This is a genomic window from Rhodobacter lacus, from assembly GCF_042683065.1.
Lineage (GTDB): Bacteria > Pseudomonadota > Alphaproteobacteria > Rhodobacterales > Rhodobacteraceae > Rhodobacter > Rhodobacter lacus.
Genome location: NZ_JBHUIX010000011.1, coordinates 1 through 54,457, shown reverse-complemented (window position 1 = coordinate 54,457; position 54,457 = coordinate 1). Strand labels below are relative to the sequence as shown.

Here is a 54,457-nt window from a genome sequence, read left to right as displayed (position 1 = left end):
GCCGAGGACCGGCTGCGCTGTCGGGCAGGCGATGCCGATCACGCCCAAAGGCGCTTGCTGTGTCAGGGTGAGCGTTTTGGCCTGTGCTGCGATCCTTTCGCCCGTGGCACGGTCGGCGAGGGCGGCAACGCGGAAGGCAAGCGCAACCGCTTGCGTGGCGTGTTCCGGGTCATGGCCCGCGGCAGAGAGCTTGGCCGCGAGCGCGTCGGCGCGTGAAGCGAGCGCTTCGGCAAGCGCATAAAGCGTCTCGGCGCGGGAAGTGGCACTCTTCTTGCCCCAGCCGCTCGCCTTGAGGGCTGCGCTCACCGCCGTGTCGACCGCCGCGGCCTGCGATGCGCCACCGCCAGAGGCGGCGGGCTCGGCACAGCCGGGCACCGGCGAGGGTTGCAGGAAGCTTTTGAGGCCCGCGGCTCCGCCCATCCGCGCGGCGCCACTTTCGCGCATTCCGCCTGCGGGGGCTGCCGCATCGGCACGGGGCGGGGTGTTGATCCCGACGACCCCGGCGATGACCTCTTGCGCGATCTCCTGCGCGAGGGTGGTGTTTTCGGTCCAGATCGTGGCCGCCAAACCGGTGCGGAAACTGTTGGCAAGTTCAAGCGCTTCGGCAGGGGTGCGGAAGCTTGTGAGCGTTGCCACGGGGCCGGGGATCTCGGCGCTGTAGGAGGGGTTGGCGGGCTCTGTGCCCAAAAGCAGCACCGGCGGGCAGAATGCGCCGGCGGCCGGCAGCGCCATCTCGGGCTGCACCAGCGATGCGCCCGCGGCGCGCGCTTCGCTCACCCGCGCCTGCACCTGATCACGCCGCCCCGGATGCAAGAGCGCGCCGAGATCCGTGCCGCCGTCAAGCGGGTCGCCAAGGGTCAGCCGCTCCATGCGCTCGACCAGTTTTTCGGTGAAGCAATCGAGCGCCGCCTCTGCCACGAGAAGGCGCCCGCCCACGGGGGCAAAGGCTCCGGTGCGGCACCAGACAGTCTCCACCACCCCTTCGACAGCGGCGTCAAGATCGGCATCGGCAAAGACGATATGGGTCGACTTGCCATGCAGCGCGAGGCTCAGCGCCTTGCCCGACCCCGCCATGGCGAGGCGCAGGCCGCGCGCAGTCTCGGCGCGGCCCACGAAGGTGAGGGCGTCAATATCGGCCTGGGCAAGGGCTGCGCCTGTCGCGCCGTCACCGGTGATCACATTGACCACGCCCGGCGGCAGGCCCGCCTCGGTGCACAGCGCGGCAAGGGCGAGCGCGCAGAGCGGGCTGTGCTCGGAGGGTTTGACCACCACGGTTGCACCGGCCGCGAGCGCCAGAGCAAGATGGCCGGTGAGCATTGGCAAGGGCAGGTCGCCCGGCAACACAAGGCCCACACACCCAAAGGGCGCCCGGCCCAGAAAGTCGGTCGTGCGCGTTTCGGCACGCCCGGCGGCGTGGGCAAAATCCCGGATCGCACGCGGAAGATCGGTCTCGATCACATCGGCAAAGGGCGTGCCGGTATCAAGCGCGGTGAGGAGCGCAAAGAAGCGCTGCCGTTTGCGCAAGGTCCGGGCGAGCGCCATCAAGGCCGTGGCCCGCGCATGATCGGGAAGCGCCGCCCAGCCGGGGGCTGCGGCGCGCGCCGCGGCGGTGGCGGCGGCCACGTCGCGCGCGCCCGCTTGCGAGACTTCGGCGAGCACCGCCCCGGTGGCCGGGTTCAGGCTCGCAAAGCCCGGGCCTGCCGCGGTGAAGGCGCCGTTGATGAAATGGCCAAACGGGCTGTGGAGGCCAAGCCAGGAGAGGGCCTCTTCGGGCGCCTCGGGGGCGGGGCCATAGTCCATTGTGTCGAGGATGTCGGTCACGGAAGGCATCTTTTCCTCAGGCAAGCGCGTGGCGGTGGCTGGCGGCATGGCGGCCGGTGACATGGGTCTCGAGCGCCATTTCGATTGCGCCGAGCATCGAGGAGGCGCCAAGGCGGAACAGCGTGGGCGTGAGCCAGTCGCGCCCCACCTCTTCCTTCATCAGGATCTGCCAGGCCAGCGCATCGGCGGCTGTTTTCATCCCGCCCGCAGGTTTGAAGCCGATCCGCACGCCGGTGCGCGCGCCATAATCGCGCAAGGCCCGCACCATGGTGAGCGACACCGGCAGCGTTGCATTCACCGTTTCCTTGCCGGTCGAGGTCTTGATGAAATCGGCCCCCGCCTGCATCGCCACCATCGAGGCCTTGTAGACATTGGAAAGCGTTTGCAGATCGCCGGTGGCAAGGATCGCCTTCAGATGCGCGCTGCCGCAAGCCTCACGCATCGCCGCGATCTCGTCGTAGAGCGCGGCCCAGTCGGCGCGCAGCACATGGGCGCGGGTGATCACAATGTCGATCTCTGCCGCGCCCTCGCCAACGGCATAGCGGATTTCCTCTAACCTTAAAGGTAGCGGCATTAATCCCGATGGGAATCCGGTTGCTACGGAAGCGACGGGAACGCCTGACCCATCGAGCGCACGCACAGCCGAACGAACCATGGTAGGGTAAACACAGACGGCGGCGGTGGTCAGCCGGTCGAGCCCGAGGGCTTCCAGCACCGGTTCGGCCAGCGGGCGGCGGGCCTTGGCGCAGAGCCTTGTGACCCGCGCCGGAGTGTCGTCTCCCGCAAGCGTGGTCAGATCCATGCAGCGGATCGCGTTGACGAGCCAGGCGGCGCGCCATGCCCCTTTGAGTGGACGGCGCGCCCCGAGGCGGGCGGCACGCGTTTCGGTGGCGGGCGTGTTGACGGCAATGTCCTCGAACCAAGCGGGGGTGAGGGCAGTGCCGGAGTTGCGAGTATGGGGATTGGTCATTTCGGGCCCGTGGCTGGTTGCGCACAGGCTAGCCTGTGCAACGCCGGGCTTCAACGGGGGCACGGCCCGCAATGAGCTCTTGATGCCGCGCGCTGCGGCATCGAAACTGGGGAAAACTGCACCGAGGCCATTGCAGATTGGCCGGAATTGCGATTGGTGGACGGATCGAGGTGACGATGACCGTGATGTCTTTGCGAATCGAGGAGAGGGTGGCCTATGCCATCGAGCGTCTGATGCGCAGCGATGACGCATGGCGCAGCCTTGTGCGCGAGATGGTCGACCGCTGGCCCGATGAGCCGCCGCTTGAACTGGGCTTTGCGCTTGTCTCTGCCGCGTCTGCGATTGAAAGCTCCTTCACCAAGACCAGCCCGGTGCGTGATGCGGCGATGCAGGGCTATCGGCTCGCGGCGCTGATCTCGATGGATGTCTATGCCATGCAATTGCTTGACATGAAGTGCGAGAAGGCGCGCGATCTGATCGCCTATTGGGACGTGGACCCGTTCTTCGCGCGGCTCTGAGCCGCCCGGCCCCGCCGTGCCGGGGCCAATCTGCCCTATTTTTCTCAAGTTTGAAGCGAAGATCGGGCGCCGGAGCGCCCGGTAACACCACACTTTAACCCCAATGTTGTTCTCTGCTCGCGGGTGTCGGGATGCAGGTGGATGAAAGCCACGCCCCGACGTGGGAACGAAGGGGTAAACGACATGAAAAAGCAGGCCATTCGCCTGTGGGGCCGGTTATGCCGGTCGTCGCGCTCGGGGCTGCGCGGCATCGCGCTCATGGGGATGATCGGCTTTCCGACGGGGGCGACAGAGGCGCAGGATATCATCCTTGCCACCGCCCGCCCGGCGCTGGTGATCAAATCCGATATTGGTGGCTATCTCGCCGCGCGACGTCAGGAAATCGAGCGGCTGCGGGCATCGGGCCAGCGGGTCGAACTGCGGGGCACCTGCATTTCGGCCTGCACGATGTATCTGGGCTTGCCCAATGCCTGCGTTGCGCCGCGGGCGGTGTTCGGCTTTCACGGGCCGAGCCGGAGCGGCGATCCGGTCGCGCCCGAGAAGTTTGAATACTGGTCGCGAGAGATGGCGCGCAGTTACCGCGAGCCGCTGAAAACCTGGTACATGACGACCGGGCGCTACATGATCCGGGGCTATTTCGAGATTTCGGGCGCGCAGCTCATCTCCATGGGCTATCGCGCGTGCTGAGAGGGCCTTGCAGATGAAAAGGCCCCGCAGCTGCGGGGCCTTTTGCACTGCTGGAACCGGTGCCGCTTGGGCGGCGGGTCAGGCGTTGGCGGCGCGGATCTGGTCGGCGCGGCCCTTGTCATAAGCGATGCCCTTGTCGTCAAAGAGCTTGTCGAGCTCGCCCGAGAGCGTCATCTCGGTGACGATATCGCAGCCCCCCACAAACTCCCCCTTCACATAAAGCTGCGGGATCGTCGGCCAGTCGGAGAAATCCTTGATGCCCTGACGCACCTCTGCATCGGCGAGCACGTTCACGTCCTTGTAGGTGACGCCAAGGTAGTTGAGCACCCCCGCCACGCGGCTCGAAAACCCGCATTGCGGCATCTCGCGAGTGCCCTTCATGTAAAGAACGATATCGTTGGTTTCGATGTCTTCCTTGATCTTGTCGATCGCGCTCATGGTGATGTCCTTCTGGTCAGGCGGGGAGGGGCGGGTCATTCCGCCTTGGTGGTCAGCGCGAGCGCATGCAGCGGCGCATCCGGCCCGTCCATCGCCCCCTTGAGCGCGGCGAAAACGGCGCGTTGCTGCTGCACCCGGTTCATGCCCTTGAAGGAGGCGTCGATCACCTCGGCCCCCCAGTGATTTCCGTCACCGGCGAGATCGGTGATGGTGATCTTCGCATCGGGGAAGCCCGCACGGATCAGGGCTTCGATGTCAGTGGCTTCCATCGGCATGGGGCACTCCTTGTTGCTGCTTCAATTTAGGGGGCGGGGCCGGGTGCGGCAAGAGGGATGCGCGGGCGCAAGAGGGCGGGCCGTGCCAAGTGGCGCGCCCGCCGTGGCCGCGCGGAGGTTCAGCGCAGCGCCGGGGTGAGCCAGCGCACCGGCGAGGCGGTGGCGAGTTCGAGCAGGTCTTCGGCGTAGCTGTCTGCAAAAAGGGCCAGCTCGTCCGGCGTCCAGGGGGCAAAGCGCGGATTGTCCGGCCCGATCGGCGCGGCGCGGCGGGCGCGGCGCAACACCATCTTGTGATCGCGCCCCGGGTCTTCGGCCATGCGCGCATGCACGATCTCGGCGGCGCGCTGGCTGAGCCCGGGGCGGGGCTCCAGCTCATAAGGGGTTACGGTGGCGCCAAAGCCCTTGAGCCCGGTGGCCCAGTCGATGATCTGCGGCAGCACCGCCGGATAATCCTCATAGGTCCAGATCGTCAGATCATCCGTCGCTTGCAGCATCCGGTTGGTCAGCCACAGCCAGCGCGGCAGATCGGGCGGAATCCCCGCAACATAGCTTCGAAACGGCTGCCAGGGGGCAATCAGCAGATGCTCGCTCCAGCACGAGGGCAGAAAGCGGGCGGGGTCCCGGATCGCCAGTCCCACCCGCACCTCGGCGCCATTGAAACAGGCCAGCGCCTCGCGCAGGCGCCGGGTCGCGAACGGATAAATGAGCCCGCCATCGCCCAGAAGCAAGTTGCGGGTGGTCACGCCGAGCGTGTTCTCTTCCATCACCACGACATGGCGCGCGCCGGGGCAAAGCTGGGAGAGTGCCGCGCGGGCAAGGGCCACGACTTCGGGCAGCGAGCGGTTTTCCGGCTGCATCGCGGGGCGCAGGAACTCCCGCACCTCGCGCGGGCCAACCACGCCCACGCCCTCTTCGGCGAGCCGCTCGCGCACCGAAAGCAGCGTTGTTTGCAGATGCGTCGAGGCGGTTTTATGCGCCCCGACGAGAAGCGCAATCGAAGGGAGATGGGCCATCCGCCCGCCTCAGCCGGCCACCGCCGCGGCGAATGCGGTGCGATAGAGGCTGGACAGATCGGCCATCGGGGCGCGGTCGGTGCCGAAAATCACCTCGGCCCCGCCAAACACGCCAACGCGTTCAACGGGCACCCCGGCGGCGGCGGCGGCGGCTTCGAGCGCTTGCGCCCCGGCCTCGTCGCAGGCCACGAGATAGCGCGCCTGATCTTCCCCGAAGAGTTGGTCAATCGCGGCTTCATCCAGCTGGATGCCAAGCCCCGCGGCTTCGGCCATTTCGAAGGCGGCAAGCGCGAGCCCGCCATCGGCGAGATCGCTCGCGCCATGCACGCACCGGCCCTGGGCGCGCAGGAACTCACCGTGCTTGCGCTCGGCGGCAAGATCGACCGCAGGCGCGTCGCCCGCCTCGATGCCAAAGGCCTCGGCGGCCAGCGCCGACTGGCCAAGATGCCCCGCGGTGGTGCCGATCAGGAGCGCGATGTCGCCATCCGCAGGCAGGCCGCCGATCAGTTCGTCGAGCGATGTCAAAAGCCCCACCGCGCCGATGGTCGGGGTGGGCAGGATGCCGGAGCCGTCGGTCTCGTTGTAAAGCGAGACGTTGCCCGACACGATCGGGAAGTCGAGCGCCCGGCAAGCCTCGGAGATGCCCTGAATGGCGCCAACGAACTGGCCCATGATCTCGGGTTTTTCGGGGTTGCCGAAGTTCATGTTGTCGGTGGTGGCCAGCGGCAGCGCGCCGACGGCGCAAAGATTGCGGTACGCCTCGGCCACCGCCTGCTTGCCGCCCTCGACCGGGTTCGCCTTCACGTAGCGCGGCGTTACATCGGAGGTGAAGGCCACGGCCTTATTGGTGCCGTGGATGCGCACCACACCCGCGCCAAGGCCGGGGCGGCGCACGGTATCGGCCATCACCTGCGTGTCATATTGTTCGAACACCCAGTTTTTCGCCGCATAGTTGGGCGAGCCGATCAGCGCCTTGAGCGCCGCGATGGGGGTGATTTCGGGCAGGGCCTCAAGCGGCGCGGCGGCGGGCGTCGGCACCCAGGGACGGTCATATTCGGGCGCGGCGGACGAGAGCTTGGAGAGCGGGATATCCGCCTTCACCTCATTGCCGTGCAGAATGAGGAAGCGATCCTCGGCGATGGTCTCGCCAACGATGGCGAAATCGAGATCCCATTTCTCGAAGATCGCGCGGGCTTCCGCCTCTTTCTCGGGTTTGAGCACCATGAGCATCCGCTCCTGGCTCTCGGAGAGCATCATCTCATAGGCGGTCATGCGCGCCTCGCGCTGCGGCACCGCATCGAGATTGAGCTTGATCCCAAGCCCGCCCTTGTCGCCCATCTCGACGGCAGAGCAGGTCAGCCCCGCGGCGCCCATGTCCTGAATCGAAATGACGGAATCGGTCTGCATCAGCTCCATGCAGGCTTCCATCAGGCATTTTTCCACGAAGGGGTCGCCGACTTGCACGGTCGGGCGTTTCTCTTCGATCGTGTCGTCGAACTCCGCCGAGGCCATGGTGGCGCCGCCGACGCCATCGCGCCCGGTCTTGGCGCCAAGGTAAACCACCGGCATGCCGACGCCCGAGGCGGCGCAGTAGAAGATGTTGTCGGTCTGCGCGAGGCCCGCGGCAAAGGCGTTCACAAGGCAGTTGCCGTTATAAGAGGGGTGGAAGCGCACTTCGCCGCCGACGTTGGGCACGCCAAAACAGTTGCCGTAACCGCCCACGCCCTCGACCACGCCTTTCACCAGATGCGGGGTTTTGGGGTGGCTCGGCACGCCAAAGGAAAGGCTGTCCATCGCCGCAATCGGGCGCGCGCCCATGGTGAAGACATCGCGCAGGATGCCGCCCACGCCGGTCGCCGCGCCCTGATGCGGCTCGATGTAGCTCGGGTGGTTGTGGCTCTCCATCTTGAAGATGATCGCCTGCCCGTCGCCAATGTCGACCACACCCGCGTTCTCGCCCGGCCCGCAGATCACTTGCGGCCCGGTGGTGTGCAGCGTGCGCAGCCATTTTTTCGAGGATTTGTAGGAGCAATGCTCGTTCCACATCGCCGAGAAGATGCCAAGCTCGGTAAAGCTCGGCGCGCGACCGAGGATTTCCAGAAGGCGCTCGTATTCATCCGGCTTGAGCCCGTGGGCGGCAATCAGGTCGGGGGTGATTTGCGGCTCGGTCATCGGCTCCTCCGGCATCGGCTCGTTGCGTTTCCCTTAGTGCATGTGGGCCTGCGGGGAAAGGGGCGCGATACGAAAAGGCCAGCGATCTGGGCGCGGCGGCGAGATCGGCGCATTTGGCGGGGGCGGGAGCCTTGCCGGATAAAAAAAGGGCCGAGACAAGCTCGGCCTTAGTCCAACAGGGAGGTAGAAGGTGATCAGAGTTTCCTCAGGTGACCGCCTTCGAAGCCTGATTTATGGGCAGAATGAAAACCGTTCAAGGGGAAACGCGCCGCAACTGCAGCATGGCCGCCATGCGCATGCGGCATGGCTTTGGCTGCAATGCTCCCGGGATGCGATGGGGGGCGGCGCTGTCGCCTCAGTCCAGCGCCGCCTCGCCGGTCTGGGCGCGGCGGTAGGCGAGGATCTCTTCCTGAACGAAGTCGCGAAACGCGTTGACCCGGCGCGAGGAGCGCAACTCTTCCGGGTAGGCAAGGAAGACCGGAACCTCGACCGATTCGATTTCCGGCAGCACGCGCTCCAGAAGCGGGAAATCGGCGGTCAGGTAATCGGGCAGAACGCCAACGCCAACATGGTTCAGCACGCCCTGCAACACGCCGAAGTAGTTGTTCACCATCAGCGTTGAATGCACGCCCTGCGCCATCACGCTTTGGGTGAGCTGCGCGCCCGCCTGCACCTGCGGCGTGGCCGGGTTCTGGCAGATCAGCCGATGCGTGCCCATGTCGGCCAGCCGTTCGGGGCGGCCCGCGCGGGCGAGGTATTCGGGCGTTGCATAAAGCCGCATGCGGATGTTGAGCAGCCGTTTGCGGATCAGGTCGGCCTGCGCGGGCTCCTTCATGCGGATCGCCACATCGGCCTCACGCATTGGCAGGTCGAGCACCCGCTCCTCAAGCAGAAGGTCGATTTTCAGCTCCGGGTAGCGCTCGTAAAGCTTCACCAACCGCGGCGCGAGCCACATCGTGCCAAAGCCGACAGTGGTGGTGACGCGCAATTCGCCAAACACCTCTTCTTCGCTGTCGCGAATCCGCGCGGCGGCGGAATCGAGCTTTTTCGCCATTGTCGAGGTGGCGTCGAACAGAAGCTCGCCCTGCTCCGTCAGGATCAGGCCGCGGGCATGGCGGTGGAAGAGCGTCGTGCCGAGGGATTCTTCCAGCGCGCGGATCTGTCGGCTCACGGCGGATTGCGACAGGTGCAATGCGTCTCCGGCATGGGTCAGTGAGCCGGCATCGGCCACCGCATGAAAGATTCGCAATTTGTCCCAGTCCATTCCGTTCACGTCGGCACCCGTTCATAGCAGTCTTGCGTTCGCTGCATACCTAAACCCTCTGGTCTTAACAAATGACTTTCACTCAAATTCTCTGTTAGCGCCCAAACTTTTTTCTGGCCGCGGCGGATCTGCACCGTCTGAGGCAGCGCTGTCGCGTTCGTGCACGCAAAAGGCGTTTATTTCCGTGGGCTAGAGGCTTAGAACCGAAGAGAGGGCCGCTTGAACGGCGGCGAGAGGGAGGCAGGGATGGCGGTTGGAGTGTTCGACAGTGGGCTCGGCGGGCTGACCGTGCATCGTGCGGTCTCGCACCGGCTGCCCGATGTGGCCTTTGTCTATTATGGCGACAATGCCCATGCGCCCTACGGGGTGCGCGACGCAGATGACATTTTCAACCTGACCTGCAAGGGAGTCGAGCGGCTGTGGGAGGAGGGCTGCGATCTGGTGATCCTTGCCTGCAACACCGCTTCGGCCGCCGCGCTCAAGCGCATGCAGGAGCATTGGATCCCGAAAGACAAGCGCGTGCTTGGGGTGTTTGTGCCGATGATCGAAGCGTTGACCGAGCGCAAATGGGGGGACAACTCGCCCCCGCGCGAAGTGGCGGTCAAGCATGTGGCGCTGTTTGCCACGCCCGCGACGGTGGCGAGCCGCGCGTTTCAGCGCGAGTTGGCGTATCGCGCGATTGGCGTTGATGTGGAGGCGCAGCCCTGCGGCGGTGTGGTGGATGCGATCGAGGCGGGGGATGAAATTCTCGCCGAGGCGCTGGTGAAAAGCCATGTCGAGGCGCTGAAGCGGCGCATGCCCCACCCCGAGGCGGCGATCCTTGGCTGCACGCATTATCCGCTGATGCAAGACGCCTTTCAGGAAGCGCTCGGGCCTCAGGTGAAAGTTTACAGCCAGGCCAATCTCGTGGCCGAGAGCCTGAGCGACTATCTTGCCCGGCGGCCCGCCTTTCTGGGCACGGGCACGGTTTCCAAATACCTGACCACGGGCGATCCGGCCTCGGTTTCGGTGCATGCAACGCAGTTCTTGCGTCAGCCGATCCGTTTTGAGGCCGCTTGATCGAAGCGGTTCGGCCCCGGCGTGCCGCGGCTGACGAGAAACACCAGTATCAGGATCGTGTAGGCCAGCGCGAGCACGGCGAGCGCGACGGTGACGACGCCGAGGATCGCGCTTTCGCTTCCATGCGGGGTGAGCGAGGCCGCGATGAAGCCGACCACGAGCGACACCGGGATCAACGACAGATAAAAGGCGCCGATCCACCAGCCCGAGTGGTTCGTGTCATGCAACCGGCGCACCGCAGCCGAGAGGCTGGGCAGGAAGGTTGCCAAGGAGAAGAGCCCGCTGATCACCTGACCGTCGCGGCCCATGCCGCCCTCCAGAAGCGAGGTGAGCAGGGTGCCCAGCAGGATGAAAAGCTGAAAGAACCAGTATTCCGACCGGCTCGCGCGGCCCCGGAAGGTGGCATATTTCTGAAAACAGACCTGCACCGCCTCCAAAAAGCTGCGTGCCGGCGCGCTGTGATGGGGCGGGGCGCCGTGAAGGGGCGGGGCGGCGTTGCCCAGAGGCGGCGGGCCCGCGAGCGGCTCGGGGCTCAGGGGTTTGGCAAAGGGGAAGTGCTGATCGGCGCGCTCCCATTCGCCCATGCCCTCCGACCAGACCAGCGTTTCCGCCCGCACGCGGCCCGCGCGGATCAGATCGCCCATCATCGGCGCATCGACCGGCCCCTCGGATTTGCCCTGCCAGGCATAATGCCACGCCTTCGCCATTGCCGTCCTCATGCAAAGTTTGCTTGCGTGAGAAGTTAGCCTGAGGCAGGACAGGGCCACAACCGCGGAGACCATCATGACCCAGAAAATCGCCATCCTCGGGGCCTCGGGCTATACCGGCGCCGAACTTGTGCGGATCATCGCCACCCACCCGGAACTGGAGATCGTGGCGCTTTCGGGGGACCGAAAGGCGGGGATGAAGATGGGCGAGGTGTTTCCGCATCTGCGCCACCTCGGCCTGCCGGATCTGTGCAAGATCGAGGAAATTGATTTCGCGGCGGTTGATCTTGCCTTTTGCGCGCTGCCGCATGCCACCTCGCAGGCGGTGATCAAGGAGCTGCCGCGCGATCTCAAGGTGGTCGATCTTTCCGCCGACTTTCGGCTGCGCGACCCGGCGGAATACGAAAAGTGGTATGGCAAGCCCCATGCCGCGGTGGATCTGCAACAGGAAGCCGTTTACGGGCTGACCGAGTTTTACCGCGACGAGATCCGGGGCGCGCGGCTTTGCGCGGGCACCGGCTGCAACGCCGCGGCCGGGCAATATGCGCTGCGCCCGCTGATTGCGGCGGGCGTGATCGACCTTGACGAGATCGTGATCGACCTCAAGGCGGGGGTTTCGGGCGCGGGCCGCAGCCTGAAGGAAAACCTTCTGCATGCCGAGCTTTCGGGCGGCACCATGCCCTATTCGGCGGGCGGCAAGCATCGGCATCTGGGCGAGTTCGATCAGGAGTTCTCCAAGATCGCGGGGCGCCCGGTGCTGGTGCAGTTCACCCCGCATCTGATGCCGTTCAACCGCGGCATTCTGGGCACCGTCTATGTGCGCGGGAATGCTGAGGAAATTCACGCCACGCTGGCGGCACGCTACAGCGAGGAGGTGTTCCTTGAGGTGCTGCCCTTCGGCCAGCTCGCCTCGACCCGCTCTGTTGCGGGATCGAACTTCGTGCATCTGGGCGTGACGGGCGACCGGTTGCCGGGCCGCGCGCTGGTGACCGTGGCGATCGACAACCTCACCAAGGGCTCCTCGGGGCAGGCGCTGCAAAACGCCAACCTGATGCTGGGGCTCCCCGAAACGATGGGGCTGATGCTCGCACCGGTCTTTCCTTGATCTCGGTCAGGGAATATCTCTCCCATATGTGCCTTTGATCCCGGCGCGAACGGACGCGGAGGAATCGCGATGAAGAACCTCAAGAAAAAGCGGCGCATTCAGGTGCTGGCCGTGGCCGGGGTGGCGCTGGCGCTTTCCACCGCGCTGATCGGCTATGGCATGCGCGACGGTATCAACTTCTTCCGCGCGCCCTCGCAGATTGCAGCCGAACCGCCCAACCCCGGTGAGGTGTTCCGGCTTGGCGGTCTGGTCGAGGCAGGCACACTCCAGCGCGGGCAGGGCGAGACTGTGACCTTCGCCGTCACCGATGGCGGCGCCACGATCCCGGTGCAGTTCACCGGTGTGCTGCCCGACCTCTTTGGCGAGGGCAAGGGCATGGTCGGCACCGGCTCGATGGTCGATGGCGTGTTCGTGGCGAAAGAAATTCTCGCCAAGCACGATGAGAATTACATGCCCAAGGAAGTGACCGACGCGCTGAAAGAGCAGGGCGTTTACCGCGACCCGAACAGCTGAGCGCGCGCTCCCGCATCGCGCCGTTAATCTGATTTCGCGAGCCTTTCCCCTCTGACATGGGGAGCGGCATGAAATCTGTTGAAGACATCGCAAGGGAAATCGTCGCCCGCGAGGGGGGCTATGTGAATGACCCCGATGATCCGGGGGGCGCAACGCAGCACGGCGTGACGCTTGCCACGCTCAAGCGGCTCGGGCGGGACCTGACCGGCGACGGCAAGGTGGATGCGCGCGATCTGCGCAGGCTCAGCCGCGATCAGGCGGTCGAGATTTTCGTGAAACACTATTTCCACGGCCCGAAGATCGACCTGCTGCCGCAGGCGGTGCAGCCTTCCGTGTTCGACATGCAGGTGAATGCCGGCGCACAGGCGATCCGCATCTTGCAAGAATTGCTCGGGCGGATGGGCCAGAAGGTTGGGGTTGATGGGGTGATCGGCCCGCAAACGGTGGCCGCGGCGCGCGCGGCTGCGGCGCCCGACCCGGTGCTTTTTGCGGATGCTTACGGGATCGCGCGGCGCAACTATTACTATGCGCTTGCAGACCGTCGCCCGGCGAGCCGCAAATATGCCACCACCCGGCGCGGCGGCAAGGGCGGCTGGATTCTGCGCGCCGAGGAATTCATCTCGCCGCGCTTCCATCTGAGCGCGGCGCAGCATCACGCGCGGGTGGCACAATGGGGGTGATCGGCAAGGTTCTGGGCAGCCCCGCGGCGTCCGCCGCAATCGGCGGGGCCGTGACCTCGGTGGCCGAGGTGTTCATGCCCAATGCCACAAAACGGCTTGAGGCCGAGGCGGCGGCCCATCTCGCCGCGCTCGATGAACATGGCGCAGAGTTTCAATATGCGCGGCCGGGGCTGTTCGACCGCTTCGTGAACGGGCTCAACCGCCTGCCGCGCCCCCTGCTCGCGCTCGGCACACTCGGGCTTTTCGTCTATGCGATGGTGGACCCGGCGGGGTTTGGCGTGCGCATGAGGGGGCTTGATCAGGTGCCCGAGCCGCTCTGGTGGCTTTTGGGCGCGATCGTCGGCTTCTATTTCGGCGCGCGCGAGGCCTATCACTTCCGCAATCGCCCGCCCCCGCCCCCGCTTGCCGCGCCCGAGAATGCCGCGCTCGCCGAGTTGATGGGCAAGAGCTGATCAAAACTGCCGGGTCGGACGGTCAAACACCTTGCGCCCCATCAGCGAGGCGACAAGGTCCACCATCAGCCGCGCCGTCTGCCCGCGCTCGTCAAGGAACGGGTTCAGCTCGACAAGGTCGAGCGAGGTGACGCGCCCGGATTCGTGCAAAAGCTCCATCACCAGATGCGCCTCACGGAAGGTGGTGCCCCCGGGCACGGTGGTGCCGACGGCGGGCGCGATCGAGGGATCGAGAAAATCGACATCGAGCGAGACATGGAGCAGACCGTCCGCCGCCGCCACCTTGGCCAGAAATTCGCGCAAGGGGGCGCCAATGCCGCGCTCGTCCAGCACGCGCATATCGGCGATTTCCACCTCTTCGGGGATCAGCGCGCGCTGCTCGGCCTCATCGACCGAGCGGATGCCGAGCATGCAGATCTGGTTTCCCGGGATCGGCGCGGGGAAGGGGGGGAACATCTCAAAGCCCGTACGGCCCGAGATATAGGCCACCGGCGTGCCGTGGAGATTGCCCGATTCGGTGGTTTGCGGGGTGTGAAAGTCGGTGTGCGCATCGAGCCAGAGCAGAAACAGCGGACGCCCCAAAGCCTTGGCATGCGCGGCCACCCCCGCGACCGAGCCGAGCGACAGCGAGTGATCGCCGCCGAGAAAAATCGGAAAACCTTCGGCGGCTGCCGCGCGCCCGGCCTGCGCCAGGGCCTCGGTCCAGCCGAGCGTTTCGGCCAGATGATGCACGGCGGGATTTGGATGCGTCATCGGGGCATGCGGCACCGGCGCGACATCGCCCCGGTCGATCACCTCATGGCCGAGCGTTGTCAGCGCCTCGGCAAGCCCCGCCACGCGGTAGGCGGCCGGGCCCATCAGGCACCCCGCCCGTTTTTGCCCGCTGTCGACAGGGGCTCCGATCAGGATACAGGTCTGGCGCATGGTGCTCTCCTTTGGGCCAAACCTAGCGCGGGGAGCGGCACGAGAAAAGGGGCGCTGCCCCTCTTGCCCCTGCGGGGCAATTCACCCCGGGATATTTGGACAAAGTCGAAGCCCGCCGCTGTTTTTTGATTTTGCTCAAATATCCGTGGGGGAGCCGCAGGCCAAGGGCCTTTCCCGATCCCTCGCTTTGCGGCTCTGAGCGGATGATGCCGCCGCGCCGCGCCGCTTGCCTCGGGCAGGCCAAAGCTCTGGCCGCGCAGACGCGGGGAACGCGCGGTGAAGCGGTTCAGGACGGCGTCGCGGATCTCCCGTGTGCCTCGGGAAAACAGTCCCCGGACGGGTTTTGATCCGCTTCCGGTCACGCGCCCGGCCCTCGACCTTGAGGCCCGGCGCTCGACCCACAGGTGCAACGGCCCGTCCGATCCCCGGCAGGGGAGGGTGACCTTCCGGGCCTGCTCGCGCCGCGCGGTCCAGCCGATCAGCACCTTCATCGTCAGGCCGGTCTGGATTGCAGCAATTGGTGAGCGCCCGGTTGTTGCCGGGCGAGGCCCTGGTCTTGTCGGTCGGGGGGGGGCTGCGCGTGACAGCCAGCGACCCCGCTGGCTTCACGAGATGAAACGCTCGCGAGACATGTGCGGCAGAACTCCGCCTTATTTCAGCTTGATGGCGAAGTGCTTGCGCACGGGTTCTTCGATGACCCAGGTGCCTTTGAAGCTCGGCTCAACGGTGAAGGCATCGCCTGGCACCAGCGTGATCGGGGCGCCACCGTCGGGGGTGATGGTGATGCGGCCTTCGATCAGGTGGACGAATTCGTAAAACTCGTAGCTCGCATGCCAAGTGCCGGGGGTTGCCTCCCAGGTGCCCGAGATCATGCTGCCATCAAGCGAGCTGTGCTGAACCCAGTAACGCATCGTCGGATTGCCCTCGACCTTGACCCACCCGGCCAGATCGGTGGTGATGGGCTCCGGCCCCGGTGCGGGAAAGCGGAAAACCGTGGTGCTCATATCTGTCCTCATGATGCGCGTTATCGCTCAGGGCACTTGGTAGGCGGCAGCCGGGCGCAGCGCAAGCCAGATGATCCCCGCAGGGCTCTGCGATCGGCGAAGGGGCTGGCGAGCCTGCGGGAAATCGGTCAAAACAAAAGCGCGTGGCGAAGGCTGACAGGGCAGGAAACGATCATGGAAATTCGTGCGGCACAAGCGTCGGATGCCGACCATCTGGTGCGCTTCATCAATATGGCAGCCGATGACTTGCCGCTGCATTTCTGGCGCAAGACGGTTGGCCCGGATGGCGACCCTTGGGCCCTCGGGCGGGAGCGCGCCGCACGGGAGACGGGGAATTTTTCGTACCGCAACGCCTGGGTTGCCGAGCTCGATGGCGAGGTTGCCGCCTGTTTGCTGGGCTATGCCGCCGAAGAAGAGCCCGGCCCGATTGATCCGGGCACGCCGGCGATCTTCGTGCCGTTGCTGGAGCTTGAGGCGCTTGCGCCCGGGGCGTGGTATCTGAACGTTCTGGCCAGCTATGCCGCGTTTCGTGGCCGGGGCCTCGGCAGCGCGCTTCTGGCCCATGCCGAGGCCGTTGCCGCTGCCGCCGGTCACCGCGCCATCAGCCTGATCGCCGAAGACACGCATCACGATGCGCTGCGCCTTTATGCGGCCAAAGGCTATCAGGAGGTGGCCCGTCGCCCGGTCGTGAAAGCCGATTGGCAGGTTGATGCATGCGAGTGGATCTTGTTTACAAAGCCCCTCTCCGCCCTCTGACCGCCTGCGGCGGGGCCATTCGCGGTGGCACAAGCCTTGTCCGATCCGCGTGACACATGATCCAGGGAAGTCCCCCGCCTGTCTCCGCCTGACATCACGTCGAAACGCGGTGGCGAAGAGCAGGCCGAGCTGGGTTTGGCCCGTTCCCGCGGCTTGGAGTGACGCTTGCGCGCCCCGCGCAAGCGGGACGCGCGGGGCATGAACCCTCAGCCAAGATTGACCCAGACCGATTTTGTCTGGGTGTATTGCGCCAGCGCCTCGAAGCACTTGTCACGGCCGTTGCCGGTCTGCTTGAAGCCGCCCCAAAGCGAGGTCATGTCACCATGATCGAAGCAGTTCACCCAGCACACGCCCGCCTCCATGTCGCGCCCGAAAGTATGCGCCTTGGTCAGATCGCGGGTCCAGATCGAGGCGGCCAGGCCGTAAGGCGAGTCATTCGCGATCTCGAGCCCGTCTTCGAGCCCGTCGATCGGGATGATCGTGCCGACCGGGCCAAAGATTTCCTCGCGCGCGATGGTCATCGCATTGTTCACCCCGGTGAAAAGCGTCGGTTCCACATAGGCGCCGTTCGAAAGCGTCGCGGGCGTGCCGCCGCCAAGCGCCAGCACCGCGCCTTCGGCACGGCCCTTGTCGATATAGCCCAGAACCCGGGCCTGCTGTTCGGTGGTGACCAAGGGCCCCATCGTCGTCGCCGGATCAAGCGGGTTGCCGACGATAAAATTCTGCTTTGCGGTGGCGATGAACTTTTCGACAAAGGCGTCGTGCAGCTCCTTGGCCACAAGGATGCGCGAGCCCGCATTGCAGACCTCGCCCTGATTGCCGTAGATGCCGTTCACCGCATAGGTGGCGACGGTATCAAGATCGTCCCAGTCCCCCAGAATGATCTGCGGGGTCTTGCCGCCGCATTCGGTCGTCACGCGCTTCATGTTCGACTGACCGGCATAGATCATCAAAAGCTTGCCAACCTCGGTCGAGCCGGTGAAGGCGATCTTGTCGACATCCATATGCAAAGCCAGCGCCTTGCCTGCCTCTTCGCCGAGCCCCTGGACAACGTTCAAAACGCCGGGCGGGCCGCCCGCCTCGATGAAGAGTTCCGCCAGAAGGCAGGCCGAGAGCGGCGATTGCTCGGCCGGTTTCAGCACCACCGAGTTGCCGGTGGCCAGCGCCGGGCCGATCTTCCAGGCCGCCATCATCAGCGGATAGTTCCAGGGTGTGATGATGCCGACAACACCCAAGGGCTGATTGAGGATGTAATGCAGCGCCGTGCTGGCCGTGGCCGTCACCTGCCCGTGGAACTTGTCGATCGATTCCCCGAAGAACTTGATTGTGGTGGCCGAGAAGGGCACGTCGATGTTCATCATGTCCATCACCGGCTTGCCCATGTCGAGGCTGTCGAGAATGGCAAATTCCTCACCATGGGCCTCGATCAGCGCGGCGAATTTCTCCATCACCGCCATCCGCTCGCGCGGCTCCATCTTGGACCAGACGCCGGAACGAAAGACCTTGCGGGCGACGGAGACGGCCTTGTCGATCTCGGCCTGACCGCCGCGTGCCACTTCTGCGAGCACCGCGCCATTCGCGGGGTTGATCGTCTGGAAGCTGCGGCCATCGGCCGAGGCAGCATATTCGCCGCCGATGAAATGACGGGTGCGCAGGCTCACCTTTTCGGCAAGCCCCTGCCAATAGGCCAAGGTATAGTCGTTCATGATTTTCTCCCTGGGTTATTTGCGGTCGCGCAGCAGGCCGACCGAGAGGATGATGAGCAGAAGCGAGACCAGAACGATCATCGAGCCGATGGCGTTGATCTCGGGGGTGATGCCACGGCGCAGCGTGGAATAGATGTAGATCGGCAGGGTGATGTCGCGCCCGGTGAGGAAATAGGTCACCGGGATCTCGTCGAAGCTGAGCGTGAAGCTGAGAAGCCCCGCGCCCAGGATTGCCGGCCGGATCGCGGGCAGGGTGATCCGAAAGAAGGTCTCGACCGGGCCGGCGCCGAGATCGGCCGAGGCTTCAAGCTGCCGGTGATCGGTCTTGGCAAGCCGCGCCATGACCTGACTGACCACCACGCCCAAAAGCGCTGTCGCATGGCCGATCACCACCGCGGTCAGGCTTTGGGGAATGCCGATCTGCTTGTAGAAGTTGAGCATCGCGATCCCGGTCACGAGCCCCGGCAGGCTGAGCGGCAAAAGGATCGCATTGCGGAAAAGCCCCTTGCCCGGAAACGTGTGCCGGTCGAGCGCCAGCGCGGCGAGCGTGCCGATGCTCAGCGTGAGCCCGGTGGCACAGACCGCGACGATCAGGCTGTTTTTCAGCGCCGTCAGCATCTGCGCATTGGCGAAAACCGCCTGATACCAATGCCATGTGAAGCCCGAAAGCGGAAAGGAGGTCACCTTGCTGTCGTTGAAGGAAAAGACGACCAGAACGACGATCGGCAGGTAGAGGAACGCCAGCACGCCAAAGACGAAGCCGACCATCCCCTTTTGCCACCACAAAAGCTGTTTCATCGCCGCCCCCTATCGCAGATTGCGCGCCGAGGCGCGTTCGGCCCAGCCGGTGAGGCCAAGGATGACCAGCACCATGATCAGGACGAGCGTGGCGAGCGCAGACCCCAGCGGCCAGTTCAACGCCGCGCCGAATTGGGTTTGCAGAAGGTTCGCCACCATCGTGCCATCGGGGCCGCCGACCAGCACCGGGGCGACAAAATCGCCAAAGCTCAGGCAAAAGGTCATCATCGCGCCGGCCACGACACCGCCGAGCGAAAGCGGCGCGATCACATGGACAAAGGTGCCCAAAGGCCCGATGCCAAGGTCTTCGGACGCCTCGATCAGACCTTTGGGGATGTTTTCAAGAACCGCATAGATCGGCATCACCATGAAGGGCACGAAGATATAGGTGAGCGTGATCACCATCGACGTCTGGTTGTACAGGAACGCATCCAGCGGAACGTCGATCAGCCCCAGCGACATCAGCGCGGAATTGAGCGCGCCATCGGTGCCCAGAATGATCTTCCAGGTGTAGGCGCGCAGCAGGTAGCTGACCCACAAGGGCACGATCACCGCCATGTAGACGAGATTGCGCAGCTTGGCGGACCGGATGGTGAAAACAAGGAAATAGGCGAGCGGGTAGCCAAGGATCAGCGCACAGGTGGTGACCATCGCGGCGATTTTCAGCGTGCGCAGGATCACCGTGGTATATTGCGGGTCCGAGAACAGCTGGACGTAGTTGCCGAACTGGAAGTCGGGCACGAAAAGCGGGAATTGCCGGGTCCAGAAGCCCACCGCGATCATCAGCACATAGGGCACGATCAGCAAAAGCAGCGCCCAGCCGAGCGGCAGCGCGAACAGCCCCGCCGTCATCAGCATCGAAGAGGCCGGGCGTCTCATGCCGCCACCTTCGCGAACAGCATCACATTCTCGGGCGCCACGGCAAAGCAGATCGGTTGGCCCGGCCTCAGCGCATCGGCGCAAAGCGAGGAGCCGCGCGCGAGCTGCGCAAAGGCCGGTTGCGTCGCGCCATCGGGCAGGAATTCAAGCCGGATGCTGTCGCCGTGGAACAGCGTGTCGACCACCTTGCCTTGCAAGAGATTGTCGCCCGCGGCGGGGTGCAGATGTTCGGGCCGGATGCCGATCAGCACTGCGCTGCCGGGGTGGAAGCCCCCATTGCCCGAGGTCTTGCGGCGCAGCTTCGCGCCACCGGGCAGGGAAATCACGTCGACGTCGGCTTCGCGCCCCTCGTAACGGGCTTCGATCAGGTTCGTCGCCCCGATGAAATCGGCGACATAGGGCGTGGCCGGGCGATCATAAAGATCGTTCGGCGTGCCGATCTGGCGAATGCGCCCGGCCTCCATCACCACGATCCGGTTCGAGAGCGCCAATGCCTCGGTCTGGTCATGCGTGACCATGAGGAAGGTGATGCCCAATTCGCGGTGCAGCCGCTTCAGCTCCACCTGCATCACCTCGCGCAGTTTCACATCGAGCGCCGAAAGCGGTTCATCCAAAAGCAGCACCCGCGGCTTGCGAATGAGCGCGCGCGCCATTGCCACGCGCTGCTTTTGCCCGCCGGAAAGCGCGCCGGGACGCTTGCCGCCCATCTGGCTCAGCCCGACCATTTCGAGCACGTCGGCCACCTGCCGGGGAATGTCGGAACGCGCGACATTGGAGCCGCGCACGGTGAGCCCGTAGGCTACGTTTTCTGCCACCGTCATATGCGGGAAAAGCGCGTAATCCTGAAACACCGTGTTGACCGGGCGGCGATAGGGCGGGTTCAGCGTCACATCCTGCCCGGCAATGCCGATCTTGCCGGTGGTGGGCAGTTCAAAGCCGCCGATCAGGCGCAGTGTCGTTGTCTTGCCGCAGCCCGAGGGGCCAAGCAGCGTGACGAATTCGCCTTCGCCAATGGAAAAGCTGGTTTCGTGCAGCGCCTTGAAACTGCCGAAGGATTTGGTGACGCCGTCGAGCGTCACGATGGGGCTTAAGGATTTGGGGGGGCGTGCGGACATGGGCCAATCCTGTGCGATGCGGAAGGGGGCGACCCCGGGGCTGTGCCGGGGCCGCAGATCTGGGGTGACAGGGGAAGCGGCGGCTCAGGGAGCCGCTTTCACCGCGTTCCAGACCTCCAGATACTTGTCGAGCCGCACCGGCTGCTGCCACATCACAAGGCTTTTCACGAAGTCGATGTTGTCGACCTTGCGCTCTTCCTTCATCGCCGCATCCATGCAGGCGGACACCGCGCCCGGGTTCACCGGGAAATAGCCGGTCGATTTGGCGATGCCGCACTGACCCTCGGGCGATTGCATGTAGGACATGAATTTCACCGCGCATTCCTGGTTCGGCGTGCCCCTGACCAGCATCATCGAATCCATCCAGCCCTCGGCCTTTTCCCTAGGCGAGAACTCGGTCACGGTGAAGCCCTTGCCAAGCGCGTTCACATCCTTGGAGGTCAGCCCCGTCCAAGCGTTGGAGACCCAGACCTCGTTATTGGCCATCAGATCGGTCAACTCGCCCGCGCTCGACCAGTATTTGCGGATCAGCGGCTTTTGCTCGATCAGTTTCGCCTTCACCGCCTCCAGTTCTTCGTCGCTCAGATCGAAGACATTCGGAAAGCCAAGGTAGCGCGCCGTCCAGTAGATCGCCGATTTGTCGTCCCACATCGAGATCTTGCCCTTGTAGGCCGGATCAAACAGAACGCCGATCGAGTCCGGCGTGCCACTGATCTTGTCGGGGCGATAGATCACCGAGACCGAGCCCCAGATCAGCGGCACGGCCCAGGTTTCGCCATCGACGACAATCTCCGAATGTTTCGAAAATTCTGGATAGACGCCGTCAAGGCCGGTCACGGCGGCGGTGTCGACCGGATCGACAAAGCCCGCCAGCCGCATCATCCCCACCGTATCAAGCGAGGGGGTGATGACGTCATAAACGCCGCCGCCCGCGGCGAGCTTGGCCGCGAAATCGTCGTTCGAGCCGACATAGGTGGCGCTGACGGTGCAGCCCGAGGCCTCCTCGAAGGGTTTGATGAAGGACGGGTCGGCATAGCCTTCCCAGGTGAGGATGTTCAATTCGCCCGCCGTTGCCGCAAGCGGCAGGGTGGCAAGCACAAAAGCGGTCAAGGCCCGCGCAGTGCGTCTCCGAGTCATGGGGTTTCACTCCTTGTTGGTTGCGTGTCGCGTGACCTGTTCATCTTGCGGATCAGGGTCGCGACATCGATGCCGAGCGCCTTTGCGGCGCTTCGCTTGCTTCCGTGCTCAGCCACGGAATTCTCGATGGCCCGGATTTCAAACTCCCGGACCAGATCCTTGAGCGGCAGCCCCGCCAGATCAGGCGGCTGCACCGGGGCGGTGTCGCGCACCGGCGGCAGATGCGCGGGCTCGGCCGTGGTCTCGGCCAAAAGCGCCGCGCGGCGCAAAAGCGCGATCATCTCGCGGATGTTGCCGGGCAGCGGTCGCGCGGCCAAAGCCTTGATAAAGCGCGACGAAAGGGCGAGCGGTTTTGGGCGCGCGCGGGTGATCTCGGCATGCCAGGCTTCGGTCAACTGCGCCAGAAACGCGGGCTCATCGCGCAAAGGCGGCAGCGTCAGGGTGAGCCCGCAAAGCCGGAAATAGAGCGCCTCGGGCAGTGCGCCCGCCGCGCAAAGCGGCCAGAGCGGGCGTGTCGCGGTCGAGACGATCCGGGCGCCGCCGCTTTCGATCACCGCATCGAGCGCCGCCAGAAGCCGCCCGGAAAGCGCGGGCGCCAGCAGGTCGACCGCTTCCAGAACCAGCGTGCCGCCCGCCGCCGCCTCGATCCGCCCGATCCGGCCCGGGTCGGCGCTGCCGGTGCCCAAAAGCTCGGCGTCAAAATTCGCCGCATCCAGCGCGGCACAGGCGATCGTCGCCACCGGCGCCCCCTGAGCCGCCAGCACGCGCGTCAACAGCGTCGTCTTGCCGGTGCCGGTCTCGCCTTGCAGATGCACCGCAAGCCCCTGCGCCAGCGCGCCCTCCAGCTGCTGCGCCAGCCGTTGACGCAAGGGGCTGATGACAAAGGGCGCCTGCGGGGTCAGATCGCGGGCAAGCCGGAACTGCCCGCGCCCGGGGCTTGCCGCCGGATGCGCGCCCAGCTCGCGCAGCGTCACCAGCGCGGCGTAGGGGTCGTCGTCCTGCCGCAGGATCGTCAGCTGCGCGCCGACCGTCCGCCCGGAGGGCAGGGTTCCCGTCGTCTCGGTGCGCCGCAGCCGGATCAGCCCCTCCGAGAGATCCGCCGCAAGCCGCCCCGTTCCGCGCAGATGCCGCGCCAGATCCGCGCCCAGAAGATCGGTGCGGGTGGCCCGCAACAGCCGCTCCATCGGCGCATTCACCAGCCGGATCCGGCCATCCAGCTCGACCAGCGCAGCGGCATCACTCAATCCATTGAGAAAGCTTGGAAAGCTTGGGTCATCCATGAACCCCGGACGACGACGCCCCAACCCGGCCTGCGGTTCGCCGCGATAGAACCTCATGCCAGTTGCCCGCCGGAAAGCCGCTTGCGCGCGGTCTTGGGGCGGCCACGCAGCACGTAACGGCGCGGCCCCTCAGGCATCAAGGTGACACGAAAAAACCACGCGGCACGCGGTTGATCGGGCGCGTGCAATGTCAGCTCGGTTTCCGCATCGCTGTCCACCAGTGCCGCACGGCACAGCCGCTCGAAGGCATGACGCGTCGCGGCGAGGCTGTCGAAAGGCTCCCCCAGCAGCACGCGCCCCCCCAAGGCGCGGTCGGCAGCCGCATTCGTTGCCAAAATGATCCCCGCCTCGGACAGAACAAAGATCGGATCGGGCACGGCGCCCAGAATGTCGCGCATCACCTCGGCCTCGGCGCTGATCGCGCGCTCGCGCTCACGGCTCGGCCCGATGTCGCGGGTGGTGCCCCAGAGCCGGATCAGTTGATCGCCACGGATCAAGGCGCGGAAATCGTTTTCCACCAGCATCGGCGTGCCATCGTGCCGTTGGTCGATCGCCTGCGCGCCATCGAGCCTGTAGCCCATCCGCACCAGTTCGCGGATCATCGCCCGGTTCACCGCGGTTTCAGGGAAGTAGCGGCTGACTGGCTGGGTGTTGAAATCCTGATCTGCGGGCACGGCGTAAAGCGCGGCCATCGCATCGTTGCAGGCCCGCCAGCGCGAGCGATTGCGAAATACCTGATCGACAATCTCTTCTTCGGAGCCGCGCAGATCGACCGGGTCCAGAAAATCAATGCACCAGCAGGCGTCTCGGGCCGCATCGATCATCTGCGACAAGATCTCGACCCGGTCGAGCTGGTCAACCGAAATGGGCGGCACCGCTTCGGCCAGCCGCATCACAAAGAGCCAAAGCCCGCCTTCGGCCCGGGGCGCGCATTGCAGCACGGCGGGCGGTTCCTCGCCGGGTTTGCCCGCCACAATCCAGACCGGAAAAGCCCTTGCCTCCCCCCCGGCCCCCGCGAGCATCGCCCGAAGTCGATCGGCACTTCCCTCGGCGAAAAGACGGGAAAGCGCGGTGTCTGCGCCCAGGCCCAGCTCTGCCAGCCAAGCCGCGGCCGGGGGATTGGCGGGCTGCACCGTGCCGGGCGCGGACAGCTCCAGCACCGGCATCGGCAGATCGGCAAAGGCGGAAGCGAGACGTGTCATGGGGCGTTCGATCCGGGGGCGTTAACGAGTTGTTCACGCTCAGGATGCGGCATCCCGCCGCAGCGGCAACGGAAATTGTGCCGATATCGCCAACCCTGCAAAAGACGCTGCGTTCGTGCGCATTTTTCGCTGCAGAACTGCACCTTTCGCAAAGTTTTGGCGATGCATCGCGGAAAAACCCATCAGCCACGCAACGGCGCCAAAGCCGCGGGCGATCACTGGGCTGAACTGCAGCATATTGGCGGGAGTCGCCCGGCGCAAAGCGTGACCGTTAAATTGCCCCGGCCCGCAGCGCGAAACGATCTGGCCTGCGCTTTGGCGCGCTCGGCACATCCGCTCGAACCGCCACTGCCTGACGGAGCCGGATCACCGAAGATCGCGCTGCGTCAGGGGCTCGCCAGCGGCGCGCCGAAGGTGCGGAAGTCGTTTCGAACGCGGCCTCAATCTTGGGCGGCCTCACGCCTGCGTCTCCGCGGCGGTTGGGCTCGGAGCGTCGAGACGAAGGGCATGTCTGCTCCCTGCGCGCCGCACCTGTTGCGCCGGGGTCTGCAAACGGTGGCTAGCGCCGGGCTCAGCGGGGGAGATGCCACAGCAGCGCCCCCCTCAAACTCGGGCTATGGCGCGGGACCGAAGGAGACCGCTCCGATCGAGGCCGGGCGCGCACACTCAGGTCCTGATCGAGACCCCGCCGGCCGTGCCCCCGGTCGTCTCAGTCCCGCCGCCCTGCGAAACGGGTGGCCCAGTCTTCCCGTTCCGCATCGGTGATCTTGCGGAACAGGTTTTCCGGCACGGTGAAGGCGTGGCCCGCCGGGAGCGCGCGGATCGCTTTGTCGAGATCCTCGGGCCAGGACCAGTCCGCGCACGCGAGCGCGGTCATGATGGTCTGCGCCGCATCGGGGATGAAGGGGCGCGAGAGCACCGCATAGAGCCGGATCAGGTTCAGCGCGAAGGCGATGATGCCGCGCGCGGCGGCCTCATCGGTTTTCACCACGCTCCAGGGCGCGGCGGCTTGCAGATATTCATTGCCCAGCACCCAGAGCGCGCGGAGTTCCTCTGCCGAGCGCCGCACCTGGATCGCATCCATCGCTTTTTCATAGGCGGCAAGGCCGTCGCGGAACTGCGCCATCAGCGCCTCTTCCCGCGCGCCCAGCACCACCTCGCCCGGCACATCGGCGCCGAATTTGGTGTTGCAGAACTTGGTGACGCGGCTGACGAGGTTGCCCAGCACATCCGCCAGATCCTTGTTTACCGAGGTCTGGAAGTTTTCCCAGGTGAATTCGCTGTCCGCGCTTTCGGGCGCGTGAGACAAAAGCCACCAGCGCCAGTAATCGGCGGGCAGGATGCCAAGCGCCTGATCCATGAACACGCCGCGGCCCCGCGAGGTGGAGAACTGGCCGCCGTCATAATTCAGGTAGTTGAAGGACTTGATGTAATCGACAAGCTTCCAGGGCTCGGCTGAGCCCAGGATCGTCGAGGGGAAGGAGAGCGTGTGGAAGGGCACGTTGTCCTTGCCCATGAACTGGGTATAGGTCACATCCGCCGCGCCCTTGTCGGTGCGCCACCAGCGCGCCCAGTCGCTGCCGTCTTGCGCGCTCAGCTCTTGCGTGGCCGCAATATATTCGATCGGCGCGTCGAACCAGACGTAGAAGACCTTGCCATCCATCCCCGCCCAGGGCGCGCCGTCGAATTGCGCGGGCACGCCCCAGCTCAGGTCGCGGGTGATGCCGCGGTCTTGCAGCCCGTCTCCGTCGAAGAGCCATTTTTTCGCGATCGAGGTGGTCAGCACCGGCCAGTCGGTCTTGCTGTCGATCCAGGCCGCGAGCTTGTCCTTCATCTCGGACTGGCGCAGGAACAGGTGCTTGGTCTCGCGCATCTCGAGATCGGTCGAGCCGGAAATCACCGAGCGCGGGTTGATCAGATCGACCGGGTCGAGCTGCTTGGTGCAGTTGTCGCATTGATCGCCGCGCGCCGAGTCATAGCCGCAGTTCGGGCAGGTGCCCTCGATGTAGCGGTCGGGCAGGAAGCGCCCGTCTGCCACCGAATACATCTGCTTTTCCGTCACTTCGCGGATCAGCCCCTGCTCGCCCAGCACTTTGGCAAAATGCTGCGTCAGCACCCGGTTTTGCGGCGAGGAGGAGCGCCCAAAGTGATCGAAGCTGAGCCGAAAGCCGGCGGCAATCTCGGCCTGCACGTCATGCATCTCGGCGCAGTAGTCCGCGACCGGTTTGCCCGCCTTGGCCGCGGCCAGCTCGGCGGGGGTGCCATGCTCGTCGGTGGCGCAGATGAACATCACCTCATGGCCGCGCCCGCGCAGATAGCGCGCATAGAGGTCGGCCGGCAACTGGCTGCCCACAAGGTTGCCCAGATGCTTGATGCCGTTGATATAGGGAATCGCCGAGGTGATGAGATGCCGCGCCATGACCTTGCCTCACAGTTTCGGACCCGGGCACCGGCCCGGTGCCGGGCCTGCCTTCGGGGCGTTGTCGCCCTTTAGCCTGCAAGCGCGCGCGAGGCCAGCGCCTTTTGCCTCAAAACGATGCATCGATGCCACGCTTCTCCCCTGCGACAGCACGCCGGGGGAGGGGGGCCTGATTCCATGTTGCACCGATAGCGCGAACCGGTCACAACCGTGAGGTGTGTTTGACGAGTGTATCGGCCCCCTCCCGGATACTTGCAACGGATCCCCTATGGACATCACCTGGCCCTTCCGTGGCGTGCCCGCCGATGGCGTGATCGGCGTTGACGCGTTCGGGCGCATAGATTTTGCCAATGCCGCTGCGGCGGCCATGTTTGGCTATCGGGAAAGCGAGCTGCTGGGGCAGATGATCCACGGCCTCGTCCCGGAGTGCACCGCCGATCCTCAGGCCCCGGCGCCGGGGGCGGACCCGGCGGACGAGCCGCCCCTGCCACGGTTCAGCCGGTTGCCCTTTCTGCCTATTCCGGGCGGCAAATCGGGCTTTGGGGCGAGCCCTTTGCGGCTGTTGCAGGCGCGCCATCGCGACGGGCATGATTTTCCGCTGCAGGTCAGCGTGCGGCGCAACCCGGCGAGCGGGCGGCTGTTCGCCTTCGTGCAGCCCGCCGAGCCCGCCGATGCTTCGCGGGAGGGGCAGGCCGAGGATCACACATGGCGCCCCGTGCCGCGCCCGACAGCGACCCGGCTGCCTGGAGCAGATGCGCTCCGGGGCGATCTGGAAGGGCTTGTGCACGCCACGCAAGGGCGCGAGGGCTCGGTCTCGGTGATTCTTGTCGATGTGGCGCAGCTTGGCCGCTATCGGGTTACCGAGGCGCGGCGCAATGCCGAAATGCTTGATCTTGCGTGCGCCACGCGGCTGCGCGGCGCGCAATCGGCGCGGACGCGGCTTTATCAGACCGGGGAAAACCGGTTCGCTTATCTGGTGATGCAGCCCGAACGCCAGCAGCCGCCCGAGGCCGCGCTCGCGGCAATTTCGGCGCTGTTGCAAGAGCCCTTGCGGCTTGGCTCGCACATGCTCCACCTTGAGGCCGCGATTGGCCATGCCAGCGCGCCCGTCGCCGAGGCCGAGGCCGAGGCTCTGCTTTCCGATGCCGGGATCGCGCTCACCGCCTCGCAGGAAAATTGCAACCGCCCCGTTGCCTATGATCCGGCGCTGCGGCGTCGGGTCGAGCATTGCAACCGCGTGCTGTTGAACCTGCGTCAGGCCGTCGAGGCGGGTGAGTTCGAATTGCACTACCAGCCGCAGGTTGACCTTGCGACCGGCGAGGTGGTCGCGGTGGAGGCGCTCTTGCGCTGGCGCCATCCCGACTGGGGCCTGCTGATGCCCGGCTCCTTCATGGAAGTGCTGGGCGCAAGCGATCTGTCGGTGACGGTGGGGGAATGGGTGCTGCGCGAGGCGTGCCGGCAGGTGGCGGAATGGAACCGTCATCTTGCGCGGCCGCTTACCGTGGCTGTCAATGTCTTTCCGCGCCAGTTTGACCCGGCGATTTTGCCCGCGCAGGTGCGCGAGGTGCTGGCCGAGAGCGGGCTTGATCCTTCCCGGCTGGAGGTCGAGATCACCGAGAATATCGTGCTCGCGACGGCTGCCGAGCGGGAGGTCGAGGTGCTCAAGGAGCTGCGCGCGCTGGGCGTGGCGCTGGTGCTCGATGATTTTGGCACCGGCTACGCCTCGCTCGCCTCGCTCGCGCGCCACAAGGTCGACAAGATCAAGATCGACAAGAGCTTTGTGGACGGGCTCGGCGCGGGCGTGGCCTATCGCGCGATTCTCGAATCGGTGTGCAACCTCGCGGCAACGCTCGGGCTTGGCACGGTGGTCGAGGGGGTCGAGAACGAGGCCGCGGCGGCGCAGATGCGTGAGCTCGGCTTCGATATCGGGCAGGGCTATCTGTGGAGCCGCCCGCTGACGGCGCAAGACTGCGCCCAGCGGCTCGGCCTTGCCGAAGGCTTTGCCCTGTGCAGCATTGACGGCAACGCCACTCAGGCTTGAGCGCGCGGCCCTGAGGCGCGCCGCGCCGCCCGGTCTCCGGTCAGAACAGGAGCTTGTAGCTGTTGCCGAGGGTGTCGGTCACGGTGCCGGTGCCGCTTTGCGTGCCTGAGCCCATCACGAAGCTGCCCTCGAGCCGCGTGCCATCTTTGCAGACCGCGTAAAACTCGCCGGAATTGACCCCGCCGACATCCGAGGTCGAGTTGGTGTATTTTCCGCCGAGGCTCTTGATGCCAAGCGAGAATCCGCGCTCATGCGTGGTGACTCGCGGCGCCACGCTCGTCCAGGTGCCGGTGCAGCGCGTCTTCGAGGGTTTGGGCAGGCGGAAAGCGATCTCGCCCGATGTTTCCGTGTTGTTGCTCAACGAGATCGGAATCAGCTTGGACGGATTGGCCGCAGCGATCGGCCCGGAGAGCGGATAAAGCCGCATGTCGTCGCCGCCACCGCAGGCGGCCAGAACCAGAAACGGGGCGAGAAACAGGCAAAGGCGGCTCTGGCGCAAAGTATCCTCCCGGAGTGACAGGCCCCGGGCGCGCAGGGCCGGGCGGGGTGGCGCGACTTAGAATCCGATCGTCGGGGCCTGTCAACTGACAAATCCGCGTTCTCGCGCCCGCGGTGATGGCGTGAGGCCGCAGCGGTTGGTAAAACGGGGGCAGGAGCACCGCGGGAGGGCGTGAATGGACCGGGTGGATCAGGTGATGGGCATGATGTTCGAGGCGGCTGTCGGCGCCGCGCAACCTGCGACCTGCCTGCCGCCGTTCCTGCCGCCCGAGCCTGCCGCAGGGCGGCTTTTGGTGATCGGGGCGGGCAAGGCCTCGGCTGAAATGGCGCGGGTGGCCGAGGCCCATTACCGCCGCCCGCTGGAGGGGCTCGTGGTGACCCGTTACGGCCATGCGGTCGCTTGCGCGGGGGTGGAGGTGGTCGAGGCGGCGCATCCGGTCCCGGATGCCGCGGGGGAAGCGGCGGCGGCGCGCATGCTCCAGATGGTGCGCGGGCTTGGCCCGCAAGACACGGTATTGTGTCTGATCTCGGGGGGCGGCTCGGCGCTTTTGGCGCTGCCCGCTGCCGGGGTGAGTCTTGAAGAGAAACAGGCCATCAACCGCGCGCTGTTGCGTTCGGGGGCGACGATTTCCGAGATCAATTGCGTGCGTCGGCACCTGTCCGCGATCAAGGGCGGAAGGCTCGGCGCCGCCTGTGCGCCCGCGCGCCTTGTCACCTTGCTGATGTCCGACGTGCCGGGCGACGCGCCCGCCGATATTGCCTCCGGTCCGACGGTGGGCGATGCGAGCACCTGTGCAGATGCGCTGGCCTTGCTCGAGCGCACCGGCATCGCGGTTTCCGAAACGATCCGCTCCGGGCTCCGGGCGGGCCGGTTCGAGAGCGTCAAGCCCGGCGATCCGCGGCTTGCGGCGGGTGAGGTGCACCTGGTCGCCACACCGCAGGCGGCGCTGGAAGCCGCCGCCGCTGCGGCGCGCGCGCAGGGCTACGCCGTTCACATTCTGGGCGACGCGATCGAAGGCGAGGCCCGCGAGGTGGCGCGGGTGATGGCGGGGATCACGCAGCAGATCCGCCGCCGCGCCCAGCCTTTCGCGCCGCCCTGCGTGCTTTTGTCGGGAGGGGAGACCACCGTGCGGGTGAGCGGCAGCGGCATCGGCGGGCGCAATGTGGAGTTTCTGCTCGCGCTGGCGCTGGCGCTCGACGGGCTGGCGGGCGTGCATGCGCTGGCCGCCGATACCGACGGGGTGGATGGCGCCGCCGAAGTTGCGGGGGCATGGATCGGGCCCGAGACTCTGGCGCGCGCCCGCGCGCTCGGGCTCGACCCGCGCGCCATGCTGGAGGCCAATGACGCGCACAGCTTCTTTGCCGCGCTTGGCACCCAGGTGCGCACCGGTCCGACGCGCACAAATGTAAATGATTTCCGCGTGATCGTGATCACTTGAGGGGGCGGCGGCCGTGGCGGCAGCGAACGTCTCCTTAAGGAACCGCCGCTAGGATGGCGGCAAAACCCTTCGGGAGCGTTGCATGTCCATTCTTGTTATCGATGATGAGGCCTCGGTCCGCGAGGCTTTCCGGTTGCTTTTTTCTGCTCCGGCGCGAACCCTGGCCGCGTCGCGGGCCGATGCCCTTGCTGAAGAGCTTTTTGGCGCGCCCGCGCAAACAACGTCCTGTGCTGCCAGCGCCGAAGACAGGGCCTTTTGTCCGCCCATCGCCTTTGCGGCGCAGGGGCTCGAAGGGGTGGAAATGGTCGCTGCGGCCTTGCAGGCGGGCACCCCCTACAAGGTTGCCTTTATCGATATCCGCATGCCGCCGGGGATTGACGGCAAGGAAACGGCGCGGCGGATCCGCGCGCTCGACCCCGATCTGCACATCGTGATCGTCTCCGCGTGGTCCGACCATTCAGTGACCGAGATCACCGCCGTGGCCGGCCCGGCTGACAAGATCTTTTACATCTGCAAACCCTTCGAGGCGGATGAAGTGCGCCAGATGGCGCGCGCGCTGATCGAACGCTGGGACAATGACACGCGCCAGTTGAAGCTGTTGCGCTCCAAGATTGCCGAGCTGGCGGCCAGCGAAGCGCGCGCGCAGCATATGGCGAGCCACGATTTTCTGACCGGGGCCGCCAATCGCATGGCCTTTCAGCGCGCGCTCATCGACCGGCTCGACCTTGGCCCGCGCGGGATGTTCGTGGCCTTTCTCGATCTCGATCACTTCAAGCATGTCAACGACACCTTCGGCCATGATGCGGGCGATGCGCTCCTGAAGCTTGTCTATGCGGCGCTCAACGACACGGCGCCCGACGGCGCCTTGGTGGCCCGGCTCGGGGGGGATGAATTCGGCATCCTGTTCGAGGGGATGACGCCAGAAGCGGCCCAAGCGGCCTGTGGTGCGCTGGTGGCCGCCTGTTCGGGCAGCTTTACCGTGTTCGGCAATTCGGTGCATATCGGGGCCTCTTGCGGGCTTGTCGATTGCGATGGGCATGCCGATTGCGAGGCGCCCGATCTGCTGCGCTATGCCGATCTGGCGCTGTTTGCCGCAAAGGCGGATGGCCGCCAGACCGTGCGGTTTTTCGACAAGCAACTCGATGCCTCCCAGCAGTTCCGCCAACGCATCGAGGCGGGGCTGTTCTATGCGCTCGCGAATGACGAATTGCTGATCCACTACCAGCCGATCGTGGCGAGCGGTTCGCTCGATGTGATCGGCTACGAGGCGCTTTTGCGCTGGAACAGCGCCGATTATGGCGCGGTGCCGCCGAGTGTCTTCATTCCGATCGCGGAGGAAAGCCCGGTGATCATCGCGCTGGGCGACTGGGTGGTGGAACGGGTGCTGCGCGAGGCGCGTGCCTGGCCCGACAAGTTCACCTCGATCAATTTCTCGCCGCGCCAGTTCAAGCGGCTCGACTTTGTCGAACGGCTCTCCGCGCTGGCGCGCGCCAATGGCATTGCGCCCGGCATGATCCAGATCGAAGTCACCGAGACCGCGCTTTTGGCACATGTGCGCCATGCCCAGAAGATCATCACCGAGTTGCGCGCGCAGGGCTTCCGCATCGCGCTTGACGATTTCGGCACGGGCTATTCCAGCATCTCGCATCTGAAGGATTTCGCCGTCGACTGCATCAAGATCGACCGCAGCTTTGTCGATGGCATGAACAGCGACCGGCAATCTGCCGCCATCGTCAATGCGCTTGCGCAGCTTGCCAACGGGCTCGGGCTCGAGATCGTTGCCGAGGGGGTGGAGCGCGAAGACCAGATGGAGCGGTTGCGCGCGCTTGGCTGCTCGCATCTGCAAGGCTTCCTGTTCGGGCGCGGCTCCGAGCCCGAGCAACTGGGGCTTGATCTCCGCGCGCAAGACGCGTGAGAGCGGAAATGAGTGACACCGAGACAGACACGCCCGCCGCCCGGCACGAGCACGCGCCCGCGCCCGGCCGGCCGCGTTGGCGGGGCTGGCGCAGCAGCAGCTTGCGGGCCGCCCTTCTCACCGATCTGACGCTGACGGGGCTTTTGTCCACGGTTTCGCTGGCTGTGCTGCTTTCCGTGATCGTGCATGCCACGATCGGCGCGCTGGAAAGCGCCGAGGTGGCACGCAGCATCGAACGAGTGCAGGCGGTCCTTGCCTCCGAGCGCAGCGGCACCGAGGCCCATGCCCGCGATTGGGGGATTTGGGACGAGACCTACGATTATCTGCGCGATTTCGATCCCGCGTTTGAAGAGCGCAACCTTGATGATGATTCCCTGCGCAATGCCGAGATCAGCTGCGCGGCCTTCCTGCGCTTTGACGGGCACGGGGAGCATGCTTTGTGCTACGACTTTGCCGATGAAGAGACCGGCATCTCCGAAGCGGAGGAGGGGGAGAGCGTCGACACCGCCCTCACGGCGGCCTTTTTGGCGCGGCTGCAGGAGCCCGGCGTGTTCGAGGTGGCGCGGCGCTTGCCGTCGAGCACCGAACTCTGGGCGTTCAACGGGGAGCTTTACAGCCTTGCCTTCGCGCAGGTGCACCGCTCCGATGGCGGCGGCGACAGCACTGGGTTTCTGGCCTTTGCGCATCTGATCACGCCGGAGCACATCACCGAGGCGCTGCAGATGCAGGCGCATTTCGTGTTCGACACCATGTCCGATCATCGCCATGAGAACAAGAAAAGCGACTGGTTGCTGGTGTCGGCGCCTGTGATGGATGGGGCCGGGCAGACCGTCGCGATGGTCCATTTCGATATGCCGCGCAGCCTTTTTCGCGCCGGTGAGCAGTTGCGCAACCTGTTGATTGCCTCTCTGATCACCTTGATGGCCGCGATCTTGACCCTGCTCGGGCGACGTCTCTCCACGCATGTGATCTGGCCGATCCGGGCGTTGCAGGGCCATGTGGCCAGCAATCGCGCCGCAGGGGTTCTGTCTGCCTTTCCCGGTCCGCCGCGCCGCGACGAGATCGGCGCGCTGACGACCGAGTTCAACGCGATGGCCCGCGAGATCGAAGAGTTGCGCACCGCCCATGCGGCGCAGTCTTTTGCGCTCGGGCGTGAGCAGAGCGCAATTGGCTCGCTGCACAACCTGCGCAATTCGCTCAGCCCGGTGAAAGTGATTTTCTCCACCCTCGGATCGCGGCTCGAAGCGGGCCTGCCGCCGCAGGCCGCGCGCGCGCTGGACGAACTCGCCGATCCGCAGACCGCGCCGGAGCGGCGCCAGCGGCTTGCCGACTTTCTGCGCCTTGCGCATGAGGAAGAGGCGCAGGCCCGTGCCGAACTGAGCCGGATGGTGGCGGATGGCGCGCGCAATCTGGACGAAGCTCTGGAAATGATCCGGGCCACGCGCGATCCGAAGCCCGCGAACCATGGCGAGCGCTGCGATCTGGGCCCGCTTTTGACCCATGCCGCAACGGCGGCGCGCTTTGCCGACGGCTCGCAGGTGGCGGTGACTGTCGAGTGCCCGGACGGGGTCATGGTGCGGGGCAACCGGGTGTTGCTGGGGCAGGTGTTCGAGAACCTCGTCGTCAATGCGACAGAGGCCATCGCAGCGACGGGGCGCGGCACGGGCCGGATCGCGATCATCGTGACGCCCGAGCCGGAGGCGGGGCGATGCTTGGTGCAGTTTCATGACGACGGAGACGGCTTTTCTGCCGAAACCGGCGCCCGGCTCTTCGAGCGCGGCTTTTCGACCCGCACGCACAAGCGTGGCGGTCTGGGGCTGCACTGGTGCGCCAATACGCTCAACGCGATGGACGGGCGGCTGGAGCTGACCAGCCCGGGGCTGGGGCAGGGGGCGCAGGCACGCGTGACCTTGCCAATTCTGGCCGTTGGGGCGCTGCGCGGAGCGCGCTAGCCCCCGCTCGGCCAAGCACTTTTCCATCGCGCCTGCGTGCAACGGCTTGCTCGCCGGCGCTTTTGCGCGCAGGCTGCGGGTGCAGCCCAGGGTTGTAGCTGCCGCTCGGGGGCGGGTTCGGGTAACGAGGGAAGCGTGCGTCAGATGACACAGAACGGTCGCGCAGCAGAAGACAGCCGGGGGCCGCGGCTTGTGCGTGCCGTGTTCCTGATCCTCGGGCTCGGGTTCGTCGCGCTCGGTTTTGTTGGCGTGTTTTTGCCCGTATTGCCAACGGTGCCGTTCCTGATCCTTGCGGCGGGCTGCTTTGCGCGCTCTTCCGAGCGGCTGGAGGCCTGGTTGCTCGGGCATCGCCATTTCGGCCCGATGCTGCGCGACTGGCGCGCGCGCGGGGCAATCCCGATGCGGGGCAAGCTGATGGCGCTCGCCGGCTCAAGCCTTGGCATGGTGCTCTTTGTCACCCTGCGCCACCCCGGCCCGGTGCCGATTGCGCTTGTTGCCGCCGTCATGCTGGGCGGGCTCGGCTATGTGTTCACCCGCCCGACCGCCTGAGGCCTTGTCGCCGCCGCGACAGATCGCGTCCTTGACCGGCCCCCGCACAACGTGGAGCCATTCAGAACGATGCATTCAGGGGAAGGGTCTGGCGATGAAACAATATTTGCTGATGGAAAAATATCCGGTCTTCGATCTGACCGTGCCGAAAGCGGAGACAAGCTGCGCCACGATCGACGATGTGATGGCCAAGCTGAAGGAAAAGATCGACGCGCATCCGAAAGTGGCCTTCATCGCGCTTTTTGATCATTACGCCCATACCACCGCCATCGAGGGCACGATCGACCGCTCGATCTTCGCGGCGCAAAACATCGTCTTTTGCTTTGGCGCGGCGCTGCCCAATGCGCATATTCTGGCGGTGCGCCCGCGCGCGATTGGCGTGGCCGATCTTGGCGATGCCTTCCACCTGACCTTCCTTGAGCCGCCGATGGAACTGGCGACGAAGGAAATGGAAGCCTGGTGCAAATCGCTTGCCGATCTGAAGGCCTGAGCGCATCTGGTTTGTGGGCCCGCGCCCGGAGGTTTTCCGCCGCGGGCTCACGCCTTTCTCGCTCAGCGGTGATTTGCCCGAAGCCCGCGGCTGGCGCACTCTTTCCCAAACGCTGGAAGGAGTCGCCGATGCCCACCCTCACCGTTACCGCCCGTGCCGCGCTGCTCAGCCCGCTCGCTTTCGCCCTTGCCTTCGAGGCCTATGCCGATGAGCCCGCGGCGATGCACATGAACCACGAGATGCCCGCGGCCATGGCCACCGCCGATGCCGCGCCCTCGACCGCGGCCTTTCTGGCGGCGAATGCAAAGATGCATGCGGGGATGGATATTCCCTTCACCGGTGACGCCGATGTGGATTTTGTCCGGGGCATGATCGCGCACCATCAGGGCGCGATCGACATGGCGAAGATCGAGATCGACAATGGCGATGACCCGCAGGTGCGCAAGCTTGCCGAAGGCATCATCGACGCGCAGCAAGAAGAGATCGACTGGATGACGGACTGGCTCGAAAAACACGGCCAGCCGTGAGGATCGTCGCTCAGGCCTCGGCGGCAATCACCGCCGCTGCCGCCTGAATGCCGCCCGCGCCATGCGGGATGGCAAGGGCCTGCATCCCCGCCTCCATCACCGCGAGCACGCCCAGCGTCATATGCGCATTGACATGGCCCATATGGGCGACGCGCAGAAAGTCCCCCGCGGTTGCGCTGCCCGGCTCTGCCATGCCCAGCCCGATGCCGAGCGTCACACCCGCGCTTTGCTCGCACCAAGTGCGCAGCCGCTGTGCGCCGCCGTTGCCGATCCGCGCCGCGGTGACCGAGGCCGCGCGCGATGCCGGATCGGCGACGTTGAGCGCGATCTCGCCCGCTTCGCCCCACGTCTCGAACGCCGCGGCCACGGCCCGCGCCAGCGCGCGGTGGCGCGCCCAGACCTGCGCGAGCCCTTCTTCGTCGAGGATCATCTTGAGCGATTCCGCCATGCCGAACAGATGATGCGTCGGCGCGGTGCCGCAAAAATGCTGGTAGTAGAATTCCGGCGCGAGCCGCGGGCCCCAATCCCAATAGGGAGTGCGCAGATCGGCCTTGTGCGCGGCCGCGACGGCCTTGTCCGAGACCCAGACGAAGCCGAGCCCCGGCGGCACCATCAGCCCCTTCTGGCTCGCCGCGAGCATCACATCGACGCCCCAGTCGTCAAACCGGAATTCATCGCAGGCGAGCGAGGCGATGCAGTCGACCGCCAGAAGGGCCGGATGCCCGGCGGCATCCAGCGCCGCGCGCACCGCCGCGACATCGTTGCGGATCGAGGTTGCGGTATCGACATGGGTGAGAAACACCACCTTGATCTCGTGGCCCCTGTCCGCGCGCAAGGCGGCCTCGACCCGGGCAGGGTCGACCGGCGTTTTCAGCCCGAAATCGAGCGCTTCGACCGTCACCCCCATCGCCGCGGCATGCGCCGCCCAGCCTTGGCCGAAGCGACCGGTTTGCAGCGAAAGCACCTTGTCGCCGCGCGAAAACAGGTTCGCGACCGATGCCTCCCAGGTGCCATGCCCGTTGGTGATATAAATCGCCACATGGCTGGTGCTCATCGCCACGCGGCGCAGATCCGCCACCACCTGCGCGGTCAGATCCACCAGATCGCCCTCGTAGATATTGGGCGCCGAGCGGTGCATCGCCGCCAGCACCCGCTCGGGCATCACCGAGGGGCCGGGAATGGCGAGATAGGAACGACCATGCGCGAGGCTCATCGGGCTCTCCTGTGTGGGACGGCTCAGCCGTAATCCGGTGCGGCGAGGGGGTCAACGGGCGCTGTTGTAACCGTCACAAAGCGGTGGCCGCCTTGCTGGGGGGGCGCAATCGCGCTATGCCGTTTTCTCAATTCCAGCAGGCGTGAGGACAGCGTGACCGATCAGACCGACCCCGCCTATGGCTCGCGCGCGCTCTTTTCGCGGATGTGGCGCGGATATCTGGGGCGGCACTGGCCGAAAATGGCGTTCGCCGGGGTGCTCATGGCGATCGAGGGCGGCTGCCTTGGCGTGCTGAGCTGGATGCTGGAGCCGCTGTTCGACAAGGTTTTTACCGAGGGGCAATCCGGGCTGATCTGGCTTGTTGGCGGCGGCATCCTCGGGCTGTTTTTGATGCGCGCGCTCACCTCCGTGGCGGCGAAGGCGCTCCTGACCGATGTGGCGCAGCGCTCCTCGACCGCGATGCAGGTGGACCTTTTGCGCCATATCCTGCGGCTCGATCAGAGCTTCTTTCAGGAAAACCCGCCCGGTGCGCTGATCGAGCGCGTGCAGGGGGACACGCTCGCGGTGCAGGGCGTCTGGTCGATCTTCATCACCGGGGCGGGGCGCGATATCGTGGCGCTGATCTCGCTTTTTGCCGTGGCCATTGCGATTGACTGGCGCTGGACCGCTGCCGCGCTGATCGGGGCGCCGCTTCTCATTGTGCCGACCTCGCTCGCACAGCGCTATATCCGCCGCAAGACCCGGCAGATGCGCGCCGAGGCCGGGGCCCGGGCGACCCGGCTTGACGAGGTGTTCCACGGCGTCTCCGCGGTCAAGCTCTACCAGATGGAAGAGTATCAGATCGGCCGGTTCGACCGGCTGGTGGCGCGGATCCGCAAGCTGATGGTCAAGATGGCGGTCTCGCAATCCATGGTCCCGGGGATGATCGACGCGGTAACGGGGATCGGCTTTTTTGCCGTGCTGGTCCTTGGCGGGCCGGAGATCGCCGAGGGGAAACGCTCGGTAGGCGAGTTCATGTCGTTCTTCACCGCGATGGCGCTGGCGTTCCAGCCGCTGCGCCGGCTTGGCGGGCTTGCGGGGACGTGGCAGACCGCCGCGGCGAGCCTTGAGCGGCTTTACCGCGTGTTCGACATTCGCCCCGCCGTCGCCGCCCCCGCGCGGCCCGTGGCACTCCCTGCAACCACCGCGATCCGTTTTGAGGCGGTGCAGTTTGCCTATGGCCCGAAGCCGGTGCTGCGCGGCCTGAGCTTTACCGCAGAGGCGGGCAAGACAACGGCGCTTGTGGGCCCTTCGGGCGCCGGGAAATCAAGCGTGTTCAACCTTCTGACCCGGCTTGTCGATGCGCAGGGCGGCACGATTTCGGTCGGCGGGGTGCCGGTGACGGCGCTTGATCTGGCGGCGCTGCGCGCGCTCTTTGCCACCGTGACGCAGGATTCGGCGCTCTTTGACGAGACGATCCGGGAGAACGTGTTGCTGGGGCGCAAGGATGTTGACGCGGCAACGCTCGCGCGCGCGCTCGACGTGGCCTATGTGAGCGAATTTGTTGCGGGGCTGCCGCAGGGGCTCGACACTCCCGCCGGGCCGCGCGGCTCGGCGCTTTCGGGCGGGCAGCGGCAACGTGTGGCGATTGCGCGCGCAGTCTTGCGCGATGCCCCGATCCTGCTGCTCGATGAGGCGACCTCGGCGCTTGATACCGCCTCCGAGGCCAAGGTGGCGCAGGCGCTTTCCGAGCTTTCGCAAGGCCGCACCACGCTTGTGATCGCGCATCGGCTCTCCACCGTGCGCGATGCCGACAAGATCGTCGTGATCGTCGAGGGGCAGGTGGTCGAGGAAGGCACGCATGACGCGCTTCTGGCGCTGGGCGGCGCCTATGCCGGGCTCTGCCGGATGCAGCTTGTCGAATGAGAGGCCCGCCCCATATCGGGCTGAGGAGGGGACGATGCGCAAGATCTACGAAATCACCGGGCCGGATCGGGAGCATTTCCTGCAAGGGCTTGTCAGCAATGACGTGAAAAAGCTCGCGCAGGGGCCGCTCTATGCCGCCTTGCTGACGCCGCAGGGCAAATATCTGGCGGATTTCTTCCTCGTGCCGTGGGGGGAGGCGGTGTTGCTCGATATTGACGAGAGCATTGCCGAGGCCACCGTGAAGCGGCTGATGATGTACAAGCTGCGCGCCGATGTGGCGATCACGCCCTCAGCGCTGCAGCTTGCGCGCGGCACCGGCCCTGCGCCCGAAGGCGCGGTGATGGACCCGCGCGCGCCTGAGCTGGGCTGGCGCCTTTACGGGGCGCATGCGGGCGATGATGGCAGCGACTGGGCGGCGATCCGCGTTGCGCATCTGATCCCCGAAACCGGGATCGAACTCACGCCCGAGACCTATATCCTTGAAGCCGGGTTCGAGCGGCTTCATGGCGTGGATTTCCGCAAGGGCTGTTACGTCGGGCAAGAGGTGACGGCGCGGATGAAACACAAGACCGAGCTGCGCAAGGGGCTCGTTCGGCTCGCGATCGAGGGGGCGGCGCCGGTGGGCACCCCGATCGAGGCGGAGGGGCGGGTGGTCGGCACGCTCTACACGCAATCGGGCGGTCATGCGCTGGCGCATATCCGCCATGACGCGCTTGCAGGCCCGCTTGCCGCCGGGGCGGCGCGACTGCATGCGTTGCCTCTGTAGGCGCTCACATTTCCGTGAGAATGGGGCTCTTGGCGTTAACGGGCTCTTGCATTCCGGCACACACATCGGCGTGAGGCAAACCCTGTTCAGCCCGTGTTTTTGCCCGAAAAACCTTGAACGACTGGTCAAACCGACCATATATGCGCGGTTGTTCTCGTTAACAGCCGCTAAATAGAGCCTCTGCAGACCCAACCTATGCGCCAATCGCATGGCGGCCATGCCTTCCAGGGCATATCGAATCGGCGCCCAAGCGCCCTACATGGCCGCCACGCCAGGAAACGCAAGAGCAATAAAAAGGACGAAAAATGCGCGATTTCGTTGACGGCTCCGCATTCAACTATGAGCAAGGACAGCGGGCGCGGAAGCTTTTTGCCGCCGTCGTTCTGGCCGCGCTCGATGATGCGATTGCCGATGACAAGAAATACGGCAACGGACCGGAGCAGATCGCCCGCTGGGCGCGCTCGCGCGACGGGCGCGAAGTGCTCTCCTGCGCCGGGATCGACCCGAACGAACGCGTGGTGAAAGGCCTGATGGAATTCGTCTCGAAAGGCGTGCGCACCTCTGTGGCGCTGTCGCGCGAAGAGAGCGAACGGCGCATGGCGGCGGAAGAAGCCGAGGCGGCCTGAGCCGCAGCGAAGGCTTTACGAACGAACGGCGCGCCCCTGGCGCGCCGTTCGTGTTTTGGGCACGTGTGGCGGGCTCAGTCGTAGGCCTGGCCCATCAGCGCGCGCTGGATTTCGCGGCGCACCAGCTTGCGCACATTCTGGGTGATGCGTTCGCCGAGCGTGCCACGCAATTCGTCGCGCACGAGCTGCGCCACCATCGCGCGCAGCGCGGCCTCGTCAAGCTGCGGTTGCGGCATGACGCTCGTGGTCGTCGTCAGGTCGGCACGCGCCTCCTCTTGCGCAGCAAATTCTTCGGCGGCGATCTCTTCGACCGAGAGCGTTTCCTCGAGCGCAATTTCCTCATCGCATTCGGAGCGGATGTCTTCGGCAAACTCCGCCTCGTCCTCGAGGCTCTCGCGCAGGCTGTCATAGCTTGAGCGCCGCGTGGCAACGTGCTGCTCGACTTCCTCGGCGTCTTCGAGGCTGAGCCGCGTGCGTGCGGCGCCGCTGGCAAGGTTCAGCGTCGCTTCGGCCCAGTCCATGCCGACCGATGTTTCCGCGCCCCAAGCCGCCTCGCGCAGATCGGGGTCGACAAACTCTTCCGCCTCGGTCGCAACGTCACCGTCTTCCGCGGTCAGCTCTTCGGAGATCTCCTCGGCGTCAAGCACGTCGGTCTCGGCGCTCAGCTCGGCTGCGGCCTGTTCGGCAAGTGCGACCAGCATCGCCTCGGTTTCGGCCCCCGCGGGAAGATCGTCCACCACAGCGCTCTGATCGTCTTCTTCTGCCGCAGCAGCGACCTGCAGCGCCTCCTCGTCGAACGCTTCGGGCAGTTCGGTGAGCGGAGCCGCCCCCGCCGCCCGAAACGGATGCCCCTCTTCGGGCTCGAAGTCGATACCGCTCTCGGCCACGGCCGCTTCGAGTTCGGCAATCGTGCTCTCAAGACGGCTCAGCTCGTCGCCCAGATCGAGCGGGCCGGCATCGTCTTCGTCTTCCAGCGTTTCCGCCTCGACGTCGAGCGCGCTCGACGCATCTTCGAGCAGGGCGCCGGTCTCCGCCAGCGCGGCTTCCGCCTCGGCCAGCAGCCGTTCGGCCTCGGTCATCGGGCGGGTGGGTTCGGGCGCGGCCTCGACCCGCAACGAGGGGGTCAGAACCAGAAAGTGATCATGCACAGTGGCAGGGGCCTCATCTTCCACAGCGGTTTGCGCCGCGATGTCGTCCACGGCCTCGGCTTCGATTGCCATCTCCACCTCGGGCGCCGTGTCGCTCTCTTCGGCGGCGGCGATCACGTCCGGCGTGGCCAGATCGTCTGCCGGCGCGGCCTCCGCGTCGGAAAGCTCCGAAGCCGAAGGCGCGACCGGGCTCAGATCATCGTCCGTTGCGGCTTCCGTTGCGGCTTCGGGTGCGGCTTCGGGCGGCAGGGGCTCAGGCGCGACCAGCTCGGACACCGGTGAAACAACGGCCGGGGGCTCGGCCAGCAGGGTCTCTGTCGTTGCAACTTCAGCCGCAACGGCGGTTTCCTCGGGCACGGGGCGCCGGGCCACGGCAAGCGCGCTGCGATGGGATGCGCCGCCCACCGGACGAGGCGCATCACGCGACACCAGCCGCCGAATCGACGCCAGCACGTCTTCGATTTCGATATTCGTTTCGGTTTCCGACATCATGCCCTCAATCCTGCGATCTGGCTGACCTTCTGTCCAGCCTGTTTACGAAAGCAGAATCCCTCACAACCGGGCTGTTGCCCGATCGGCGCAGGTCGGCACCCAACACGCGTGCCCCGCGCAAGCTCATTGCTTGCCGATGGCTCGCAGCACGCGATCAAGGCGCTCGCCTTGGACGCTCAGAGGCGCTTTCTGCACCGCATTGTAGTATGCTGCGGGATCATAGGTGGGGATCCCGAGCTTGAGGTCTTCTACCGTCAAAAGACCCATATCGGACAAAAGTTGATAATATCCTACCTGCAGATCAGCTTCTGCCGTAATCAGCGAGGCGCGGGCATCCAGCAGGTCCTGTTCGGCGTCGAGCACGTCGAGAGTGGTGCGCGCGCCGAGCGTTGCCTCTTCCTTCACGCCGCGATACGCGATGTCGGCGGCGCGGATCTGTTCCTGATAAGCGCTGATCTGGGCGCGATAGACGTCGATCATCGCGTAGGAATTGGCAACCGACTGCGCCACGGTCACACCTTGCTGGCGCAGGCCCGCGCGGGCCCCCTCGCGGTTGATAATCGCCTGGCGCCGCGCGGAAGAGATCGCCCCGCCCGAATAGATGGTCTGGCTCATCGTCACGCTGGCGGCGCCAGAATGGCCATAGCCGTCATTATTGCCATAGCCGAGCGAGCCGGTGATGGTCGGGTTGCGCTGCGCATCCGCGAGCGCGACGCCAAGGTCATAGGCGGCAACCTGATGCTGTGCCTGTTTGATCGACGGGTGCAGGCGCAGCGCGGTTTGCGTGGCCTCATCGCCAGATTTCGGCAGGCGCGGCGCCTTGGGCAGGCCCGAGAGCCGGTCCGGGTAATGGCCGATCGCGGCCTTGTAGGACTCGCGCGCCGCCTTGTAGGTGCCCTGTGCAGACGAGAGCGAGGCGCGGGCGCCCGCGAGCGAGGCTTCTGCCTGCGCCACATCGGTGCGCGTCACCTCGCCAACGTCGAACTTGTCTTGCGTCGCCTTGAGCTGTTCGCCGATCACCCGGACCGAGTTCTCGTTGATCGCCACCTGTTCGGCGGCAGCCTTGGCGTTGGCATAGGCCGCAACAGCGGAGAGCAGCACGCTTTGCTCGGTCGAGCGCAGCGCCTCGCGGGTGGCGAGCACGGTCTCTTTCTGGATGCCGATATTGTATTGCGTGCGGCCGAAATCGAACAGGGTCCAGCTGGCCGAGACCGTCAGCGCGGTCTGGATTTCGGTCCAGTCGTGCATATAGGCACAGGAGGTGGTCGGGTAGTCGCAGCGCTGCGAGGCCAGCTCAAGCCCCCATTGCACCACCGGGCGCAGATCGGCGATCGCTTGCGCGACATCTTCATCCGCGGCGGCGAGCGTGGAGCGATACTGCTCAAGCAGATGCGAGTTGCGATAGGCCGAGACAAGCGCATCCGCCAGTGTTTCGGCGCTTGCCGCACCCGGGCCCGCAACCAGCCCCAGCCCTGCAACCATGGCCAGAAGAAGGGGTTTCATCGTCTTGCGCGTCATGCTCGGTCCTCGCTCCGTCGCCGGTGTCGCTTGTGCGATCGGCTTTGCCCCGGTGCAACGGGGAAGTATTCAGTTTCGTCGATATGACCCGGATAGCACCGTTTTGCAATCAGAGTACGAATTCTTTCGCCAATGTGAAGCCTTCGAGCACAGGTGCCGCGGCATTGAAGATATCGCGCCACACCACCACGCCGTCGATCTTGCGGCCCAGACGCGCGGTTCCGAGCGCCCCTTCCATGAAGATGGCCACGATCCGGCCCTCTTCTTTCAGTTGCGCCTCGATTGCGGCGGGAACTTGCTCCACACCACCCTCGATCACGATTGCGTCATAGGGGCCATGCTTCGGCGCGCCCTCGGCGAGCGCTCCGGCCACCACGGCGGCATTGTCGACATCGTGCACCGCAAGCTGCGCCTCGGCCTTGGGCGCCATCTCGGCGCTTTCAAGCGCCACGACCGCCTCGGCCATGCGCGCGATCACCGCGCTCGAATAGCCCATGCCGGCGCCGATATCGAGCACCAGATCGCTCGGCTGAATATTGATCGCGTCGAGCATCTTGGCAAAGTTGCGCGGCTCAAGCAGCACCCGGCCGCCCTCAAGCGGCAGGGTCTCGCCCACATAGGCCGCCTCGCGCCGGGCCGCGGGCACAAAATCCTCGCGCGGCACGCTCAGCATCGCCTCGATGATCGGAAATTTGGTGACGTCATTCGGACGCACCTGGGTGTCGACCATCATGGTGCGGCGGGTGGCAAAATCCTGCATGGGTCAACTCTCTCACTGGGTTGCGTTGCGCGGTTTTGCCACAGAAACCGGAGCGGGGCAACGGCGGAGCAGCGCGCTGCGGCGCTTTTGCATACCGTGGTGCACCGGGTCTTGCCGTGCCTCAACAGCAGTGATGTTCGAGATGATAGAGCAGCGCCAGCGCCTCTTCGTCGTCTTCTTCCTCGAAAAAGCTCATCAGCGCATTCACCTGAGAGCCGACAAAGCGCAGCATGTCATGCCCCATGCGCTCGTTTTCGGCCAGTTTCTTCTCGAAATAGGCCACCCAGCGCGAGTCGTTTCCTGCCATCCGCGCTTGCAGCATCTGGAACAGGCGGTCGGCCTTGGCGTCGCAGGCGAGGCCGAGAAAGGTCACATAGCGGTCGGGGGTCTCGTCGTTCATCTTGCAGTCCTGTCTTGCGCGCCCGGCCGCGGCTTTGTCGCGGTCCGAGCCCGGATTCTGTCGGTTCCGCGACAATTCCCTCGCCCGCGGGGGATCTGTCGCATCCCGCGGGCGATGCAGCAAGATCTGCGCCAATCGTCTCAGAGATAGCGCCCGGCGCGCTCAAGCACCTCGATCTGGTAGCCATCGGGGTCGGCGATGAAGAAGAACCGCGCGATCACCTCCCCGGCCGGGGCGAAATCGACGATCTTGCGCGGGTTGAGCCCGGCCGCCTCAAGCCGCGCGTGTTCGGCGGCCACATCGGCGACCGAGACCGCAAGATGCCCGTAGCCGTCGCCAAGCGCATAGGGCTCGCTGCGGTCCTTGTTCACTGTCAGTTCAAGCTCGAACGTCGTTTCGGCGTTCGCGAGATAGATCAGGGTGAAGGTCGGAAAATCGAGCCTGTCCTTCACCTTCAGCCCGAAGGCGGTGTCGTAGAATGCAAGCGCGCGTGCCTCGTCGCGCACGCGGATCATCGAATGGATCATCTTGGCCATGGTGCCCTCCGTTTGGCGCGACCCTCGCAAGCGGGGCGCGGGGGCGCAAGGGGGCATGCGCGGACGGGGTCAGCCAAGGAAGGGGAGTTCAAAGCCGAAAGCGGCGGCAAGCAGCACGAAGTTGAGGCTGAGCACCAGCGCCGCGCCGATCCCGGCCACAGCGAGCGTGGCTTGGCGCGGCACGAAATCGCCCATCACGTCGGGTCTGCGGATCAGCCACAGCAACGCCAGCATCGGCACCGGCAACGCGATCGAAAGCACCACCTGGCTCATCACCAGCGCCTGCGTGGCATTGACGCCCGCGAGCACCACCGCAAAGGCGGGCGCCATCGTCACCGCACGCCGCACCCAAAGCGGGATGGTAACGCGCAAAAAGCCCTGCATGATCAACTGCCCCGCCATGGTGCCGACAACGGAGGAGGAGATCCCCGAGGCGATCAGCGAGACCAGGAACGCGCCGGCTGCGGCGGCGCCGAGAAGCGGGGTGAGCGTGTGATAGGCGGTTTCGATTTCGGCCACTTCGGCATGGCCGTTGTGGAAGGCCGAAGCCGCCATCATCACCATCGCCATATTGATCATGCCTGCCACCGCGAGCGCCACCACAACCTCGGTGTTGGAGATCTTCACCACGCGGCGGCGTTCCTCGTCGTTATGGAGCACGGCGCGGTTTTGTGTCAGGCCGGAATGCAGAAAGATTGCATGCGGCATCACGGTCGCCCCGATGATGCCGACGGCAATGGTAAGCGCCTGCGCATCGGGAAGATCGGGGGTCACAAGGCCGAGCCCTGCCGCCTCCCAGTCGATCGGCGCGATCACGATCTCGGCCATGTAGCAAAGCCCGATCAACCCGACGAGCGCGCCGATCACAATCTCCATCGGGCGGAAGCCCACCCCCTCCATCATCAAGATCGCATAGGTGATCACCGCGGTGATCGCCATGCCCCAGATGAGCGGAATGCCGAGCAGCAGCGAGAGCCCGATGGCGCCGCCCAGAAACTCGGCAAGGTCGGTGGCCATCGCAGCGATTTCACTGACAAACCACATCGCCAGCACCACCGGGAAGGGCAGATGGTCGCGGCTGAGTTCGGCAAGGTTGCGCCCGGTGACAATGCCAAGACGGGCAGAGAGCGCCTGAAACAGCATCGCAATCATATTGGCGAGCAGCACCACCCACAGCAGCGTATAGCCATAGCCTGCGCCCGCCTGAATGTTCGTCGCATAATTGCCGGGGTCCATATACGCGACCGAGGCAACCACCGCGGGGCCGACAAAAGCCAAAAAGGCGAGCGGGCCACGACGTTCGCCGCCAATCACCGCGGCCATCGTGGCGCGGGTGCGTCCGCTCATCGTGCGATCTTCGCTCATGCCGGATCCTCTTGTTGCCCCGAAATTTATAGCCTTGGCTAAATTTCTGTCAAACGGCATTGAAACGCATCTTCGTGAACGGTTTGCAAAATCCGTGCAAAGTTGTAAAAAGGAGCACCGGAGGACGTCAGATGAGCGAGGATATTCCGCCCGAGGGGCCGATCGCGGAGCGGTTTTGCCAGGCGCGCGCGGCGCAAAGCGTTGCGGTGCTGGAGGATTACGCCGAGATGATCGACGACCTCGCGCAGGCGATGGGCGAGGCGCGGATCACCGATATCGCCGCGCGCATGGGGGTGACGCATCCCACCGCGACCAAGGCTGTTGCGCGCCTCAAGCGCGAGGGGCTTGCGGTTTCGCGCCCCTATCGCGGCGTGTTTCTGACAGAGGCGGGCGCGGCGCTCGCCGCGCGCGTGCGCGCGCGCCACCGCGTTGTTGTTGATCTGCTCGTTGCCGTTGGCGTGCCGCAGGAGACGGCAGAGATCGACGCCGAGGGGCTCGAGCACCATGTGTCAGACGTGACTCTGCGCGCGTTCGAAGCGTTTTTGGCGCGCCGCTAACGGCCCTTGCGCTGCGCCGAAATCGCCTCAAGGCGACGTTGCAGCTTTGGCCCCGGAGCGGCCGCGGCGGCGGCCTGCATCGCGGCCACGCGTTCGGGGGCGGTGCGGATGAGATCCGGGATCAGCGCGGCCTCGGGCAGGTTCTTCCATGTCTTGCGCGGCATATGCGATGTCATCGCGCTCACCATCAGCCGCGCCGGGTTGAAGATATTGGCAAAATAGACCTGCCACAGCGCCTCTGTCGCATCCTCGGGCGGTGCGGCGCGGTTTGCGGTTTCAAGGATTTCAAGCTCTCCCGCCTCGAAGCGCGCGGAAAGCGTGGGCGTGGCGATCAGCCAATCCATGTCGCCAAAGCGGCGCGCAAAGAAGGGGGCTGCGGCCTCAAGAATGTGATGCGCGGGCTCGAACCACGCGGCAAAGGCGCGCCGGTTCGCCCCCGGCGGGGTCACCTCGCGAAACCGCACAAAGCCATGCATCTGATGAATGTCGCGGCGGACCGCCTTCTCCTGTTCCAGCAGGCGGCGCAGGGCGGGGTCGGATCGGTCGCCCCAAATGACCTCCTGCCGCGCCAATCGCAGAACCAGCGCATAGGCGCGCGCAAAACGTTCCGGGTCGGCATGCATCACTGCGGTCTCGATGCTCTCCACCGCGGCGCGGGGTAGCCGGACCGGGGCCGAGGCGGCGCGCGGGGCAGGGCTCTGGGCAAAGAGATCGGGCGCGGCCTCGCCCACCGACCAAAGCACCGTCTCGGGCATAACGCCTGCGGTGGCCAGCCGGCGTGCCTCCGCCCGCCAGGCGGCCACCGTGCCGATGCGGGGCAAAACCACCTGCATCAGAACAGGCTCAACTGTTCCGGCGGTGGCGCAAAGCGCGCCCGCAGGTTTTCGGCATCGGGCAGGGCGCGGGGGGACCAGCCCGGCAGGCTGATGAACGGTTCGGCCTTGCCGATCACGCAGCCAATCGCCTTGAGATCCTCATAGCGCAGGGTCCGGTGCCGACGCGCGGCCAAAATCCGCGCCACGCTGCGTGGGCCAAGCCCGGGCACGCGCAACAGCAATTCGCGCGGCGCCCGGTTCAGATCGAGCGGAAAGAGCGCGCGATGCGCCAAAGCCCAGGCCAGCTTCGGGTCGATCTCAAGGTCGAGCATCGCCGCCTCGGGGGTGATTTCCTCTGCCGCAAACCCGTAATTCCGCATCAGCCAATCGGCCTGATAAAGCCTGTGCTCGCGCGCCAGCGGCGGGCGAATGAGCGGCAGCGTGCGGGCCGCATCGGGGATCGGCGAGAAGGCGGAATAATAGACCCGGCGCAGCGCGAAATCGCCATAAAGCCGGGCTGAGCGGCGCAGGATCTGGCCATCGGTCGCAGGATCGGCGCCGATGATCATCTGTGTCGATTGCCCGGCGGGGGCAAAACGCGGCGCCTTCGTGCCGCGCGCGGTGCGATCCTTCGCCGCCTCATGGCCCGCTTTCACCTTGGCCATCGCGCCATGGATGGTGCGCAGAGACTTTTCGGGGGCAAGGCTTGCGAGCGCGGTCTCGGTCGGCAGCTCGACATTGATCGAGAGCCGGTCCGCCCATCGCCCGGCCTCGGCAATCAGTTCGGGCGCGGCATCGGGGATGGTTTTCAGGTGGATATAACCGCGAAAATGCTCGCGCTCGCGCAACATCCGCACCACGCGCACCATCTCTGCCATGGTCTCGTCGGGCGAGCGGATGATGCCCGAGGAGAGGAACAGCCCTTCGATATAATTGCGCCGGTAAAACTCGACCGTCAGCGACACGACCTCTTCCGGGGTGAAACGTGCGCGCTCGACCCCGCTTGAGGCCCGGTTGATGCAATAGGCGCAATCATAGATGCAGAAATTGGTGAGCAGGATCTTCAGCAAGGAGATGCAGCGCCCGTCGGGGGCCCAGGCGTGGCAGATCCCCGCGCCGCCCGAGGAGCCAAAGCCCTTGCCATCGCGCGATTGCCGCCGTTCGCCCCCCGATGAAGCGCAGGAGGCGTCATATTTCGCCGCGTCGGCAAGCAGTGCGAGCTTTTCAGAAAGCGTTCTCACGGTCATGCGTTCATGGTATGTTCTTGCGCGCATCGGTGCAAGGGCGATCCGGCGCCGCGCACCCATGCCATCGAAGGCTCACGCACGCCTCTCCCCTCCCCCGCGCGGGGGCTGGCTTGCAAGAGTGAGGGGATCTGCGTTTGAGCCGGCGCGGGGTGAGCCGTGCGGCGCCCTTCTTGCAGGCCTGAGCCGCTGGAAAAACGAGCCCGCGCCGGAACGCGAGAGCATGCGTGATAACCGCTTGACCATCGCGCCGGAAAAAACTAATCAGTCCAAGCTCTCGGCGGGTTGGCGGAGAGGTTACGCAGCGGATTGCAAATCCGTGAAGACCGGTTCGATTCCGGTACCCGCCTCCAAGCTTTTCAATGGCTTAGTGAAAGCGTCAGCCCTGAGGGTATCACCGAGGGTATCAGGTTTTCGTTCTGTACTTGTTCCGTTCATTGCCGCTTCTCCCGCGCTTGGCGCGCACGCATCTCTTGGCGCGCCTCGCCCGCGTACTTCGCAATCATCTCTTTCGTGGCATGACCCGAATAGGCGGCGATCTCGTCGTCATCGCAGCCTGCCCATGCCAATTCCTTCACTCCGCGATAGCGCAGGGCGTGCAGATCATAAGCTTCGAGCCCGAGCCGTTTGCGCTCTTTCAGCATCAAATCAGCCATGTAGCGATAGCTGATCGGGTTGCCGTCACGCTTGATCAGGATCGGGCGGGCTGCAATCGGCACAACGCCAAGCGCGGCCTTGGTGCGGTTGAGCGCATCCTTCAGCTGATCCGTGCAGGGCAGCACCAAGGGTTTGTCGGTTTTGTTCTGGCGAAGGGTCAGCGAATCGCCATCATAGTCGCCCCAGCGGAAGCCAACCCAGTCGCCCGGGCGCTGGACGCTGCCGACGCCAATCTCGAAGATCAGGCGGCACAGCTCGCTCGCCTCAGCGCGGAACTTCTCCACCGCCCAATCCGGCCACGGCAAATGTTCTTGACGCCGCTCGGCTGGGGTCTTGAGCGCCCGCACTCCCTTAGCCGGATTGTTCTGGATCCAGCCAAGATCAATCGCATGCTCGCAGAGAACCACCAGCATTTGCGGGATGTAGTTTGCAAAGCGGGTGCGGTGCGCATTCGCCTTCTGTGCTGCGATAACATCGGCACGCGTGAGCGCCTTCACATTCCGGGTGCCGATCTTCTCGCGCAGGTAGTCCATCACCTTGTCATAGTCGGCGCGGGTGCGCGGCTTGAGGGCCATCCAGCGATCCGAGGTCCGGTAATCGTCCATGAGCGCGGCCCATGAGGTCTTCGCCTCGAAATGCCGCCCCGTCAGGATCTCCCAATATTGCCGGTCAAACGCTTCGGAGCCTTCCGGCGCCGTGATGCGGATCAGCTTCATTCCCGTCTTGCGGAAATAGATGCGGCCCGAGGGGTGTTTCCAGATATACTTTTTCACCAGTCCACGCCCCCCATGCCCTCGACTGCAGCTCCCCGACCGATCATGCGCAGCGCCTCCGCGTCCCACCGCAAGACGCCCGGCACGATCTCATGACCACGCGGCAGATGCCCTGTCGCCACATGCGCACGAAACTCCGCAACCCCCATGTCCAGCAGGGCGGCGGCGTTCTTCTCGTTCACATAGAAGGGAGTGAAGCGGGTCATTCGGCCGAGCCCTCCGCATGGTCTTTGAGGTAATCGGTCGCGCGGAACACGAAGTCCCGGCCGACGAATGGCTGCAAGCGCTCGAAGAGCGCCTTGAGGTCAACGGTCAGCCAAGACACCCGCCCCGGCATCGGCATGGGGTCGACATCAAGCAGGATATGCGGCTTGCCGTCACCCTGCGTCGTAACCTGCAAGAAATTCGTCTCACGTCCGATGATGACTTCGAAAAAGGCCAGCTTCACCAAAAGATCATGGAAGGAGGGGAAACGCGGCGCTTCACTGAGCAGCGAAGTGAACCGCGATTTTGCGGCCTGAATTTCGCGCTCGAAGTCGAGCCCTTCATTCGCGCAATAGGTGCGCAGGAACAGACCGGGAGCCTCAACGTCGCAGTAATAACCCCGCTCCCTAATGACCAGCCTTGCATAAGCGTCCTCAGCGAACCTGCTGTCAGGCAATTCGCGAAGACGATCCCGGATCAGGAACACGCACTCGCCGCGCAGGGCGAGAGAGCGCCCAACAAGGGCCATCGTGCGGCGGTCGAGAAGCTCCGCCCCCTTCACATCTGCCAGCGCAAAGGCCCCTTCCCAAGGCGCCGCGCTCGATCACCGAAAGCCGGGCACGCGCGATGATCGAGAAGTTCAGCCAGTCATCGACAGAGTTCAGGAAGAGGCAATAGCCCAGCACCCGCGACATGCGCTTGTGGTCGGGCTTGATGTGGTCGGAGAGGGTCGATTTAGGCTTCCGGGAGCCGGTATCATGTTCCCCTTGCGTTCCCGTTTTGTCGCGGTGCGTAGAGAATTCTAAGGCATTGTTTTCAATAGTATATCGGCGGGATTGCAAATCCGTGAAGACCGGTTCGATTCCGGTACCCGCCTCCAAGCTTTTCAATGACTTGAAGAGTGTGCCCCGAAAAAGTTGACTGCCCGGTTGACGGTTTCTTGTTTCGTTTTCGTTCCGTTCTTCGCTGCTCGGGCCGACAGATCAGGCAGAATCTTTATCGGCCCTCCCGCTTCTCTGCCGCCTTACGTGCACGCATGATCTGCCGCGCCTCGCCAGCATATTTGCGGATCATCGCCAAAGTTTCATGCCCCGAAAATGCTGCAATCTCGTCGTCGGTGCAGCCTGCCCATGCGAGTTCCATCACGCCGCGATAGCGCAGGGCGTGAAGGTCATAGGCCTCGAGCCCGAGGCGCTTTCGCTCTTGCAGCATCCACCACGCCATTGTTCGGTAATTGAGCGGCTTGCCGTCGCGGCGCAGGATTTGCACCGAGGGCAGCGCCAAGGCTTTGGCGCGCTCGGCATCCAGCGCCTCGCGCAGTTGCGCCGTGCACGGCAGAGTGAGTGCCTTGCCGGTCTTGCCCTGCACGACGCGCAGCGACGTGCCGTCATAGTCTGCCCAGGTGAGAGCGCACCAGTCTGCCGGGCGCTGCACCGAGCCGATGCCAACCTCGAAGATCAGCCGCTCCAAGGGCCCGCTCTCGGCGCGGAATTTCGCCACTGCCCAGTCCGGCCATGGCTCATGTGCTTTGCGTTTGTGCTTCGGCATCCGCAGGCGCTCGATGCCAGCGGCAGGGCTTGTTTTGATCCAGCCCGCGCGGATCGCCTCGGCGGCAAGGAGTGCGAAGGTCACGGGCAGGTAATTCGCAAACCGCACCCGATGTTTGTTGGCATCCATCGCGGCGTAGATGTCCGCCGGGGTCAGTCGCGAGACCTCGTGCTGGCCGACTTTCTCGGCGATGTAGGCCAGCACCGGCTCCAGATCTTTGCGATAGCGCGGCGAGAAATCCGCCCATTTGTCCGAATTGCGTAACCGGTCGATCGCGGCGTTCCAGCTGGTCTTGGCGTCAATGTGTTTGCCGTTACGAATTGCCCAATAGGCGGCGTCGAACTCGGCGGTTCCGGGTTCGCCCTTGATTCGCTCACGCATCGACCCCATGACAAAGTAATAATAGGTCCGCGCACCTTTGCGTGTGGCCTTAAGGTAAGGCTTGCCGTGGATCAGGCTACCACTGGATTTGGCCATGTGCCTTTTCCCCGCTCACGATGCGCCGCAGGTCGTCTGCCGACCACCGTACCACACCCGGCGCAATTTCGATCCCACGAGGAAGTGCGCCAGCTTCGACAAGCTGTGCAAATTCCGATTGCGTCATGTCCAGCAACTGCGCCGCGGTGCGGGCGGAAGCGGCGATAGGTGCCGACTTACCCATAACGGGCCTCCTGCTGCTCGACATGGCCGCCCCATTGCACGGCGCATGCCTCGGCGATGCCTTGGAAGGTGCGCGAGCGGAACCGCCAGCGCTCCGGGCCGGGCGGAGCGCGATGCACGGCGCTCCATGTCTTGTGCGCGGCAGTGCCGGGCTTGGGCGGGGTGAGCTTGTTCGTGGGCGCCAGCTCGGGCAGCCCGCGCAGATACCAGCCGGTCGCCTTGAAGGCGGGCTCGCCAAACCACCACGGCTGCACGATCTGGGGCCGCGGCAGATCCGCTGGCAGGCGCGCGCGGGCGTGTTTGTGCATCACCGGGTTCTCGATCGCCACGCGCGTGATCGGCGCCTGCCAGCAAGCCGAGAAGAGCGCGGCGCCCTCGTCGAGCTCGGCCCACATCTCGGCTTGCGTCCGACCGGGCGGCGGGGTGTGCAACCAGCGCACGCCGCTGTTGCACAGCCGGGTGCAGGGCGGGTGGCAGACAGCGAGGAAGTCCCATCCTTCGCCTAGATAGTCGCGCACATCGCCGGTGATGTGGCGGTTACTGCCGTCTTCGGCGGGCAGGAGATCCACGCTCCACATGTCATGCCCGCGCGCGGCAAAAGCGCGGCGCATCACTCCGCTCGTCTCACAGCCGATCAGCCCACGCATCACGCGAGCGCTTCCAGAAACAGTGCGGCCCCCGCGGCGAGAAGCCCTGCCGAACCGTGAATGAGGATGCCGAGGCGGGCGCTGCGGCCCGGTTCATCGGCGAGCTCGCGCTCAGTTGCCGTTGCATAGGCTTGATGAAAGCCCGCAGCGGCGGCGCAGAGCGTGGCGAGGCCAAGGGCGAGGCACAGCGGGCTCATCGGGGCGCTCCTGTCGTGAGGTCGCTCCATGCGGGGCGCGGGCCTTCGAGCGGCGTGAGCTTCACGGCGAGGCCGGTCAGCAGGCTGCGCGTGATGTGGCCTTGCAGCCAGCCGCGGGCGC

At 65.4% G+C, this 54,457-nt stretch carries 53 protein-coding genes and 1 tRNA gene (1 of these 54 cut by a window edge); 20 read left to right on the top strand and 34 right to left on the bottom strand.

What is annotated here, in order from left to right; genetic code table 11:
- Both ACFSM0_RS09840 and deoC read right to left on the bottom strand, forming a co-directional pair.
- Positions 1–1,830 carry the 5' portion of an aldehyde dehydrogenase family protein gene (locus ACFSM0_RS09840; RefSeq protein WP_377389838.1) on the bottom strand. Its footprint begins 357 nt before the window's first position, so the window shows 1,830 of its 2,187 coding nt (coding positions 1–1,830); the start codon lies at positions 1,828–1,830; its stop codon lies beyond the left edge, outside the window.
- 7 nt (positions 1,831–1,837) lie between these two features.
- Positions 1,838–2,791 carry a deoxyribose-phosphate aldolase gene (deoC, locus tag ACFSM0_RS09835; RefSeq protein WP_377389836.1) on the bottom strand — a complete coding sequence of 318 codons (954 nt, stop codon included), beginning with the start codon at positions 2,789–2,791 and terminating at the stop codon, positions 1,838–1,840.
- Between the two features lie 176 nt (positions 2,792–2,967).
- Here deoC and ACFSM0_RS09830 point away from each other — a divergent pair, with 176 nt between their 5' ends.
- Positions 2,968–3,309: a hypothetical protein gene (locus tag ACFSM0_RS09830; RefSeq protein ID WP_377389834.1), complete on the top strand. Its 342-nt coding sequence runs from the start codon at positions 2,968–2,970 to the stop codon at positions 3,307–3,309.
- Positions 3,310–3,492: 183 nt separating this feature from the next.
- Positions 3,493–3,996: a hypothetical protein gene (locus ACFSM0_RS09825; protein ID WP_377389832.1), complete on the top strand. Its 504-nt coding sequence runs from the start codon at positions 3,493–3,495 to the stop codon at positions 3,994–3,996.
- Between the two features lie 78 nt (positions 3,997–4,074).
- Here the strand turns inward: ACFSM0_RS09825 and grxD are convergent, their stop codons facing one another.
- From grxD to ACFSM0_RS09800, 5 genes are all read right to left on the bottom strand, one after another.
- Entirely contained in the window at positions 4,075–4,434 is a 360-nt protein-coding gene (gene grxD / locus ACFSM0_RS09820; protein ID WP_377389830.1) for a Grx4 family monothiol glutaredoxin, read from the bottom strand.
- Between the two features lie 35 nt (positions 4,435–4,469).
- On the bottom strand, positions 4,470–4,709 hold the full coding sequence (locus tag ACFSM0_RS09815; RefSeq protein WP_377389828.1) for a BolA/IbaG family iron-sulfur metabolism protein: 240 nt from the start codon (positions 4,707–4,709) through the stop codon (positions 4,470–4,472).
- 119 nt (positions 4,710–4,828) lie between these two features.
- The gene (locus tag ACFSM0_RS09810) at positions 4,829–5,722 is read right to left on the bottom strand and encodes a hypothetical protein (protein ID WP_377389826.1); all 894 of its coding nucleotides are present in this window, start codon (positions 5,720–5,722) and stop codon (positions 4,829–4,831) included.
- A 9-nt stretch (positions 5,723–5,731) separates the two neighbouring features.
- Positions 5,732–7,894, bottom strand: coding sequence for a phosphoribosylformylglycinamidine synthase subunit PurL (gene purL / locus ACFSM0_RS09805; RefSeq protein ID WP_377389824.1), 2,163 nt, complete (start codon positions 7,892–7,894; stop codon positions 5,732–5,734).
- 355 nt (positions 7,895–8,249) lie between these two features.
- On the bottom strand, positions 8,250–9,158 hold the full coding sequence (locus ACFSM0_RS09800) for a LysR family transcriptional regulator (protein ID WP_377389822.1): 909 nt from the start codon (positions 9,156–9,158) through the stop codon (positions 8,250–8,252).
- Between the two features lie 246 nt (positions 9,159–9,404).
- On the opposite strand from ACFSM0_RS09800, the gene ACFSM0_RS09795 reads away from it, so the two are divergent.
- The gene (locus tag ACFSM0_RS09795) at positions 9,405–10,217 is read left to right on the top strand and encodes a glutamate racemase (RefSeq protein WP_377389820.1); all 813 of its coding nucleotides are present in this window, start codon (positions 9,405–9,407) and stop codon (positions 10,215–10,217) included.
- Here the strand turns inward: ACFSM0_RS09795 and ACFSM0_RS09790 are convergent.
- Entirely contained in the window at positions 10,190–10,924 is a 735-nt protein-coding gene (locus ACFSM0_RS09790) for a DUF805 domain-containing protein (protein WP_377389818.1), read from the bottom strand. The genes ACFSM0_RS09795 and ACFSM0_RS09790 overlap by 28 nt on opposite strands.
- A 76-nt stretch (positions 10,925–11,000) precedes the next feature.
- Between ACFSM0_RS09790 and argC the strand changes: the two genes are divergently transcribed.
- From argC to ACFSM0_RS09770, 4 genes are all read left to right on the top strand, one after another.
- Positions 11,001–12,029: an N-acetyl-gamma-glutamyl-phosphate reductase gene (gene argC, locus ACFSM0_RS09785; RefSeq protein ID WP_377389816.1), complete on the top strand. Its 1,029-nt coding sequence runs from the start codon at positions 11,001–11,003 to the stop codon at positions 12,027–12,029.
- Positions 12,030–12,098: 69 nt separating this feature from the next.
- Positions 12,099–12,542: a cytochrome c maturation protein CcmE gene (ccmE, locus tag ACFSM0_RS09780; RefSeq protein ID WP_377389814.1), complete on the top strand. Its 444-nt coding sequence runs from the start codon at positions 12,099–12,101 to the stop codon at positions 12,540–12,542.
- A gap of 68 nt (positions 12,543–12,610) precedes the next feature.
- Positions 12,611–13,222, top strand: coding sequence for a holin-associated N-acetylmuramidase (locus ACFSM0_RS09775; RefSeq protein WP_377389812.1), 612 nt, complete (start codon positions 12,611–12,613; stop codon positions 13,220–13,222).
- Complete coding sequence (locus ACFSM0_RS09770; RefSeq protein WP_377389810.1) at positions 13,213–13,674, top strand: holin family protein; 462 nt, start codon at positions 13,213–13,215, stop codon at positions 13,672–13,674. Before ACFSM0_RS09775 ends, ACFSM0_RS09770 begins: the two co-directional genes overlap by 10 nt.
- Here the strand turns inward: ACFSM0_RS09770 and rocF are convergent, their stop codons facing one another.
- Positions 13,675–14,598 (bottom strand): arginase, encoded by a 924-nt coding sequence (rocF, locus tag ACFSM0_RS09765; protein WP_377389808.1) that lies wholly within the window; start codon positions 14,596–14,598, stop codon positions 13,675–13,677.
- A 650-nt stretch (positions 14,599–15,248) separates the two neighbouring features.
- Positions 15,249–15,602 (bottom strand): cupin domain-containing protein, encoded by a 354-nt coding sequence (locus ACFSM0_RS09760; RefSeq protein ID WP_377389806.1) that lies wholly within the window; start codon positions 15,600–15,602, stop codon positions 15,249–15,251.
- Between the two features lie 174 nt (positions 15,603–15,776).
- On the opposite strand from ACFSM0_RS09760, the gene ACFSM0_RS09755 reads away from it, so the two are divergent.
- Complete coding sequence (locus tag ACFSM0_RS09755; protein ID WP_377389804.1) at positions 15,777–16,358, top strand: GNAT family N-acetyltransferase; 582 nt, start codon at positions 15,777–15,779, stop codon at positions 16,356–16,358.
- Positions 16,359–16,564: 206 nt separating this feature from the next.
- Here the strand turns inward: ACFSM0_RS09755 and ACFSM0_RS09750 are convergent, their stop codons facing one another.
- The 8 genes from ACFSM0_RS09750 to metG all read right to left on the bottom strand — a co-directional run bounded on the left by ACFSM0_RS09750 (position 16,565) and on the right by metG (position 26,894).
- A complete protein-coding gene (locus ACFSM0_RS09750) occupies positions 16,565–18,064 on the bottom strand; it encodes an aldehyde dehydrogenase (protein WP_377389802.1) in 1,500 nt (499 codons plus the stop codon).
- 15 nt (positions 18,065–18,079) lie between these two features.
- On the bottom strand, positions 18,080–18,862 hold the full coding sequence (locus ACFSM0_RS09745; RefSeq protein ID WP_377389800.1) for an ABC transporter permease: 783 nt from the start codon (positions 18,860–18,862) through the stop codon (positions 18,080–18,082).
- Positions 18,863–18,871: 9 nt separating this feature from the next.
- On the bottom strand, positions 18,872–19,741 hold the full coding sequence (locus ACFSM0_RS09740) for an ABC transporter permease (RefSeq protein WP_377389798.1): 870 nt from the start codon (positions 19,739–19,741) through the stop codon (positions 18,872–18,874).
- Positions 19,738–20,856, bottom strand: coding sequence for an ABC transporter ATP-binding protein (locus tag ACFSM0_RS09735; protein ID WP_377389796.1), 1,119 nt, complete (start codon positions 20,854–20,856; stop codon positions 19,738–19,740). The genes ACFSM0_RS09740 and ACFSM0_RS09735 overlap by 4 nt, the downstream gene beginning before the upstream one ends.
- A gap of 84 nt (positions 20,857–20,940) precedes the next feature.
- Complete coding sequence (locus ACFSM0_RS09730; protein WP_377389794.1) at positions 20,941–21,993, bottom strand: ABC transporter substrate-binding protein; 1,053 nt, start codon at positions 21,991–21,993, stop codon at positions 20,941–20,943.
- A complete protein-coding gene (locus tag ACFSM0_RS09725; protein ID WP_377389792.1) occupies positions 21,990–23,330 on the bottom strand; it encodes a sigma 54-interacting transcriptional regulator in 1,341 nt (446 codons plus the stop codon). Before ACFSM0_RS09725 ends, ACFSM0_RS09730 begins: the two co-directional genes overlap by 4 nt.
- Entirely contained in the window at positions 23,327–24,475 is a 1,149-nt protein-coding gene (locus ACFSM0_RS09720) for a PAS domain-containing protein (protein WP_377389790.1), read from the bottom strand. Before ACFSM0_RS09720 ends, ACFSM0_RS09725 begins: the two co-directional genes overlap by 4 nt.
- A gap of 709 nt (positions 24,476–25,184) precedes the next feature.
- The gene (gene metG, locus ACFSM0_RS09715; protein ID WP_377389788.1) at positions 25,185–26,894 is read right to left on the bottom strand and encodes a methionine--tRNA ligase; all 1,710 of its coding nucleotides are present in this window, start codon (positions 26,892–26,894) and stop codon (positions 25,185–25,187) included.
- A gap of 268 nt (positions 26,895–27,162) precedes the next feature.
- On the opposite strand from metG, the gene ACFSM0_RS09710 reads away from it, so the two are divergent.
- A complete protein-coding gene (locus tag ACFSM0_RS09710; protein ID WP_377389786.1) occupies positions 27,163–28,935 on the top strand; it encodes an EAL domain-containing protein in 1,773 nt (590 codons plus the stop codon).
- A gap of 40 nt (positions 28,936–28,975) precedes the next feature.
- Here ACFSM0_RS09710 and ACFSM0_RS09705 read toward each other — a convergent pair whose 3' ends face one another.
- Positions 28,976–29,434: a hypothetical protein gene (locus ACFSM0_RS09705; protein WP_377389784.1), complete on the bottom strand. Its 459-nt coding sequence runs from the start codon at positions 29,432–29,434 to the stop codon at positions 28,976–28,978.
- Positions 29,435–29,609: 175 nt separating this feature from the next.
- On the opposite strand from ACFSM0_RS09705, the gene ACFSM0_RS09700 reads away from it, so the two are divergent.
- The 6 genes from ACFSM0_RS09700 (at position 29,610) to copM (ending at position 36,305) form a co-directional block, all read left to right on the top strand.
- The gene (locus ACFSM0_RS09700) at positions 29,610–30,872 is read left to right on the top strand and encodes a glycerate kinase type-2 family protein (protein ID WP_377389782.1); all 1,263 of its coding nucleotides are present in this window, start codon (positions 29,610–29,612) and stop codon (positions 30,870–30,872) included.
- An 82-nt stretch (positions 30,873–30,954) separates the two neighbouring features.
- Positions 30,955–32,787 carry a putative bifunctional diguanylate cyclase/phosphodiesterase gene (locus ACFSM0_RS09695; protein WP_377389780.1) on the top strand — a complete coding sequence of 611 codons (1,833 nt, stop codon included), beginning with the start codon at positions 30,955–30,957 and terminating at the stop codon, positions 32,785–32,787.
- Between the two features lie 8 nt (positions 32,788–32,795).
- Positions 32,796–34,739 carry a CHASE4 domain-containing protein gene (locus ACFSM0_RS09690; protein WP_377389778.1) on the top strand — a complete coding sequence of 648 codons (1,944 nt, stop codon included), beginning with the start codon at positions 32,796–32,798 and terminating at the stop codon, positions 34,737–34,739.
- Between the two features lie 144 nt (positions 34,740–34,883).
- Complete coding sequence (locus tag ACFSM0_RS09685; RefSeq protein ID WP_377390568.1) at positions 34,884–35,288, top strand: YbaN family protein; 405 nt, start codon at positions 34,884–34,886, stop codon at positions 35,286–35,288.
- 94 nt (positions 35,289–35,382) lie between these two features.
- Positions 35,383–35,778 (top strand): DUF6858 family protein, encoded by a 396-nt coding sequence (locus ACFSM0_RS09680; RefSeq protein ID WP_377389776.1) that lies wholly within the window; start codon positions 35,383–35,385, stop codon positions 35,776–35,778.
- Positions 35,779–35,906: 128 nt separating this feature from the next.
- A complete protein-coding gene (gene copM, locus ACFSM0_RS09675) occupies positions 35,907–36,305 on the top strand; it encodes a CopM family metallochaperone (RefSeq protein ID WP_377389774.1) in 399 nt (132 codons plus the stop codon).
- A gap of 10 nt (positions 36,306–36,315) precedes the next feature.
- Here the strand turns inward: copM and ACFSM0_RS09670 are convergent, their stop codons facing one another.
- Positions 36,316–37,518 (bottom strand): pyridoxal-phosphate-dependent aminotransferase family protein, encoded by a 1,203-nt coding sequence (locus ACFSM0_RS09670; RefSeq protein ID WP_377389772.1) that lies wholly within the window; start codon positions 37,516–37,518, stop codon positions 36,316–36,318.
- Between the two features lie 204 nt (positions 37,519–37,722).
- On the opposite strand from ACFSM0_RS09670, the gene ACFSM0_RS09665 reads away from it, so the two are divergent.
- The 3 genes from ACFSM0_RS09665 (at position 37,723) to ACFSM0_RS09655 (ending at position 40,815) form a co-directional block, all read left to right on the top strand.
- Entirely contained in the window at positions 37,723–39,423 is a 1,701-nt protein-coding gene (locus tag ACFSM0_RS09665; protein ID WP_377390566.1) for an ABC transporter ATP-binding protein, read from the top strand.
- A gap of 34 nt (positions 39,424–39,457) precedes the next feature.
- Complete coding sequence (gene ygfZ / locus ACFSM0_RS09660; RefSeq protein ID WP_377389770.1) at positions 39,458–40,189, top strand: CAF17-like 4Fe-4S cluster assembly/insertion protein YgfZ; 732 nt, start codon at positions 39,458–39,460, stop codon at positions 40,187–40,189.
- A gap of 305 nt (positions 40,190–40,494) precedes the next feature.
- Complete coding sequence (locus ACFSM0_RS09655) at positions 40,495–40,815, top strand: DUF6280 family protein (protein WP_068765522.1); 321 nt, start codon at positions 40,495–40,497, stop codon at positions 40,813–40,815.
- Positions 40,816–40,889: 74 nt separating this feature from the next.
- On the opposite strand, the gene ACFSM0_RS09650 is transcribed toward ACFSM0_RS09655, so the two are convergent.
- The 6 genes from ACFSM0_RS09650 to ACFSM0_RS09625 form a co-directional block, all read right to left on the bottom strand.
- Positions 40,890–42,455 carry a hypothetical protein gene (locus tag ACFSM0_RS09650; protein ID WP_377389768.1) on the bottom strand — a complete coding sequence of 522 codons (1,566 nt, stop codon included), beginning with the start codon at positions 42,453–42,455 and terminating at the stop codon, positions 40,890–40,892.
- Between the two features lie 123 nt (positions 42,456–42,578).
- Positions 42,579–43,973: a TolC family outer membrane protein gene (locus ACFSM0_RS09645; protein WP_377389766.1), complete on the bottom strand. Its 1,395-nt coding sequence runs from the start codon at positions 43,971–43,973 to the stop codon at positions 42,579–42,581.
- Positions 43,974–44,082: 109 nt separating this feature from the next.
- Positions 44,083–44,733 (bottom strand): protein-L-isoaspartate O-methyltransferase family protein, encoded by a 651-nt coding sequence (locus tag ACFSM0_RS09640; RefSeq protein ID WP_377389764.1) that lies wholly within the window; start codon positions 44,731–44,733, stop codon positions 44,083–44,085.
- Between the two features lie 121 nt (positions 44,734–44,854).
- Positions 44,855–45,133: a N(2)-fixation sustaining protein CowN gene (gene cowN / locus ACFSM0_RS09635; RefSeq protein WP_377389762.1), complete on the bottom strand. Its 279-nt coding sequence runs from the start codon at positions 45,131–45,133 to the stop codon at positions 44,855–44,857.
- Between the two features lie 140 nt (positions 45,134–45,273).
- Positions 45,274–45,669 (bottom strand): VOC family protein, encoded by a 396-nt coding sequence (locus ACFSM0_RS09630; RefSeq protein WP_377389760.1) that lies wholly within the window; start codon positions 45,667–45,669, stop codon positions 45,274–45,276.
- 69 nt (positions 45,670–45,738) lie between these two features.
- The gene (locus ACFSM0_RS09625; protein WP_377389758.1) at positions 45,739–47,034 is read right to left on the bottom strand and encodes an Nramp family divalent metal transporter; all 1,296 of its coding nucleotides are present in this window, start codon (positions 47,032–47,034) and stop codon (positions 45,739–45,741) included.
- Positions 47,035–47,165: 131 nt separating this feature from the next.
- On the opposite strand from ACFSM0_RS09625, the gene mntR reads away from it, so the two are divergent.
- Positions 47,166–47,591 carry a manganese-binding transcriptional regulator MntR gene (gene mntR, locus ACFSM0_RS09620; protein ID WP_377389756.1) on the top strand — a complete coding sequence of 142 codons (426 nt, stop codon included), beginning with the start codon at positions 47,166–47,168 and terminating at the stop codon, positions 47,589–47,591.
- Here mntR and ACFSM0_RS09615 read toward each other — a convergent pair.
- Positions 47,588–48,424, bottom strand: coding sequence for a TIGR03915 family putative DNA repair protein (locus ACFSM0_RS09615; protein ID WP_377389754.1), 837 nt, complete (start codon positions 48,422–48,424; stop codon positions 47,588–47,590). The two genes, mntR and ACFSM0_RS09615, sit on opposite strands and share 4 nt — an antisense overlap.
- Complete coding sequence (locus tag ACFSM0_RS09610; protein ID WP_377389752.1) at positions 48,424–49,653, bottom strand: putative DNA modification/repair radical SAM protein; 1,230 nt, start codon at positions 49,651–49,653, stop codon at positions 48,424–48,426. Before ACFSM0_RS09610 ends, ACFSM0_RS09615 begins: the two co-directional genes overlap by 1 nt.
- 276 nt (positions 49,654–49,929) lie before the next feature.
- Between ACFSM0_RS09610 and ACFSM0_RS09605 the strand changes: the two genes are divergently transcribed.
- Positions 49,930–50,003, top strand: a tRNA-Cys gene (locus tag ACFSM0_RS09605).
- Positions 50,004–50,084: 81 nt separating this feature from the next.
- Here ACFSM0_RS09605 and ACFSM0_RS09600 read toward each other — a convergent pair.
- From ACFSM0_RS09600 to ACFSM0_RS09575, 6 genes are all read right to left on the bottom strand, one after another.
- A complete protein-coding gene (locus tag ACFSM0_RS09600; protein ID WP_377389751.1) occupies positions 50,085–51,080 on the bottom strand; it encodes a site-specific integrase in 996 nt (331 codons plus the stop codon).
- Positions 51,077–51,286, bottom strand: a complete 210-nt coding sequence (locus tag ACFSM0_RS09595) for a hypothetical protein (protein ID WP_377389749.1) — start codon at positions 51,284–51,286, stop codon at positions 51,077–51,079. Before ACFSM0_RS09595 ends, ACFSM0_RS09600 begins: the two co-directional genes overlap by 4 nt.
- Positions 51,283–51,771 carry a hypothetical protein gene (locus ACFSM0_RS09590; protein ID WP_377389747.1) on the bottom strand — a complete coding sequence of 163 codons (489 nt, stop codon included), beginning with the start codon at positions 51,769–51,771 and terminating at the stop codon, positions 51,283–51,285. Before ACFSM0_RS09590 ends, ACFSM0_RS09595 begins: the two co-directional genes overlap by 4 nt.
- 509 nt (positions 51,772–52,280) lie before the next feature.
- Positions 52,281–53,309, bottom strand: coding sequence for a site-specific integrase (locus tag ACFSM0_RS09585; RefSeq protein ID WP_377389745.1), 1,029 nt, complete (start codon positions 53,307–53,309; stop codon positions 52,281–52,283).
- A gap of 176 nt (positions 53,310–53,485) precedes the next feature.
- Positions 53,486–54,139 carry a hypothetical protein gene (locus ACFSM0_RS09580; RefSeq protein ID WP_377389743.1) on the bottom strand — a complete coding sequence of 218 codons (654 nt, stop codon included), beginning with the start codon at positions 54,137–54,139 and terminating at the stop codon, positions 53,486–53,488.
- On the bottom strand, positions 54,139–54,336 hold the full coding sequence (locus ACFSM0_RS09575) for a hypothetical protein (RefSeq protein ID WP_377389741.1): 198 nt from the start codon (positions 54,334–54,336) through the stop codon (positions 54,139–54,141). Before ACFSM0_RS09575 ends, ACFSM0_RS09580 begins: the two co-directional genes overlap by 1 nt.
- Positions 54,337–54,457: the final 121 nt, after the last annotated feature.

What these genes read in the sequence shown, in the direction of transcription:
- ACFSM0_RS09580 (WP_377389743.1), bottom strand. Translation starts at nt 54,139, where the DNA reads ATGCGTGGGCTGATCGGCTGTGAGACGAGCGGAGTGATGCGCCGCGCT.
- ACFSM0_RS09670 (WP_377389772.1), bottom strand. Translation starts at nt 37,518, where the DNA reads ATGAGCCTCGCGCATGGTCGTTCCTATCTCGCCATTCCCGGCCCCTCG.
- ccmE (WP_377389814.1), top strand. Translation starts at nt 12,099, where the DNA reads ATGAAGAACCTCAAGAAAAAGCGGCGCATTCAGGTGCTGGCCGTGGCC.
- ACFSM0_RS09830 (WP_377389834.1), top strand. Translation starts at nt 2,968, where the DNA reads ATGACCGTGATGTCTTTGCGAATCGAGGAGAGGGTGGCCTATGCCATC.
- ACFSM0_RS09640 (WP_377389764.1), bottom strand. Translation starts at nt 44,733, where the DNA reads ATGCAGGATTTTGCCACCCGCCGCACCATGATGGTCGACACCCAGGTG.
- ACFSM0_RS09735 (WP_377389796.1), bottom strand. Translation starts at nt 20,856, where the DNA reads ATGTCCGCACGCCCCCCCAAATCCTTAAGCCCCATCGTGACGCTCGAC.
- ACFSM0_RS09825 (WP_377389832.1), top strand. Translation starts at nt 3,493, where the DNA reads ATGAAAAAGCAGGCCATTCGCCTGTGGGGCCGGTTATGCCGGTCGTCG.
- ACFSM0_RS09790 (WP_377389818.1), bottom strand. Translation starts at nt 10,924, where the DNA reads ATGGCGAAGGCGTGGCATTATGCCTGGCAGGGCAAATCCGAGGGGCCG.
- ACFSM0_RS09720 (WP_377389790.1), bottom strand. Translation starts at nt 24,475, where the DNA reads ATGACACGTCTCGCTTCCGCCTTTGCCGATCTGCCGATGCCGGTGCTG.
- ACFSM0_RS09700 (WP_377389782.1), top strand. Translation starts at nt 29,610, where the DNA reads ATGGACCGGGTGGATCAGGTGATGGGCATGATGTTCGAGGCGGCTGTC.
- ACFSM0_RS09645 (WP_377389766.1), bottom strand. Translation starts at nt 43,973, where the DNA reads ATGACGCGCAAGACGATGAAACCCCTTCTTCTGGCCATGGTTGCAGGG.
- copM (WP_377389774.1), top strand. Translation starts at nt 35,907, where the DNA reads ATGCCCACCCTCACCGTTACCGCCCGTGCCGCGCTGCTCAGCCCGCTC.
- ACFSM0_RS09695 (WP_377389780.1), top strand. Translation starts at nt 30,955, where the DNA reads ATGTCCATTCTTGTTATCGATGATGAGGCCTCGGTCCGCGAGGCTTTC.
- ACFSM0_RS09730 (WP_377389794.1), bottom strand. Translation starts at nt 21,993, where the DNA reads ATGACTCGGAGACGCACTGCGCGGGCCTTGACCGCTTTTGTGCTTGCC.
- metG (WP_377389788.1), bottom strand. Translation starts at nt 26,894, where the DNA reads ATGGCGCGGCATCTCATCACCTCGGCGATTCCCTATATCAACGGCATC.
- ACFSM0_RS09680 (WP_377389776.1), top strand. Translation starts at nt 35,383, where the DNA reads ATGAAACAATATTTGCTGATGGAAAAATATCCGGTCTTCGATCTGACC.
- cowN (WP_377389762.1), bottom strand. Translation starts at nt 45,133, where the DNA reads ATGAACGACGAGACCCCCGACCGCTATGTGACCTTTCTCGGCCTCGCC.
- ACFSM0_RS09615 (WP_377389754.1), bottom strand. Translation starts at nt 48,424, where the DNA reads ATGCAGGTGGTTTTGCCCCGCATCGGCACGGTGGCCGCCTGGCGGGCG.
- ACFSM0_RS09685 (WP_377390568.1), top strand. Translation starts at nt 34,884, where the DNA reads ATGACACAGAACGGTCGCGCAGCAGAAGACAGCCGGGGGCCGCGGCTT.
- ACFSM0_RS09710 (WP_377389786.1), top strand. Translation starts at nt 27,163, where the DNA reads ATGGACATCACCTGGCCCTTCCGTGGCGTGCCCGCCGATGGCGTGATC.
- ygfZ (WP_377389770.1), top strand. Translation starts at nt 39,458, where the DNA reads ATGCGCAAGATCTACGAAATCACCGGGCCGGATCGGGAGCATTTCCTG.
- grxD (WP_377389830.1), bottom strand. Translation starts at nt 4,434, where the DNA reads ATGAGCGCGATCGACAAGATCAAGGAAGACATCGAAACCAACGATATC.
- purL (WP_377389824.1), bottom strand. Translation starts at nt 7,894, where the DNA reads ATGACCGAGCCGCAAATCACCCCCGACCTGATTGCCGCCCACGGGCTC.
- ACFSM0_RS09585 (WP_377389745.1), bottom strand. Translation starts at nt 53,309, where the DNA reads ATGGCCAAATCCAGTGGTAGCCTGATCCACGGCAAGCCTTACCTTAAG.
- ACFSM0_RS09630 (WP_377389760.1), bottom strand. Translation starts at nt 45,669, where the DNA reads ATGGCCAAGATGATCCATTCGATGATCCGCGTGCGCGACGAGGCACGC.
- rocF (WP_377389808.1), bottom strand. Translation starts at nt 14,598, where the DNA reads ATGCGCCAGACCTGTATCCTGATCGGAGCCCCTGTCGACAGCGGGCAA.
- ACFSM0_RS09755 (WP_377389804.1), top strand. Translation starts at nt 15,777, where the DNA reads ATGGAAATTCGTGCGGCACAAGCGTCGGATGCCGACCATCTGGTGCGC.
- ACFSM0_RS09800 (WP_377389822.1), bottom strand. Translation starts at nt 9,158, where the DNA reads ATGGACTGGGACAAATTGCGAATCTTTCATGCGGTGGCCGATGCCGGC.
- ACFSM0_RS09760 (WP_377389806.1), bottom strand. Translation starts at nt 15,602, where the DNA reads ATGAGCACCACGGTTTTCCGCTTTCCCGCACCGGGGCCGGAGCCCATC.
- ACFSM0_RS09625 (WP_377389758.1), bottom strand. Translation starts at nt 47,034, where the DNA reads ATGAGCGAAGATCGCACGATGAGCGGACGCACCCGCGCCACGATGGCC.
- ACFSM0_RS09665 (WP_377390566.1), top strand. Translation starts at nt 37,723, where the DNA reads ATGTGGCGCGGATATCTGGGGCGGCACTGGCCGAAAATGGCGTTCGCC.
- ACFSM0_RS09775 (WP_377389812.1), top strand. Translation starts at nt 12,611, where the DNA reads ATGAAATCTGTTGAAGACATCGCAAGGGAAATCGTCGCCCGCGAGGGG.
- ACFSM0_RS09655 (WP_068765522.1), top strand. Translation starts at nt 40,495, where the DNA reads ATGCGCGATTTCGTTGACGGCTCCGCATTCAACTATGAGCAAGGACAG.
- ACFSM0_RS09750 (WP_377389802.1), bottom strand. Translation starts at nt 18,064, where the DNA reads ATGAACGACTATACCTTGGCCTATTGGCAGGGGCTTGCCGAAAAGGTG.
- ACFSM0_RS09810 (WP_377389826.1), bottom strand. Translation starts at nt 5,722, where the DNA reads ATGGCCCATCTCCCTTCGATTGCGCTTCTCGTCGGGGCGCATAAAACC.
- ACFSM0_RS09610 (WP_377389752.1), bottom strand. Translation starts at nt 49,653, where the DNA reads ATGACCGTGAGAACGCTTTCTGAAAAGCTCGCACTGCTTGCCGACGCG.
- deoC (WP_377389836.1), bottom strand. Translation starts at nt 2,791, where the DNA reads ATGACCAATCCCCATACTCGCAACTCCGGCACTGCCCTCACCCCCGCT.
- ACFSM0_RS09575 (WP_377389741.1), bottom strand. Translation starts at nt 54,336, where the DNA reads ATGAGCCCGCTGTGCCTCGCCCTTGGCCTCGCCACGCTCTGCGCCGCC.
- ACFSM0_RS09770 (WP_377389810.1), top strand. Translation starts at nt 13,213, where the DNA reads ATGGGGGTGATCGGCAAGGTTCTGGGCAGCCCCGCGGCGTCCGCCGCA.
- ACFSM0_RS09745 (WP_377389800.1), bottom strand. Translation starts at nt 18,862, where the DNA reads ATGAAACAGCTTTTGTGGTGGCAAAAGGGGATGGTCGGCTTCGTCTTT.
- ACFSM0_RS09690 (WP_377389778.1), top strand. Translation starts at nt 32,796, where the DNA reads ATGAGTGACACCGAGACAGACACGCCCGCCGCCCGGCACGAGCACGCG.
- ACFSM0_RS09740 (WP_377389798.1), bottom strand. Translation starts at nt 19,741, where the DNA reads ATGAGACGCCCGGCCTCTTCGATGCTGATGACGGCGGGGCTGTTCGCG.
- ACFSM0_RS09650 (WP_377389768.1), bottom strand. Translation starts at nt 42,455, where the DNA reads ATGATGTCGGAAACCGAAACGAATATCGAAATCGAAGACGTGCTGGCG.
- ACFSM0_RS09725 (WP_377389792.1), bottom strand. Translation starts at nt 23,330, where the DNA reads ATGAGGTTCTATCGCGGCGAACCGCAGGCCGGGTTGGGGCGTCGTCGT.
- argC (WP_377389816.1), top strand. Translation starts at nt 11,001, where the DNA reads ATGACCCAGAAAATCGCCATCCTCGGGGCCTCGGGCTATACCGGCGCC.
- ACFSM0_RS09795 (WP_377389820.1), top strand. Translation starts at nt 9,405, where the DNA reads ATGGCGGTTGGAGTGTTCGACAGTGGGCTCGGCGGGCTGACCGTGCAT.
- mntR (WP_377389756.1), top strand. Translation starts at nt 47,166, where the DNA reads ATGAGCGAGGATATTCCGCCCGAGGGGCCGATCGCGGAGCGGTTTTGC.
- ACFSM0_RS09815 (WP_377389828.1), bottom strand. Translation starts at nt 4,709, where the DNA reads ATGCCGATGGAAGCCACTGACATCGAAGCCCTGATCCGTGCGGGCTTC.
- ACFSM0_RS09595 (WP_377389749.1), bottom strand. Translation starts at nt 51,286, where the DNA reads ATGACCCGCTTCACTCCCTTCTATGTGAACGAGAAGAACGCCGCCGCC.